The organism is uncultured Gimesia sp., assembly GCF_963976445.1.
In the GTDB taxonomy this organism is placed as follows: domain Bacteria; phylum Planctomycetota; class Planctomycetia; order Planctomycetales; family Planctomycetaceae; genus Gimesia.
This window is the reverse complement of the sequence record NZ_CAXBKP010000018.1, coordinates 57,672-115,342: the sequence shown is the minus strand read 5'-3', so window position 1 is coordinate 115,342 and position 57,671 is coordinate 57,672. Positions and strand designations below refer to the sequence as shown.

Here is a 57,671-nt window from a genome sequence, read left to right as displayed (position 1 = left end):
GGTAGTAGCAACATGATCGCGGGCACGTTCGAAACCAGATTACTCAGAATCGCAGTCGCCATGAATAACGGCGCCGGCTGCTCCAGCGAGATCCCTCTGGCCTCGGTCTGAGATACCAGCCACTGCATCCCTCCGGTCAGCTGAAACGACTCATTCACGATAAACAGGCTGATAAACAGCACCAGCAACGGCCAATCCACCAGCCCCATCACTTTACGGGTATAAAACTTCCGACTCATCAACAGGATCCCCGCCGCCCCTAACGCCAGCAGCTCGCGCGGCCAGGGCGCAAAGACAAAACACCCAATCAACGCAGTCAGTATCAGCACTCCCTTGGCCGTCTGCCAGCGATCAAAATGTGTCTCTGTTTCGTCAAGTGTCTGTGTAGACTCAAAATGCCATTGGTCCTGATACAGGTATTTGATCACCGCCCAGACAATCAGCAATCCCAGCAGACAGGGAGGCACCGCAATCAGGAAATAGCTGTTAAACGACAGTTTCAAAGATTCGCCGATCAGAATATTCTGAGGATTCCCGATCAGTGTCATCGCACTACCGATATTCGACGCGCAAGCAGATAGGGAACCGGGTTCAACTGTTTGCTAAAACACATTCGAGAGAGTAACGGCACCACAGCAAGACAGACCACATCGTTCGTTAACACAGCACTTAATACCGCAGTCACCGCAATCACGACTCCCAGCAGAGTCGCGGGCGCCATATCAAACATCACCACCCGGTGCGTGACCAGAGTATAAAACCCGCCTAGTTGAAACTGAGCCGAGACCACCATCAGCCCGAACAGCAGCGCCAGCGTGGGAACATCAATCGAATTCAGCGCGTGCTGCTCACTGATACTACCGCCAGCGAGCAGGAGGATGGCTCCCAGTAAAGCTGCGCCGGTCCGATCTACCCTTAACCCTGGAATCCCGCCCAGCAGCATACTCAGATAGACGACGATATAGACAACAATAACAAAGGTGCTCATTTCCTAGTCGGCCCTGTCTACAGCTAATTTCAATAGTTTTACTTTTTCGGGATGCGTCTCGGGCATAAATGAAGCTAGCAGGAACACGCCAATCGATGCTTCATTCCAATGAGCCGTACCGATGAGAAATGTCGCGATAAAAGGACCAACGCCATCGCCCACATCAGCGGCAAAAAAGTTGAGCCAGTTCAAACGCGTGTTCGTCCCACCACTTAGGCCGGATTGACTCGAGTTGCCTGGAGCATCACTGATCGCTGATTTCCTCCTTCAGGATCAGGATAGAAAACACACCTGAAAAGATCAGACCGACAGCCCTCTGCTGCTGCTCCAGCTTCCCCATCCTGGGTAACGAGTGTGTAAGAGAGGGCGAATCATAGGAAAACTGAACGACAGACGTCAAGTTAATCTTCTCTCATTGATCGATGGCTGTGTCACGACATAATTTTCTTCACACTATATAAAATATTGAGAAGCTTCCGGTTTTCGCAGTCGCATGCCTGTATCGCAGTTGCTATGATTCGCAGCCTGTCCGCCTGCCTCAAGGGTCAGATATTACAAGTGTGCCGTAAAAATTGCGTCCCCATTTTTCCTGAATCGACAGCATTCCAAGCTACCACAACCCTGCTGGATAAAATAACGCAGGCTTTCGTCGTGAGTACAATTGGAATGTGTATCCCAACCTAAACCCAGATTTTCAAGGATAGATGTTTCGTGTGGTCTCTAAAAACGGCGCAACGGGCCATTATTGTGGCTGGTTGCCTCGCGATGATTTACACGCAGTTGACGATGTCACCCGCGACGATTGAATTCGCGCGTTCCCTCGGTGCCACAGGCTTGCACATCGGTATTCTTGGCGCTTTACCTACGTTAATGCTCTTCATGCAGTTTGTGGCTGCGGTACTCGCCAATCATCTGCAACATCGCCGCTGGGTCTGGTTTTCTTTCTGTATCGTACAGAGACTGATGCTGATTCCCATTGCGGCGGGCCCCTGGCTATTTCCTGATCTTTCCAATCAGAGCTTACTTTGGGGTCTGATCATCCTGACGGCCATTAATCACGCTCTGATTCATTTTACCACGCCTTTATGGTTGTCGTGGATGGGCGATTACCTCCCGCACCAGGGTCTGAACCGCTACTGGGGAATTCGCCAGTTATGGATGTACTGGAGCGGCGCCCTGTCGCTGTTAGCCGGCGCCATTTTTCTGGCGGAAAGCGGCATGAATATCCAGCAGGGATTCGCAGTCCTTGTCTGTGTAGGGGGTGTATTTGGGCTCGTTGACATTCTTATCTTTCTCAAAGTGGACGAACCGCTTGTCACCAAAATGAAAGACCCCAAACTGAAGGATGTGCTGTTAACCCCGTTCTACGATAAGAACTTTCGCTCGTTTATTTCTTTCACTTGCTTCTGGCATTTTGCAGCCATGATCGGCGCTCCGTTCATTAGCTATTATCTGCTTGATTATATCGGCATGGACGTCTTTCGCCTGCTTTTATTGTGGACCTGCTCCTGGATTGGCGGCGCAATTTTGTCCAAACGACTGGGGCACATGGCAGAGCATTTTGGAAATCGGCCGATGCTGATTCTGTGCATGGCGTTCAAGTCGACGAACATGCTGGGCCTGTTATTGCTGCCTCGCGACCCCACCATGGCATTCTGGATCATGGTCCCCATCTTCATTCTTGATTCCCTGCTCAATGCAGGCATTGCCATTGCCAATAATGGGTTTATGCTCAAGAATTCGCCAGCTGAAAACCGGACGATGTTTATCGCCGCTGGCACAGCCGTTGCAGGTATGGTGGGAGGTCTTACATCAATTGCCACCGGCGGTTTTCTGTTAATCACGTCCGGGTGGACCATGTCATTCGCTGGAATGGACTTTAACAATTTCCATATTATATTTGCAGCCAGCTTGATCATGCGGCTGGTCGCTGCGGTGTTTGCTCGTACCATTCGCGAACCCGAATCTCACTGGACTGCCCAGGTGGTAGTCCAAATGGTGGGAGTGACCCCCTTTCGCATTCTCCGGTTTCCGGTAGGACTCTACCGCTCATTTCGCTCTGACGAAGATCCTGATCGCGAACTCAAAGCGAAACGAAATCGTAAACGCCGCGCAAGTTCCGCCAAAAATAAACGCAAATAAAAGAGTTAGCCGACCAGCTCCCGAATCGGTTTTCCCTGATCCGCAATGATCGGCGTCGGACGACCATTGAAATCCTCGATCAGGACGTTGGCAGCATCGATTCCCAAATGATGATAGATCGTCGCCAGGAAATCGCCGGCACCACAGATCCGCTCGATCGAGTCTTCACCGAACTTGTCAGTCGCACCAATGAAACGCCCGGTTTCGATACCGCCACCGGCCCAGATATTGGAAAAGGCCCGTGCCCAGTGATCACGGCCAGGCTGCTTGGTCCCTGCCGGGGCACTCGCATTGCCGGCCCCCGTACTGGGTTGATAGTTGATCTTGGGAGTCCGGCCGAATTCTCCGGTGACGACCACCAGCACCCGTTCGTCCAGACCGCGCTCATAGATATCCTCAATCAGCGCAGACACCGCCTGATCGTAGGCCTTAGAACGAAAACGCATGGCATCGAACACATGATGATTCACCGCATGGTCATCCCAGTTATTCACTCGTCCGCATAACGGGCCACTGAGGCTGGTCGAGAGCACATCCACGCCCGCTTCCACCAGACGGCGCGCCATCAGCAATTGCTGACCCCAGCTATTCCGGCCGTAACGATCACGCGTGCGATCATCTTCCTGGGTCAAATCAAAGGCATCTTTGGTTTTGGGATTCGTCAACAGAGTCATCGCCTGAGTTTCAAACTCATCTAGTGCCTGCAGTTCGCCTGCCTGATCGAAAGAACGCTCGAGTGTATCGAGTTTCTGACGCAACGTCGCGCGTCGATCCAGCTGTTTGACTTCCGCAGCATTCGACAAGCCAATATTAGGCACCACGAAATTAGGCTTATTGGGATCACCAGAAACCGTAAACGGCCCGTAAGCATCGCCCAGATAAGCGGGCCCGACTCGCTGAGATGAAAAATTCACTCCCACATAGGGTGGCAAAGGATTTTTCCGAGGACCTTCTTTTGAACGCAGGTAGTTCGTGACCGACATCCAGTCGGGATACTTGGGAATTTCCTTGTCACGCGTATCAGGATCCCCGGTGAGCATCCGCAATGTTCCAGCCGGGTGACCGGGACTGCCATGACGCATTGACCGCAGAACCGTAAATTTATCGGCAATCTTCGCCTGCATCGGCAGTAACTCGGAAAAGTTGATGCCGGGTACATTGGTGGGAATCGTTCCGAACGGGCCGCTATACTCACGGGGTGCATTGGGCTTGGGATCGTACGTATCAATGTGCGAGCAACCACCCGGCTGCCAGACCATGATGACGGCCTTTTTCTTTTTGTTCTGCACAGGACTGGCCGCCTGCAGCCGCATGATTCCAGGAAGAGTCAGTGATGCAAATCCCGCCAGGCCCATTTTGAGGAACCCGCGCCGGTTCTCGGGGCCGGGACAGGGAGTGATCGATGAAGCGTTAAACGGATCTGTCATCTCTATTTCGCCTTCTTAGCTGGATTGACTCGAATTGTTATCGGCGTGGAAACAATGATATCAACAATATCTTTGGGCCTGGCTTTCGCAGCGGCGCTCTTTAATTGTTTATCGGCTGTTGCAATACTTGCCTGAGCCGTTTTTGCTTTTTCAGCAGCCGCTTTAGCAGCCGTTTCTGAGTTCTTCCGCTGAGCATCCGGTGCGGTTTTTGCGATCTCGGCCAGTTTTTTCGCTTCCGTAGCCAGTCCTTCCGCATCCTGCTTCGCCTGCATCAACGCAGTTTTCGCTGCCGCCACCGCTTCCAGATTTTCCTGATACTTCACAACCGCATAGCCATAAAAGGCGATCTTGTATTCGCCGGGGGGTGTTTTCAATGCGGCTAAATCGAGAACCGCCTGTGATTTATCAGCTGTTAAAGGCGCATCGAAGGCGGGCACTTTCTCGAAACCCGCTCCATATGTCTTCAAGGTGATATTGGCACCAGAAAAGTCACTCCGACGCTCATGAGTTAATGGAAGCGTCAACTTCTCACCCGCAGTCACTTCCCACACTTTGTTTTCGGCAGGAGAAATCGTGATCGGAGCCAGTTCCGAGTTGCTGACGGAAACAGGCACATCTGCCATCAAACGCGGGCTGGGGACTTCACTCCAGGCATTCTTGACCGGCCATTGCATCGAAGCCATTCGGCAAGTGCGAGTTACTTCTTTGCCGTCTATCGTAGCTCGTCCGAAAAACTGAGCGCTGGTTAAACCACGAGGGGCACTTCCTTCAGCACTCACCACCACGATCCCACGCGACTTGCCTTTGGGAATTTTCAATCCGGCAGCGGTCACACCGTTGGGTAAATTATCCATGAACAACTCGATCTCACCATCAAAACCGTCGCGGCGAACCACAACGACTTCGATCGGCATTGTCGCCCCTGCACGCAGTGCAATTGGTTTCGACAGTGCGTTGCGGTCACCATTTCGCAGGTTCATATGCAAGGCCCATCCGATAAGAGCAAAATCGGGGGTCGCTTTTCGAATCACCAGACGGTAAATATTTTTGGGATCATTCCGAGTACCACCAAACAGATCTCGCAGTTGCAGTCGATATAGCCCATCCTGCTTAATCTCAACTTTACCAAGAATGTCCGATGAGCCCGCGTTGTAAGGGGGGCCATCATACGAGTAACCGTTACTGGAAACTTTCACGGGACTCGAAATGTCACTCAGTTCGACCACATCGGTTATTTTCTCATTGGGTGTTTGTCCGCTGACAAGCTGCACGACAATCGAGGGATCGGTGGGACGCCCCAACCGTTCGGAAGCCACTTCCACCCACCAGACATCTCCCTTCTTCGCAGTAAACTCAAAGGTATCGACGTCGGCTGCAGGAAAGAAATTACCCGTAATATCACAAGGCAGCGTAATTTTTTGTGCCTGAGCATGCTGATTATTGGGTTCTGCCTCTGGTTGAATTGCTTTGTCTGTAAGACCTGCGGGCGGCCAGGAAAAGGCGCTCACCTTTTGAATCGAGGGCATCCGAGCGACCACTTCACCCTTGCCGACATTTTTCAACGCCAGTCGATAAAAATGATGTGGACCACCATCATACGTCAAGCCGTGCAACTTAACTACGTACTTTCCGGTCTCGGGAACTTGAAAATCGAGCATGCCACCGCGTCGTTCCACCTGCAGATCCATTCCCTGCTCATCCGCAATAATCACAACCGGGTTGAGCTTGGAATCGATGCCTTTTGCGGCACAGTCAACAATAATGCGTTGCCCTTTGTTTGCATCAAAGGTATAGAAATTCACCTTCTGCTTCGTCATCACGGCATTACAGATGGAATTCAAATCCAACTTCATAGCAGTCTCTAACGATGTATTCGCCTTGGTTTGAGTCGCTTCGGGAAGCGCACCCACATTAAATGCACGCGTGGAAGAGATGCCGAGTCGCGTCATCACGCGGGCTTCATGAATCCCCGGCGGACAATCTTTCGCGATGGTCACGACATATTGACCGGAAACAGGCAAGCCATCTTTTCCGAGCTTGGGTTTCGCGGTAATCGCCGGATTCGAAAAACTGAGTTCGTCGCCGGGTTCGATATTTTCACCCGCAATTTTGATATCCACACTGGTCCCAACCTGTCCCCCCATCGGCATCGTGGTCAGTAACCGCGGTGCAGGCAGACAGACAAGCTGTGCCAGCGCCGTCGAAGAACTCACACAACATACCAGAATAAAGAATCCCACAACGAGAGAGGATTGCGGTCGAAGATGTCTCATAGATTCCAGGCCTCTGGTCAATAAGGTTGTAAAATATTTTGTGTGACAGCATTTTGTGTGACAACGAAAGACTCACCCTGTTTTCAGGAACAGAGCGTTCATCATCTGCTTAGTGATTAAACAGGAATTCTTTGGTATTCATCAAAGCCCAGATCAAATCCTGATAGTCTTTATTGGTTGGTTTTTTCTTTTGACCTGACTTCGTTTTCGCATCAGGTTCGGTCAGGTATTCCAGCGCTATCGTCAGTTCTTCTGGTTTGGGTTTGCGTGCAAACGCCGTGAAGTATAATTCGCCGATTTTTTCCTCAATCGTTTTTTCCGACTTGGCCAACTGGGCAGCACGACCGCTGCCGTTCGCCAGTTTCGACTTGACTTCCCTTGAATTGATCAGATGCAAGCTCTGGGCGAGGCTGGAAGACTGAATCCGCTCGCACTCACAAACACTGGCACTGTTGGGACGCCCAAAGACTTTCAGAAACGCCGATGACTTCGTGTAGCTGTTATCCGGCAAGGAGATGGCACGTGTGCCGGGAGGCAGGTTGGCAAACGTGGTCGTCGATCCGGTCAACTGGTCAATCGAATCCAGTAAGACTTCTGCCTGTAACCTGCGGGGATAAAAGCGGGAATAATTCTGGCGATCGAGCAAATTGTACTCGTTCGGCATCGAACTCAGTTGATAGGTATTTGACTGCGTGATCGCTTTGATCAGTTTTTTCAAATCGTAGCCGGAGCTGATAAAGTGTGCTTCCAAAGCCGCCATTAATTCCGGGTTGGATGGAGGGTTGGTATCACGAATATCATCTTCCGGTTCAATCAGAGCTCGTTTGAAAAAGTGTTTCCAATATCGGTTGACCAGCGCTTTGGCGAAAAATGGGTTCTCTTTGGAACTCATCCAGTTCCCCAAACGCAGCCGCGGATCTTCATCAGGTGAAATCGCGCCCACATCATCTCCCAGAGCGACTGGCTTCAACATCTCACCCGATTTCACATTCTTCGCCTGTGCGAGTCCACGCTGATGAAAAATCAAATCCTCGCCACGAGTTCCCGTTGGCTTGCGGCCAATCTGGGAAAAGAAGGCAGCGAAACTGTAATAGTCATCCTGGCTCCAGCGTTCGAACGGATGATGATGACACTGGGCACACTGCATTCGCACTCCCAGGAATAACTGGGCAATATCTTCCAGCTGCGCTTTCGGATCTTTGACCCGCTTATACCAGGCAACGGGTGGATTCGCGACAACCGTCCCGGTCGCGCCGAGCAGTTCACGCACCAGTTGATCGTAAGGCACATTCGCCAGCAGGCTATCCCGAATCCAGGCATGGAATGCAAAGTTCGAAGTAATATCACTGGCTGCATCGCGACGGTTCTTGAGTACCGGAGCCCACTTGGATGCGAAGTAGTCAGCATAGTTTGGACTGCGTAACAGCGTTTCTACTACCTGATCCCGTTTCTTGGGGTCAGTACTCGTCAGAAATGCTTCGGTCTCCTTCTTGGTTGGAAACCGCCCGCAAATATCGAGTGTCACCCGCCGCAGAAACGTCGCGTCATCACAAACAGGTGATGGCGGAATCCCCAGCTCTTTCAAGTTCGCAAACACATACTGATCAATAAAATTCTTTTCAGCCGGCACACTTTGAATCGGTGCTCCCAGAGGAATCGCAGCGGTAAACACGGCAATTTTACCCTGATATCGCACCATCACGGCGACTTTCCCCGGAATGTCGTGAACTTGCACTACACCTTCTTCAGAGACGTCTGCCATGTTTTTGATATTCGACTCGAATAGCGCCAGGCGAGTAATGTCACGCACGCTGCCATCCGAATACTTGGCGATCGCTTTCAGGTGCTGCTCTTCACCCATCTGGACCAGTCCGCGTTCTGGCTGAACTTCCACTGATTCCAATGTCGGCTCTTTGCCGGTGGCATAGCTGGCTCCCTGCTCAATCCACTTTCGGATCACTTCATACCCTTCTGATCCGCGAGGAAGCTTGTTTCCTCCGCCATGAGGCGTCTCTCCCGAAGCTTTCATGAGGAGCAGACTTTTGGTTGGCACAGAAGGAAAGAGACGTCGACCATGCCCTTCTTTCACCAGGCTGTCATAATCATCCAGCGTTTCAAAGCCCAACAGGGAAAGTTGAAAACCATTCTGTCCCCCACCCGCTTTGGCGTGACAGGTCCCCATGTTACAACCGGCCTTCGTCAGCACCGGAACCACATCGTTCACAAAGCTGACAGGAGTTTTCGCCTCTTCTGCCATCGCCGTACCACTACTAATGAGTGTGACGATTACAACATAGAGATGACGACGAAAGAACAGACGTGGTGCAGCAGCATTATGCAATGTATTCATGTCGATTCTATTTGAGGTGGGAATGATGAAGGAGGGTATGCGTAAATATCGCTGTTTCTTATATAAAACTTTACTATTGTGAACTTCGATTGTCAATATTTAAGTTTTATTTAGTGCCCAACCACACGAACATTAGAACACCACCGCTCGAGATTTTCTAGTCCCCGTCAAACCTCGTCCCATTCGTCCGCCACTGTGAGCTGCCACTGTGAGCTGCACCAGAGACAAGCGGCGCGACAGAGAGTGAGAATACAGGCCTGATCATTCAGGTTCCCGTTTTGCGACGGACCTGAAACAGAAGAACCGGGATTTCTTTACGCAATCCGCACAATCGCAGTTTTCAATAATGATCATGCGGCCGCAGGCGATGCCCATCGATTTCGTAATCCCGGGCCGGTATCCCCATCGAATGCAGGACATGAGTGGACCAACTTGGCCAGGGAGACCAGAACGAGCGATTCGACGCAGAGACATTCAGGGGAATCCATAACAATAGCGACAGTAGAGCCGTGATCAGGACCACGGAAATACGCCATCGATCCACAGTCATCCCTGCAGTCATCCCCGAGGAAGTTGACCAGTCACGGTTTGTCAAACGGCTCACACGTTGCTGGATCAGGCTGGGACTGTTCCGGAAAACAAATCCCGCCGATAAGGAATTCCAGCCCTGTTTCTGTTGCTCGGCAAAGTGCAGCAGACTTTTCAAATAGATTAGAGCCTCGCTGCTGCTGTGTACCGACTGGTTGTCACAATAAAACTCTCTGCTATAGACCGCCTGACGTGAACTCCACCAGGCCAGCGGATGAAACCAGAAAACCGCTTCCACCAGTCGTTGCAGAAACAAATGCAGGGGATGGCCTGCCCGGAGATGCTCTGTCTCATGTCGAATGATCATCGCCAGTTCGTCTGCAGACAAAGAAAGAGTCGGACGCGGCAGCACAATCACAGGCTGATGTATCTGCCAGCAAAACGGCGTATGTGTTTCCTCGCTGCTTAACAATAAGATCGGCTTACCACCTTTGTGCAGGCATTGCTGATCGGTCAGCGGTTTCTCTTCGATCGGTTTTGAACGTCTGAGAATTCGTACCGTTTGAGTGGTTCCTAACACCAGCAAGCCCAGTGAAACCGAAACGCCAGCCAGCCAGATCACCATCAGGATCTGGCCGAGTCCCGACTCCACATTCTGAACGGATTCGAAGTATCCGCCATATTCAATCAGGCTGGGTGAAAACAATCGAGGATGCGGCACTCCGAATGCCAACAGAAACTGCAGGAGTAACAACATGTGACAGAAGGCCCACATCCGATGGGCCGACTGCGATTTTCTGTTCCGAAATGTCAATGCCCCGATCACGCCAATCAGAACTGCTGACTGCAGCGAGAGGGATGCGATCGTTTCCAGAAAACCGGCTGGCGTCATTCGTTGGACTCCAGTTTATTGATCGCACTCTTGAGAGCAGTGATATCATCCTCTGACATATTCTCATTTTCCAGCAGATTTAACATCAGCGTCGGCAGAGAATCTCCCAGCAGAACCTGTTTCAACTGCCCCAGCATCGATTGAGACACTTCCTCACGTGTTACAGCCGGTTGATAGATATAGGCGCGACCACGCTTGATTCGCTTCAACACTTTTTTCTTCTGCGCCAGTAGACTGAGCGTCGTCATCACGGTCGTGTAAGCCAGATCACGCGGCAAGGCATCACACACATCCTGCACGCTTGCCTCTTCCAGTTCCCAGATCACCCCCATCAATTCCAATTCGTAGTGAGTGAGTCGATAATCTTTCACATTGGCCCTATCTAACGAAAACCGTAAATATTTCTGCGAGCTGATTTTAGCGATTCCCACTCCCCCTGCAAACCTGATTGTCAGGACATTTCCACGCCGTCCGCGAAACAGTTGACTTTACCGGCTGACCCATATTTTGAAAAACCGGCATTTACTACTATAACTGTAGTTGTTAAAATTCGCCTCACAAGAGAGGGGATTTCAGAATCCACAAAACCAAACTGCAAATCAGATATAAAAGATATAAAAACAGACAAGGATTCGTCAGATGTCACCCCGGTTAGCAAATATTCCACGCAAGTATTGCCTGCTGATCACAGGTTTCGTTTTTCTCAGTTTCAGTCTTTCCGCCAACGTGCAAGCACAGGTGGCAACAGGTGAAATTGATACAAAAACAAGCAGGGTCTACACCTTCGTCGGCAAAACCGGCTTTGGTCACGAACATGCCGTGATCGGAGAAATCAAAGCGGGATCTCTGAATCTGGGAGCCAGAAGCAATGCTGGCAAAATTGTATTTGATATGACCACCTGGAAAGCAGATACGGCGGAAGCACGAAAATATATCGGCCTGAAAGGGGCAACCTCTGCCTCAACGCAAAAGGACGTGAACGCGAATATGCTGGGCAGCAGTGTGTTGAATGTCCGCAAGTACCCGACCGCCACATTTGAAATTACGTCGGCAGTCCCCGTCAAACAAAATGCTCCCACGGGAAAATCATTCTATCAGCTGGATGGCAAGTTCACCCTGCATGGCGTCACGCGAAACCAGCGGCTGATTGCCGAAGTCACGGAAAAGAAGCATCAGAACCATGTGCGAACCAGCTTTACCATCAAGCAGACTCATTTTGGCATCACTCCCTACAGTAAAGCCTTTGGTGCCGTGGGGATTACAGATGAACTGAAAATCTACGGCGAACTCGACATTGCCAGATAACGGTCTGCTTTACCATTTTCACTGCCATCTCTTTCATATCATGAACTTGGTCTCTTCAAATGATTAGTTGCCCCACCGTACAAAAAGATGTGATTCGCAGCCACTATAACTTAACCACGCTGTTTTACCGTTTACTCTGGGGGCGGCATATTCACCACGGCTTATGGAAAGAAAACAGCAATGCCGCGCTCGAACTATCTGACTATGGAAATACGTCAGCCATCGCACAGCAACAATTGACCGAGACGCTTGCTGAATTCATCGACGTTCAGTCTGACGAAAGTCTGCTCGACGTCGGTTGTGGGATGGGCGGATCCTCAATGCATCTCGCAAAAACGTTCGGCTGCCAGGTAACCGGAATCACACTCAGCCCGGTTCAAAAGCGCTGGGCCGCCCTGGAATCGCGCTGGCGCGGGCAACATCGTAACACACAATTTCTCTGCCAGGACGCGGAAACCGCGGAGTTCCCGCCGGAATCCTTCGATGTTATCTGGAGTATCGAATGCACCGAACATCTGTTTGATAAACAGGCCTTCTTCCAAAAGGCCGCATCCTGGTTACGCCCCGGCGGTCGCATGGCAATTTGTGCGTGGCTGGCCGGTGATCACCTGGAAAACGAAGACGCCGTTCAGCAGGTCTACGATGTCTGCGAAGGCTTCTTCTGCCCTTCTCTGGGAAGCGCGGAAGATTATCAGTCCTGGATGGAAAATGCGGGACTGGAATTCCAGGAGCATCATAACTGGACCAACCGGGTCTCACAGACCTGGGAAATCTGCCAGCAACGCGTGCAGAAAACCGGCGTTCGCTGGCTGGCACGGTTGATTGATCGGGATACTGTAATGTTCCTGGATCGATTTGAAACCATTTTAAAAGCGTATAAAACAGGTGCAATGCAGTATGGATGCTTCATAGCCCGAAAACCATTATAATGAAATTTGCTACGACGATTACGAGGATGCAGGGATGCGACGCTTCGTTGGAATCACATTTGGACTGGCTACACAGTTTCTGTTCCTGTTCATGGTATGGCATCTGTTCTGGTTCCTCAAAGAAGGCTATCGCCATCACGCCGTCGGGTTCCTCTGGATTGATGTCGTCCTCGCACTCCAGTTCGCTGTAGGACATAGCCTGCTACTCTATCCCAAAATCCGCAGTCAGATCACGCGCTGGCTCCCCTCTCCGTTTTACGGTTCTCTGTTTTGCCTGCAAACATGCCTGGGAATCTTATTCACCGCGTTCTGCTGGCGCAGCAGTCCGGTGGAACTCTGGCATTTCGAGGGCGCAGCCAACGGACTAATGACCGGCGGATTTTACGGCTCCTGGCTGACTTTACTCTATAGCCTTAACCTCACAGGCTTAGGCTACCAGACTGGTTTGACCCAGTGGTGGTTCTGGTTACGTAGAAAACCAATTCCCAGACGCGAGTTCAATCCGCGCAGCTTGTATTGCTGCATGAGACATCCCGTCTATTTGAGCTTTATGGGCTTACTCTGGTTCACCCCCGTCATGACGCTCGACCGGGCGATTCTGACCGGCATCTGGACCGCATATATTTTCCTGGGAAGTTACCTGAAAGATCAACGACTCCTGTTTTATATTGGAAAACCGTATCGGGACTATCAATCGAAAGTTCCCGGCTATCCGTTCATTTTTTTCGGTCCTCTGGGAAAACGGAAATCGAAACCGGTTCCCGTCAAAACTCTGGAGCGCGTCAGAACTCCAGAAAAAACCAGCGTCTGAAGAACGAGAGCAGAACCCGGTCAGCATTCGATTCCTTATTTTCATACTTTCAGCTAGCTTAAAGTTCGCTCTGCATGTCGATTAACCGAAGACGGTTCTGGTTACTGGTAAGTTACCTGCTCCTGCTGCTCCCCTTGATCGGCTATGGCGCTTCGCAGGCGATGCAGACCAAAGTCAACTCGCCCCTCGACTGGGTCACCTCTGCATTCCCGGCTCGTTCTGATTACGATCAATTCTGCCAACAGTTTGGCAATAGTGATACCGTCATCATCAGTTGGCCTGGCTGCACGATTGATAATCCCGATCTGGACCGGTTTGTCAAAGCCCTGCGCACCGCAACCGATTTTCAGGATGCCCAGCAGCAGTGGTATTTTGAACGCGTCATTTCGGGACGCGAATTATATCGCTCCCTGAGTTCTCCCCAGATGGGACTGACTACTGAGGAAGTTCACAGCAGACTAGAGGGCACATTCATCGGCGCAGATGGGAAGACCTCCTGCCTCATCGTCAGTTTTACACCAGATGGGTTACAGAAACGAAAAACACTGGTCGAGTCCATTCGCTCCGCGTTACAGCAGCACTGTCAACTGGACGCCGATCAATATCATCTGGCAGGTCCGATCATTGATGGCCTGGAAATTGATCTCGCCAGCAAAGATTCGCTGGACCAGTTTGTACTCCCTTCCACATTGATTGTGCTTTTGATCTGCTGGATCTGTCTGCGTTCGTTCCGGGCGGCGCTATTGGTGTTTGGGCTTTCGCTACTGGCTCAGGGAATCACCTTAGCCCTCATTCATTTTAGCGGAGAAAGCATTACCGCACTCCTGATCGTCCTGCCTCCCTTGATTCAGGTTCTGGCGGTGGCGGGCGGCATTCATCTGGTCAACTACTATTTTGATGCCATCAAAGACCCCAACATCGAACAGCCCGCCGCCTACGCGTTTCAAATCGGCTGGTTGCCCTGCCTGCTCTCTGCCGGCACGACCGCCATTGGACTCGCATCCTTATTAGTCAGTAGATTGACTCCGATCCGACTGTTCGGTGGATATGCTGCCTGTGGAGTTCTGATTACTACCGGCTTGCTGTTGACCCTCATCCCAGGCATGTTTTCCGTCTGGCCTCTCAAAAGAAAGACTCCCAAAGAAACAGAGTCAGGCAACCCTCCAACCGTGCGGCATGACATCTGGTTTTATTTAACAGCCGTTTTAAATAAAAGACATATGCCCGTCGCCTGTATTTCTCTAGTCGCGATGGCAGCCGCCGGTTACGGTATTTCCAAAACGAGTACATCCGTCCGCATCGAAACACTGTTTCCCGCACAGAGCAAAATCCTGCAGGACTATCACTGGCTGGAAGACCATGTGGGCTCCCTGGTTCCGATCGAAGTCGTTTTAACCTGCACACCGGAATCTCAATTGACGTTCCGCGAACAGTTGCTGATCGTCTGGCGCATCGAACAGGAACTCAAAAAAACAGAGACTCTGAATAGAACGATTTCCACCATGACGTTTGCGCCACGGTTCCCCCGCCCTGAGAACCTCTCAACAGAACTGTTCCAATACCACGCCAACGAAGCTCTGCTGAGAATGAAACCACAGTTCATAGATGCTGGTTATCTGAAAGAACAGCAGGGAAACAATCTGTTTCGCATTACCACGTATGTCAGTTCATTGAACAACGCCGATTATAACGCGTATCTGGACTTGATCGGCAATAAAGTGGAAACAACGATTCGTGGCCCACACGAGACCATTCCGCCCGGCATCTCGACACAACAAACCGGCATCATGCCTTTAGTGCACGAGATCCAACGGCAGTTAATGGTTGATCTCTTTAAAAGTTTTCTATTTGCTTTTGTGATCATAGCCGTCGTCATGACCATCGTTCAGGGCGGCATCATCGCCGGCCTGGTTTCGATGGTCTCGAATGTCTTTCCGCCGCTGATGATCTTCGGCCTGTTAGGCTGGTTCTCCGTGTCCGTCGATATCGGCTCGGTAATGACGGCCAGCGTGGCGCTCGGAATTGCCATCGATGACACGCTGCACTATCTGACGTTTTTTCGACGTCGACTCGAAGCGGGTTTTAATGCCGTCGATTCCGTGCTGTATGCCTATCGACATTGTGGCACCGCGATGATTCAGACCTCGCTGATCTGTGGCTTGGGTTTACTGGTCTTTGCATTTAGCAATTTTGTCCCCACATCACGCTTTGCCTGGATGATGTTTGGCCTGCTGTTCATGGCGCTACTGGGGGATCTGATCGTCTTACCCGCGCTCCTGTTAAGCCCCCTCGGGCGATTCTTCGCGGTGGCGACAGAACAGGATCAAGTGGAACCGCAATCAGAGCCGTTTTCGATTTATGATTAACGAACCAGAGCCGCTTCAATTGTCAGTCCGGGGCCAAAACCCAACATCACGCACGGCAATGCTGCGTTCTGCGCCTGTAATTTCTTCAGGATAAACAACACGGTCGGTGATGACATGTTGCCGAATTCTGCCAGAATATCACGCGACGGCGTCAACAGTGATTCATCAAATCCTGCCGCCTCAGCAACCGCATTCAGAATTCGCGGCCCCCCCGGATGAATGGCCCAGCAGCCGACCTCTGGAATTGTTAATCCCTGTTGTGCCAGCCAGTGTTCCAGCCAGCTTCGTAAGTTGGCATTGATCAAATCCGGAATCTGCGGAGAAAGCGTCATTTCAAACCCATGATTTCCAATGCGCCAACTCATCATCTCTTCCGAATCAGGAACCACCGTCGAACCGGATGCCACTAAATTCCAGGATTCTCCCGAATTGCCTGTTGCCTGTTTTCCGACAACCGCGGCTGCACCATCCGCAAACAGCGCGTTGGCCACAATCTTATCCGGGCAAGAACCATACTGCTGGTGCAGAGTACAAAGCTCGACAGCGCAAACTACGACACACGCTTCAAGATCGCTATCGGTAAAAGCCTTTGCCACCCGTAGTCCGTTCAATGCACCATGACAGCCCATAAAACCAACCTGCGTGCGCGATACCGTTGTGGGAAAACTGAGTTCTTTCATTAACTGAATATCAAAACCCGGGGCACTGAACCCGCTGCAGGAAACTGTGACAAGATGCGTAATCTCCGCGACGTCCACACTTCCAGCTTCTAATGCCTGACTGACGGCAGCAATCGCCAGTGTGGACGCGTGTTTTTCATATTCCTGCATTCTGTCCGCCGTCGTAGGCCCATAATCAAGCGCCGATTCTGAGGGACGATAAAAGGATTGCCGCTCCTGATTACTATCCGCACTATTTTCGAGCAGAATACTATGCCGCGTTTTGACTCCTGCCCGACGATACAATATGGGAATCAATCGTCGTTGCTGATCGGTGATTTCCGGACCACAAGACATTTCTTGAGCGTGAACGGCAGCATCTGCCTGTTCAATCGAATATTCCGGAGTCGTCGTACCAATTCCGAGTAGTTCAAAACTCATATAATTCTCAGTGAAAGTTTGATTTTCTTCAATGATTTAAACGGGCGACAATAGGCCGCGCCACTGCCGGAAACAAATGAAACAGACGCAGCCCGATTCCCACCGCGACAGGCAGACGCAATAATAGCGCCAGCCAGCGGCACCAGTATAATCTTCCGTCCGTAATTTTATGGTGTTTTTTCAGCCATTCCTGTTCAAGAGCATGGTCCCACGTCACCAATCCCCGGGGAGCGATCTGTGCGACGGCAACGGCATCTGCAATCGCATTCGCCATCCCTTCACCCGTAAAGGGTTCCAGATATCCAGCCGCATCCCCCAGCACAAATACACGGTTCCCCACCGGCCGCAGCGTTTTGCGGGTGAAGGGAATCGTTCCTTTGAAACTCCCTTCAGAGATTTCGGAGAAGGCCGGAAAGCCGGATGCCTGCAAGATCGCCAGCACCGCCGCGGTCGGACTGCCACTTTGTTTAATAAAATCCCGGTCAATCGCCGCCGCCAGATTCACTCTGCCGTCTTCGACCCGCACCAGACCCACATAACCAGACTTATGGATCGCCATGTGAATGACGCCCGTCGGATACTCTGAAAAATCGTCACTCGCCAGTAATGCGCCCACGCCCAATCGAGAGTTTTGTGAAACGGTGCTCTCAAAGTCATCACACTGCTGCAGACTGGGATGCCCTAACCCATCTGCCGCCAGGACCATTTTTGCAGAGACAGCACCCGATGGTTGCCCCTGTTGAGTCAGCTCCAGCTGACGCGTCTGATCCTGTTCTGCGCTGTTCTTTAAGATGGCTGTTGTTTCAGGCAGAAAACACACGCCCTCATCAATCGCAGCCTGCACAAGCCGTTCATCGAATACAGACCGTGAAATCGCCAGTCCACCAGGTAACGGAACCGTCGCCTCACGTCCGTTAAAGCGCATCTGAAACGAATTCAGCGGAACCGCACCAAGGTCTTCACAAATCGCTCCCAAACCAATCGCCTGCAATGAGGAGAGCGCCCGTTGATTCAGACAGCAGCCACAAACTTTGTATCTTGGAAACGCCTTCCGCTCAATCAATAAGACATGGAGCTTCTGCAGTGCCAACTGGCGTGCAGCGACTGTACCAGCTGGTCCGGCACCAATCACAACCACATCCCAGTCTCTGCTGCAGGCATCTGCCATGCTGATCGAACTGGACAGAGTCATGTCCGACTCCATTCCAGAAGCCATCGTTGTGGCCAGCGTCGCGTCATCTGAAATCCGCTCAGGCCACCCTGCTCGGCTAATCCAGCGGCTTCATCCATCGTAAACGCGCCCGCTACGGAAAGTGGACCGTCGGTATGGACAATCGGAGAACGGGTTAATAAGCGACACCCCGCCCAGGCCAGCCAATATCCCACCCGTGACCGCCGTAGATCATTGACCAGCACCAGATGTCTGGTAGCCTGTGACATGATGCTGAATAACTTCACAGCTTGCGTCTCTTCCAGATGATGCAGAAACAGCGAGCACATCACCACGTCATACTGCTTGTCAACCGGTTCCTGCAGAATATCGCGCTCGTAAAATTGAACTTGATCTAGCTGCATGCGCTCCGCCAGATCCGAAGCATGTTTCACGGCGTAAGGGCTGATATCACAGCCATCCACTTCGACCGCAATCCCGGCACGCTGTGCCCTGATCGCAATATCCAATGCCACATCACCACCGCCGCTGGCAATATCCAAAATTCGCAAAGGACGCTGATCGACCGTGTGCGCCAGCTTCTGAATCGAGGGCCATAAAATCACACTGCTGCGGCTCCACCAGTTCACACGCCGTAATCCGTTTAAGGCACTGCCATGCTCCCGCTCAGACAAGCCTGGCTGATCCATCAACTCTGGTTCTCGTTTGCGAACCTGAAAATTCATAGTCTGTTCAATTCGCGTCGATTTGTGAGTGTCACATTTCTCTTCGTTTTGAGCCGCCCTCAAAACTACTATTAATATAGTATTATTAGAGACGAATCATCGTGAACGACCCACTTTTTGTCAATACAAGAACGCCTGACGTCAGTTGAAACCAACCAGGCAGATTCAGTGGCGCGTCGCGAATCGCCGATAAGTTGGCGCGTCAATCGAGTCGGAAATCGATTTCACATGTCCGTCGCCCCACAGAAAATTCGCACAACCAAGATGCCTGCTGTCAAATTCGCATTCGTCGGCATCGCGTCGATTAGGGCCTGCATAAGCAAATCCAACCATCCGCCCTTTGGAATCCTCCCCTTCCATCACAATCCCCAGCCAGGTCGAAGGCAGTTTCCGCGCGGTCCGTTCCCCCACCATGATGATATTGCTTAAACCATTTCGGAATTCGGTAAAGCGGAAAAATCGATTGGCCACAAAAAAACCATCGCCCGGTTGACTGGCAATCGCATCCGGATCACTCGTCCCATACACGCCCACATAATTGGCGCTGGGCAGATCAATGAGAACAGAATGAGACTGCAGCCCTGAGGTTTCATGGCCTCCTTCGTGTTCTTCAAACAAAGTAAACCCATCATTGGCTACGTCAGACGGACAGCGATAGAATGCCGGGGTAATCGTTCTCGCCACGGCATTGCCTGCCGCGTTAACCGATGACTGAAGATCGACCAGGGAAGCCAGGTTAGCCTGTTCTAGAAAGGGTAGCAGGCTCGCCCCCCAGCCAAAAGCCGTTTCCCTGGAGGCATCGAGTCGCCACCCAGCCGGTAATCGGCGATAGACATCGTGGTAGTTATGTAAGGCCGTCCCGATCTGGTGCAGGTGATTCACGCACTGAATCTTACGCGCCGACTCTCGTGCGGAATTCACAGCGGGTAAAATCAACCCGATGAGCAGCCCTACAATCGCCATCACAACCAACAGTTCCAAAATGGTGAAACCCGGTCTCTGAGCGGAAGACTGCTGTCGAAAACGAATAATGCGAGTATTCATAAACCGGCGTTAAATGCACAGGAGACTATGAACCGAAAAAAGCACGAAGCGGAAACATAGCAGGGTCAACCAGATTTGGGAACCCCGTCACGACCAGTTCCGGTAAAATGGGATCAGCCTTCTCGCGCGGGCGATACCCGAAAATAGTTGAATAGAACAGCTTATGTCAGGGAGATATCCTTTGCCTGTTTGACATGACTGGCAATGGTCTGAATCAGTTTTTTTCGGTTAATCGGTTTGGTGGCATAGTCATCACAGCCTGCATCCAGACATTTTTGCTGGTCTGTTGACATTGCATGAGCCGTTAAAGCGATAATTGGTTTCGAATATTTTATATTCCGCAGTCGCCGTGTTGCAGCATAACCATCCAATACAGGCATCTGCATATCCATCAGAATCACATCGAATGGATCATCCTCTGCGACAGCTTTGGCTGCCGCGTCCACAGCGATCTGGCCATTCTCGACAACAGTGACCTCTGCTCCCGCTTTTTTCAATATGAAACTAATCAGCCGTTGATTGTCGGGACCATCTTCTGCATACAGAATTCGGTAATTTTGAAGAGGAGTCACCGAGTTATCAACCACTGTTTCCGGCGAGTCTTCTTCCAGAATTGATTCGGTAGAGCTTTGAACCATTTTCACATTACCTAGCGGCCCGGTGGCAATAGTCACAGTAAAGGTGCTGCCCTCCCCAGTTTTGCTGGAAACAGAAACCATACCGCCTAAAAGTTCCACAAGTCGTTTGCTAATCGTCAATCCCAGACCTGTTCCACCAAACTCGCGCGTTGTCGAGCCATCAGCCTGTGTAAATGGTGAAAAGAGTTTCTCTATTTTTTCTTCGGGTATCCCAATCCCGCTATCAATCACATCCAACTGCAGTTTGGGTTCATCTCCTTTGCTGTTCAATAATCGAACTACGATTTCAATGGTTCCTGTTTCTGTAAACTTAATCGCATTTCCGACAAGATTAATCAGCACCTGACGCAGTCTGGTGGGATCAGAACAAATGGTCTCGGGCAGAGGACCATCATACTTGACATTCAAAAGCAAGCCCTTAGCAACTGACCGCACTCTCATTAATGAAGCAACGTCTGCCACGACCTGACGGGGAGAACAGTTAATTTGCTCCACATCCAGTTTCCCAGCCTCAATTTTGGATAAATCAAGAATGTCGTTAATCAGGCCGATCAGACTTTCCCCATTCCGTTTAATGGTTTTTACGGAATCGATATCCTCTGATTTCTCCACGCTGCCGAGCAAAATGTCAGTAAACCCCAGTATCGCAGTCATCGGTGTTCGAATCTCATGGCTCATATTAGCGAGAAATTCACTCTTCGATTGATTGGCTAATTCAGCTGCTTCCTTCGCCTGTATTAAATCCTGTTTTGCTAATCCCAACGCCTGATCAATGCGAACACGTTGACTGACATCAACGGAATATTTCACAACCTTACACGGTTTCCCATTCAGATCCAAAATCGGATTGTAAGACGCCTGAATCCAGACGTCCTGACCCTGTTTATTTATGCGTTTCAACTCGGTAGTGATGTCCTCACCCTGGTTCAGTTTATCCCAGAACAATGCGTACTTAGCACTTTGACGCTCGTCAGGATCAACGAACAGACTGTGATGCTGTCCGATCACCTCTTCCAGAGAGTATCCCATCGTTTCCAGAAATTTCTCGTTGGCCTGGAGAATCGTTCCATCCATTGCGAACTCGATCACCATCTGAGACTCACCGATTGCCGCAATTTGACCCTCGTAGTCCGCGTTGAGTAACTTCTGCTGACTCACATCAACGGAGTATTTCACAACCTTACACGGTTTCCCGTTCAGGTCCAGAATCGGATTGTAAGACGCTTGAATCCAGACGTCCTGCCCCTGCTTATTAATGCGTTTCAACTCGGCAGTGACATACTCACCCTGATTCAGTTTTTCCCAGAACAATGCGTACTCAGCACTTTGACGCTCTTCAGGATCAACGAACATACTGTGATGCTGCCCCATCACCTCTTCCAGAGAGTAACCCATCGTTTCCAGAAATTTTTCGTTGACTTTGAGAATCGTCCCATCCATTGCGAACTCGATCACCATCTGAGACTTACCGATCGCCGCAATTTGCCCCTCATAGTCCGCGTTGAGTTGTCTCTGATAAACTTCACTCGTCAGATCACGGACAATTCCGGTGAACAGAATCTCCTCATCTTGACCGTCCTCTTCAATGAAAACCTGACTCACCGAAAGATGGATGGGAAACGTGCTCCCATCCTTACGTTGCCCGACCACTTCGCGACCACCGCCGAGAACCTTCTCTTTCCCGGTTGTCAGATACCGCGCCAGGTAGCCATCGTGTTCCTCTCGATAAGGTGATGGCATCAGCATTTTGATATTCTGACCGAGTACTTCTTCAGCCGTGTAGCCGAAGATGCGTTCTCCGGCCGCATTAAATGCGTGAATAATTCCCTGCGACGTAATCGTGATAATGGCATCGACAACGTTTTCCAGAATCGCCTGATGGGATAAATTTATCTTTGACCACTCCTGAACCCTCGCAAGATTTAAAGCAGTTTGTATTCTTTCTCTCTCTGCATTCTTTTGCTTGAAGCAGATATAAGCGGTCACCCAGATCGCAATGATGGACAAGATACGGTTCGTGGCAACTATCCATGTGTTTGATCCACTGGGAGATAATGCAAAACCCGCCAGAGTCAGAACCGTGGAGGCTGTCGCCACAATCAATGTGACTTCCCAGCGAAGCGACCGCATTGTGTCTCTTACCAGAAGCACATACAGCACGCCGAAAGCCACTCCCAGCGGTATCGATATGTCAATCAGCAGAAGCAGGAATAACAGTAAAGCAACAATCAAGAGATATCGCACTGAAACTGCTTCTTTGAAAGGGACAAGGGGCACAGAATCATCTGCATTGATTCGGGCAGGCTGTTTTGTACCATTCTCCATTTTGTCTATCCCGTTCCTCAGTTTGGTCTATGGACCCGCATTCCGATTCAGTATTCGTTAGTACCGGAGAACACATTCCCCTCCATATCAATAGAATAGGTTGCGTCTTGACAACATGCGTGGAGGCAAAGAACTGAAATCCGGGCAGATTGTCCCTGTAAGTCAAGTCATCAGCCGAACGAAACAATACGACTGGAATAACCGGACGACTTAAAAGGGGATGCCTCTCGAAGTGATTTAGAAATGCTGATGGCATCAGCCTGACGAAGTGCTCCCTGATAGACAACAGTCACCTCGAAACAGTTCCACAGTAATCTGCTAACTCGCCTTCTCAGGAGGGTTTTCCAGAATCTGAGAGACCACTTTCGCGGGACGGCCGTTGGTGATGATCTGCTCCTGGCCGTTATGCAGATAGAGCAACTGTTGATAGTCAAGTCCGAACAGTCGCATGATGGTTGCCTGAAAATCGTTGGGGGTGACCACATTCTCGACAGCGCGATGACCAAATTCATCGGTCTTCCCGAACGTCATGCCCGGTTTCACTCCGCCTCCAGCTAGCCAGATACTGAAACCCTGCCCGTTATGATCGCGGCCCGCTTTTTTCGCATCGCCGTGACTTTGGGTGACGGGAAGTCGTCCAATCTCACCGCCCCAATGAACCAGCGTCGACTCCAACATGCCTCGTTGCTTCAGATCTTTGACGAGTGCCGCCGAAGGTTTATCGGTCCGGCCGCAAATCCCGGGCAGTCCCGTTGTAATATTACTGTGGTTATCCCATGGCTGCCCTCCATGGAACAGCTGGATAAATCGTACTCCTCGTTCCACCAGACGGCGAGCAATCAGACACCGCGTCCCGTATTCGCGTGTCTTGGGATCATCGAGTCCGTACATCTCCTGCGTCGCTTTGGTTTCCTGTGAAAGGTCCAGCGCTTCGCGAGCTGATGTCTGCATGCGAGCCGCCAGTTCATAGCTCGAAATCCGTGCTTCTAAATCCGATTCGTGCGGATGTGTTTCGAAATGCTTCCGATTTAATTCCTGCAGCAATTCCAGGTTTTGTGCCTGTAGAGAACCGCGTAAATGCGCCGGCGCATCCAGGTTTAAAATCCGAGGCTCCTTCGGACGCAGAACGGTCCCCTGAAACAAAGAAGGCATGAAGCCGTTTGACCAGTTGGTCACACCATCTACGGGAAGCCCGCCCGGATCGGTCAGCACCATATAAGCGGGCAGATTTTGTGACTCGGTCCCTAAACCATACACCAGCCACGAACCCAGGTTTGGTCGCCCGACGACGCCAGGAATGCCACCATGAAAATAACGAATCGAAACTTCATGCCCGTTTGCGCCGGTATGCATGGAGCGAATCAGACAAATATCATCGACAATCTCACCCAAATGAGGCAGCAGTTCAGATACCTCAGTGCCGCACTCGCCATGTTTGCGGAATTTCCACGGGCTGCCAAACAGCTTTTTACTGGCCTGATTAACGAAACTAAATTGAATATCGCCTTTGAAATCCGTTCCACTGTATTTCGAGAGTTCCGGCTTGGGATCGGTCAGATCCATATGCGCGGGCCCACCATGCTGAAACAGCGAGATCATCGCTTTGGCCTGCGGAACGAACGGCGATGTTTTCGGCGTCAGATCAAAATGCTGTTGCGCTAAAGAAACACTCTTCGGCTTGGCCAGCAGATTCTCTTGTTTGAGTATCCAGGCCAGCGCCACGGAACCAATTCCCATTGCGTTTTCTGCGAGAAACTGTCGTCTGCTATACTGTGTCATTATTCAAATACCTGTTAAAAGGCGTTGTCTGATTCTCTTTAATTAAATATGACTCCGTGGAGATTCACCAGTGGAGACTCATCAATCAACATATAAAAACTCATTCGAACTCATCAGTGCCTGACAGAGATTGGTAATCGTCTGTCGGGCCGGGCTCACACCTTTGGGGATCTGCTCCGGATGTTGTTGCAGATAGGTCAGCTGTTTCCCGATAAAACGAGCAACCATTTGCAGTTCTTCCGGCGTTGGTTTCCGGCAGAGCGTTAATTCAAACGCATACACGGCTTGAGCAGGCAGACTCTTTTGTGCTGGTTCCGGTCCTCGGAATTCGGCAGCGGAATCCCACTTGAGTGCCGGCCCTTGTGCACGTTGCAGTGTCAGTTGCATGCCCCAGGAAAAAGAATCGAAGCCAACATCGCCGCCGTTGGCATCAGTAATAAAATCAATCGTGTCGCCCGGCTGTACTGCCAGCGTCGCGACTTTGGTTTCCGCCACACTGTTCTTGGCGCTCCACTGACCAGCCAAACCAGAACGACTGGAAATCACAAACCCGCGTACTCCGTTCCCATGAGCACTACCGTGTTGCAGCTTGCCTGTCACAGACAAAGTTCCTGCTGCGGGAGCCGTCCAGCGACGGACCGCAGCATACTTTCCTGCGGGATGCCCGCCCCCAGCGTTCAGCGTGACCCATCCCAGTTTCGCATCAGGAAGTTTGGCGCCTCCCTGCCAGCTCGATCCGGTCCAATGCGGCAGTGCGGTAAATGTACTTTTTATCGAAGACATTTCATCAAGCGTCCCATAACCATAACTCCAGGCCGGCTTCGCAGTCGGCGGGAGTTCCGGTAGCGCGGCTAATGCCTCGGACGTTAATTCGGGCGATTCTCGCATAATCCGGTCGGTCAGTTTCGCGGCTTGAGAAAGGATAAACGAACCGTTCATCAGCATCAGGGACTGTGTCGCGACGGTCGAATTGGAACGTCGTTCACAGTTGGTTTCCATCACCGGTGCATCAAAGGTTTGCAGCATGCCAACCGGTTGACTGCGTCTCGCTTGAATATACAGACTCCGCCGCTGCTGTCCTCCAGAAACGACGACCTGTCCAAAATCGTCTTCTTTAATTGCCGCTGGAGCACCATACAGCTCTCTGTTAAGAACCCCTGATACCGCCAGCATGCGATCGCGTAACGTTTCGGCTTCTAAACGAATGATCGGCTTGCGCCAGTAGTAATGATTGTCAGCGTCGATTGATTCCTTACTCGGATCATGCGCGCCCGCCTGACGATACGCGGTGGACAGCATAATCGTGCGATGCAGTTGTTTCAGACTCCATTTCTGCTGCATGAATTCCGCTGCTAGCCAGTCCAATAATTCCTGATGCGTGGGGCTGGAACCAAGCTTACCAAACTCGCCGGGCGTTCCGACAATCGCACGACCGAAATGATGCATCCAGATTCGATTGACCAATACACGTGCCACCAGCGGATGCTGTCCGCTCGTCAGCCAGCGGGCATACGCCAACCGCCGCCCCGTTGTCGGCAGCGCGCTGTCATTGAGAGGCAGTTCATGCCGTTGACCTTCCGACGAAACCACAGTCAATGCAGCCGGTTTGATCGTCTGCTTTGGCTGACGATAATCGCCCCGATGGAACAACTTCGTTTCCGGCACATGGTTGTTGGGTTCAATGGCAACACGCAAGAACTCTTCGACCGGTTTTTTCTTGCGGATTGCCGCAATATTCTGATCGTATTTTTTCAACTCTTCCGCAGCTTTAGGCAGGTATTGATAGAGCACACCCCGTGAAATATTCACGCTCGGATTTTTCTTTAACAGTGCGACTTGCTCAGGCGTGCGTTTCTTCTTCTCGGTCTGATAGGCAGCCTTCAGTTGATCACGCAGAGGCTGCTCATATTTCGTCAACTCTTTTTCCAAAGCTTCCGCCATATATTTGGCCTGCTTTTCATTCTTTTCCTTCACCACTTTTTGGACTTCTGCTTCGACTTCCGCGGCTTTCGCCCGGTCGGCAGCCGTGTAGAGTGAAACCCGCCGTTGCTGCGGCGTTTGCCATTTCTGCCAATCAAAGGTCGGCTCAAAAACAGCGCGCAACGCAAAATAATCGGATTGAGGAATCGGATCGTAGCGATGATCATGACACTGCGCACAGGCAACACTCAAGCCGAGCAATGAGGAACCGACAATTTTCATTGTGTCGGTAATCACCTGATTCCGCGCTTCCGGAGTATTTTTTCCGCTGCCGGTTCCATCAGCGGCCATACGTAAAAATCCGGTCGCGGTGAATAATTCAATCTGCCGCTCGGTGAGATCCCCTTCCCGCTTTCCAACCAGTTCATCCCCGGCAAGCTGCTCGATAATAAACTGATCAAAAGGTTTCCCGGTATTGAGTGACTTGACGACATAGTCCCGATATTTCCAGGACCAGGGCCGAACATCATCTTTGACTGTGTAGCCTTCGGAATCAGCGTAACCGGCTACGTCTAACCAGTGCCGCGCCCAGCGTTCGCCGTAATGCGGAGACTTGAGCAGTTCGTCTAACAACGTTTCGTACCAGTTTTCCGCATTGTTCGACAGCACCCGCTGCAGTTCTGCTGGATTCGGGGGCAGACCTGTCAAATCAAAATACGCCCGCTTGATCAATGTCAGCTTATCGGCATCCGGAGAGAACGTCAGTCCTTCCGGCATCGCCTGTAGCAATAACGCATCAATGGGTGTGCGGACCTTGGGATTCTTTTTAGTAGCGTCAGCAACCTGCGGTCTTTTGATCGGCTGGAAAGCCCAGTAGGCTCGCTCTTCCGGAGTGATCCCCAAACCCGGTCCAATGGTTTCCGGCTCTGGACGACTTGTTTTCGCTCCGGCTGCAATCCAGCGTTTGAGTGTCTCGATCTGATCTTTAGGAACCTGCGCTTCTCCCGGCGGCATATCTCCACTCTCGATGCGGGAGATCAAATTGCTCTCGTCCGGTTTGCCCGGGACAATCGCTTCGCCTGATTCGCCCCCTTTGATCAGAAAACGCACCAGACGCAAATCGAGCCCACCTTTCATCTCTTCGGTGGCACCGTGACAGTCAAAACAATGCGCACGAAAAATCGGCCGAATGTGTTCTTCATAGGTCAATTTCTCAGGCTGGCCCGTCTCGGCAGCATTCACAGCCCCGGCAAAACCGAACAACACCAGCAGTATCAAACAAATTCGTTCGAATCCAGTCGTCATCAAAGACTCCCTCAATACTTTTTCATTTCCAATATCAGAGTTCATATCGTAGGAGGCACCGGAAGATTTTTCAAGCATTAATGTTTGTTGATGTGTATTCAACATGTTTTACTGTCGGTATTTATGAAATCCACATTTGTTAATTCCTCGATCGCGGAAAGAGTTCAACGCTCGTTTCTCCAAACTGATCCTCTCATCTTATGGCCCTGTCTCAGGTAGCCCTGTCTCGGGAATCATTTTTCACCAGAGTTAGACGGTCCTGGAACGTCCGCTTTGTGAAATTCCACGTTAACTAAACTTTTACTTAGTGCTCCCAGCAAATCACTTATGCACAAATTGTCATCACTCACTTGAACTGTCGTCTCGAATTGGTAGTCTAGGTAAAACGACTAAAGTTAGAATCCTTTATTTTGTCCCCGTGATCACAACTTAGTTCTGCAACAATGAGGCTTTGATGAACACTGCTCACCAAGGATCGTCTCAAGAAGATCAGAAATCAGTAACACATTTAGAAGCAACCAATTTTATTCACAAAATGAGAAAGGAATTAGCAAACGGAAATGGGTTTGTTCCTTTGCTGGGAGCAGGTGTTTCTGTTGGTTCTGGTGTCCCTATCATTAGTGAAGTTCGTACCTTTTTAGCGAAATGCCTCAAGCTGGCACTCGGCGTTGGTTTACAGGAACAAGATCGCAGGAAACGTCGCTGGTATCCGCGAACTGACGCCTGGCCCCCCCTCAAGAACATCCGTCTGCAAGATGCCCATCATGCCTTTGACGAAATCGTGGCAGAAATTCACAAGAAACGCGAATCGACCTATTCAGCTGAAAATGAATCTCAGGTCTTTGAAGAAGCAATTGGAGCGCTGGCAGACTGGCGATCTCTGCTACTCTTTCTTTCCCGTCTGGAATATTTTCCGAAGGTCACTGCTCAGCCTAGCGAGAACCATAAAACGAATATCCTGCGTTTAGGGCCTCCCAACTATGATGTTATCGATTCTTTCTTTCATCATATCTCGTCCGGGAAACGTCCGTGTCTCGTCCATATGATGATTGCACAACTCGCCAGTCCAATGCGATTTGAAGTTGTGCTGACAACAAATCTGGACGAACTAACTGAAGAAGCATTTCGAGAAGCAGGCGAGCCACTTGACCCAGTTGATGTCCATTTAAGTGCTAGTATCCCCAACGCGTCTTCCAGCAGGGATCGAATCTTAATCAAGCTGCACGGAGGGAGATATGGTGTCCGTGCGGATTACTCTCTGGACGACGAACCAACTCTGAAAGAAAAAGAAAACTTCCGTTCCTATTTCTGGAGAAATGTACGTGAAACAACGATTGATGAGTCGCATCGGTTTTCAAACTCTGAAAAAGACATCAAAAACCATGCATTTATCCTGGGAACTTCCGGAAATGACCGACGTGTGATCGAACTCTTAAAGTACACTATCAAACGCCGGAAACAGAATCAGTCAAACGGCACTGCTTCAGATCAAGTCACCAAGAACGATACAGTCACGAACGGAGACAGTACTCCCCCCAAAATTTTCTGGGTCTGTTATACAGAACGAGATCAAAAAGAAGTCGAAGCAGCATTTCAGAATTCCGATGCCGAAATTTATACAATCACACATTCATTTCTCGGTGCATTTCTGTTGCAACTGTTTCAGTCTGTCACCTGCTCATTACCCCCCAAGTCAGCTCCGTTCCCTACTTCGGCTTCATTCAGTTTTCCTCCAGCCGATCTATCACCGAAAAAAATCCGTCTCCTCGATAATCTGATTCACGCTGGCATCGATAAAAGTGGAGCTGAAATCAGCGAGACCGCAGACTCCCTGTTCCATGATGAAAAACGTGTTCATACTGAAAAAATTAGAGAGTGCCGGTTACTGAGGCTGACAGCACCTCCCGGCCATCACGGCGTGATTAGTAAAGGCATTCATCATTTCTATCGCGCGATGTCAAAACAAAGACAGGCTGTCTGGATGTCGATGGAACATATTGGCAGCACCGATGAGTTATTTGAAATTCTAACCGATGCCGTTGCGAAAACCGCAGGACTTTCAGATTGGATGCCGATTGTGCTGTATGATCAATCGGAAAAAGCGGTGCGCGAAATCAGGCGACTCACACAAGGACGTAAAGAGTGGGTAATTTTTATCGATGCACGTGATGGTGCCGGTTCATCTCGCTGTGATATGGATGATAAGCAGAATAAAGATGCGCAAAAATATCCAAATGGCTGGCTGGACAAAGTCAGCGAAACGGATACTCCCCGTCGAAAAACAGAATTAGAAGATCCTTCTTCTAATGCAAATGAATTTGCTGACCTGCTAGCACGCGTGTCCGGTACTGAATGCCAGAATGTTAATTTAGTCTTACTCTATCATGCATATCTACCCGATAAAGACGAGCAGAATGAATTCGTCCCCACTCCACTACAGGAATACCTGAGTTCGAAAAACCTAGGACGCAAGATTGAAGTCAAAGACGGTTATGCGTTTCAAGCCACAAACCTGGCAGGAACAATAAAAGTTCCCGACAAGAACACTGCCCCCCATGAAACGGAAATATCAAAAATTGAGTTGATTGAATCAACTAAACTGCAACAAGATTTTACGCAGGAGAAATCTGCTCAGAAGGGTCTCGAGTGGGCTAACAATAAAGACAAAGCGACATTCCTGCTCGCATTGTGCCTGACTGACCGGTTTCGCTACCCTGATCTGCTACTTTCCGATGCGTTTTTTCCACCGGAGGCTCTTTTCCCATCTACACAGGAACTCTCTAATCAATTCCGAAGCCGCTACAACCTGATATTTGGAATTGCTGAACCAAAGGAAAAAGAAGCCCTTGGGTGGATTGATGAATTAGCGGATGCAGAACTGTGTATCGTCAGGCGCATGCCTGGTAATTTTACCTGGATGCATGCTCCCGCAAGAAATTATCTGCGTAAATATTTTCAATCCCATGTGAGCTCAACCGACATAAACAGCAAGTGGGACGTTCGTAACTCAAAAACCGAAGTTCGTTTACCATTCGCCTGTTTCCGCGCTCATTATCTAATAGCAGACTGGTATGACAAACTTTTTCGCTCTTCGGGAGATCCACTTGCAGGTCTCGAAGGGGTCACTCATTTTCTCAATGCCGCTTATGAAGCATTCCAGATTTTACGACATAACCGAGCAAAGAAAAAAGGGAAATCCTCAGTCTGCTGGGCGCCGCCAAAAAAAGACAGCGATGTACCAGTGGTTCCCCTTGAGCAATTAATTGCATCTCTGTCGGCAGCGCGCCTGTTGCTTCAGGAAGTCGAGCCCGCTGCTTCAGTAACAGGCTACCCTAAAGCCACCTGCCGAAGACTTGTTTACATCCGAGAAAAATTGCTGAAGACTCTACATACAGAAATTTCTAACAAAATCCCCCCTAAAGTGACCTTTCTTAAAGAAGATCTGCAGGCCATTAAAAATGCACAAAGCCTCATTCATCAGATGGTACTGCGCGCCTTATATATCAAACGTGGAATCGCGCGCGAGGTCTCAGAACATAACCGTGGCTTTTTTCGGCATCGCCAGATTCGTGAGTATCTGTTGAGCCATGAAATCAAATTCAACTTATTCATGCCCGAAAATCAAGAAGACTTTGACTACATCAGAAATAATACAGAAGACACCTTGAAATCGTTAAAAGATAAAAGCACGATCTGGAATGATTGGATCGAGGAAAACAACTCCATCGGAGATCAACACCTGTTAAATGAATTTGCTTCCTGGTACCGTCATGGTGGCATTCTCTGCCTGGCAACGCGCGGCTATCCCGCTACGATCAGACAATTATCCAACGCATTTCAGATTTCATGCAGAGTGATAGAAGACAGCAATAATCGCGAGCTGCCAGTGTGGGAGTATGCATCTTCGGGGAAAGGTCCTAATTCGACAGGTTTGTTAGAGTTACTTCAGTCGGTCAAGCTGCTTGATGAGGATGAATTGACCGAGGTTCAACAAATCACTAAAGCACTTGCTTTCACTCCCGCACAGTCAGCGAAGGACTGTGAAAACCCCTATCGAGGTGACTATGAGTGTGGAGGATTAGAAGATTTCCATGAGATACTCAATTCAATTGAGTGTCAAGTTTCAGGTGATCAGATTGAAGAACACCTTCCAAAACAGCTAGATGAATGGCAGCTGGTTGCTGTTTCTGATCTGGCCAAATGCTTGTGTCGGCAGGTCCAATGGTTGATCGTTCAGATCGAATCGGCGCGCTTTGCCTGTGGGAAAAGCATCATTAAGCAGGAAAATAAATGGTGTCAGAAAGCGATCGAAATCCACCACTTTTTCAATCGAATTTCACGTCGTCAAAACACCTCCGATACATTTACATCCACTCATAGTCGTCAGATGATGGAAACGCAAATGTCGACCATTTACGGAATCCAGGCAGACTGGCATAAATCCCATGAATCTTTAGACAGGGCTCGCGGACTCACCTCCAACCTGGGTGCATCCGATTCACTACTAAACTCTGGTATCATTGAACTGCATCGAGCCCAACTCTTTTTACTCCACGCCCGGTGGCTCGGTGATGGGATTATTCCCGAAACACGTCGGAACTTATTACGTATGTTACACAGGATTGCACGCGAAAATCATTCCCGAGGACTCGAAGGTCTTAATAAATCCGAACAGGAAATTATTCGCTATCTAAAGGATGCAAAAGACTATTGGGTTAAAAATAAACAGTCTGCCAAGACTCCTTTTAATTTAAATAATTTGAAGACTGATTTATCAAGCGGCCGCAGACTGCTGGAAGACGCCGAAGCCAGTTTGAAAAAAGCGGAAAAAGCCCTCGTACAAAAACACAAAAATGTCTGGTGGTCCACCTGGTTGTTTGAATTACAGGCCAAGGTCATCGAATATCGACTGTTATTTTCCATTCACGAACGGGTATACCATCTTATCTTCGAATCTCCGGATAGTTCACGAGAGCAGATTACATCAACACGTGCTGGAATAGTTCCCATTCCTGATTTCGGTTCCAATTCCTGCTCCCGTGGCGAACCGACCATTCTCGATGATGCCTTGGACAATACGTTGCGTATGGTTCGACTCGACCTGGTTCGATTATCGCGCGTTGTAGAAAGTTATGCTATTTGTCACTGGGCATTATCAATTTTAATTCAACTGTCACCTGACCTCGAATGGCTTCCTACACGGCAGGAATTGATGAGAAATGCACTCGGCGCAGATCGTCAAAGAACTGCGATCGAAATCCTGCAAGCAAAAATCAAACGACGGAGCAGTATGCCTCCCGCACTCGACCCGTTCGCTCACGCTTACGCGGAAAACACATTACAACTGGCCCGAGATGTCGTCGATTTCACGCCCATTCATGGTGGGTCGTAAGCAGCTTATTCGCTGGAGAATTCGTATACCTGGGATTCATGTATCTCATTAAAGCATTTTTTTGTTGCCTGATCACATAAAAGAATACATACTGCTTATGCATACCAGACAACACTATGCATGCATGACGTGCATCAACAATCCGTAAGGAACGAGACCGTGGAAGTCGATCAGTTACGCTATTTTTTACGTGTCGCAGAACGGGGTAATTTTACCCGCGCGGCGGAAGAATTATTGATTTCCCAGCCCGCTTTGAGCCGTTCGATCCAAAAACTGGAAGACGAACTCGGGCAGCCTGTCTTTGAAAGAAAAACGCGTTCCCTCGCGCTGACGGAAGCAGGCATTCTCTTGCAGTCGCGTGCGCAACAGATTTTGACCCTCATCGAAGACACGAAAGCGGAAATCTCAGACGATGGTCATACGGGCCAGATTCGCGTGGGCGCCATTCCCACGATTGCCCCCTACTTCCTGCCCGATTTTCTCCGCCAGTTTTCCACCGAATTCCCCGAAGCAACACTTATCGTACAGGAAGAAACCACCGACAAGCTGCTTCATCGCTGTACTCAGGGAGAAATCGATCTGGCGATTCTCGCGCTACCAGTCCCTGCCCGATACCTTGAAGTGGAAGAACTATTTCAGGAAGAATTACTGTTAGTCCTGCCGCCGGAGCACCCTCTGGTTGAGAAAACTAAAATCCGCCTGGCTGATATCAAGCCTTTTCCGTTCGTACTGTTGGATGAAGCACACTGTCTGTCCGATAATATCGTTTCCTTCTGTCGCCAGCGTTCCTATCATCCCGTGGCTGTCGAACATACAAGCCAACTGGCCATGGTCCAGGAACTCGTCTCGCTCTCCCATGGGATTTCCATGGTCCCGCAAATGGCACGCGACCGGGATGAAACAAACCGACGCGTCTATCGCTCTTTGAGCGGAACCAAACCGATGCGTAAAATTGCCGTCATCTGGAATCCCTATCGCTTTCAAAGTCGCCTGCTGGAGACGTTCAAAGACCGTTTGCGCGTTTATGTACAACAGCATAAACAGCAGAAGAAATGATTTTGATTTGCACCTGTCTGAGAAAACATCTTCATTGAAAGATGCATAGCGGGTATGGCAACGATCGAAATAATGCATTAGACATCTCTATTCCGGCCCTCTATAGTTCATCTGCAACGAACATTTGACCGATACATTATAATCAGCCTGATCAGATTCACCCCCTCATCCCACCGGATGACGGCACACTGGAATGACCATTCAAGGAGCAGAGAACATGAACAAGAAACCGACGCTGACAACGACAGGCGGTGCGCCCATCGCCGATAATCAAAACTCGTTGACAGCCGGTCCACGTGGCCCCGTTCTGATGCAGGATTACCAGTTGCTCGAAAAGCTCGCACATCAGAATCGTGAGCGGATCGCCGAACGCGTCGTGCATGCCAAAGGCTGCGGCGCGCATGGCACATTGACGATCGAGCATGACATCAGCAAATATACGAAAGCGAAAGCACTGCAACAGGGAATCAGAACTGACATGGTCGCCCGCTTTTCTACCGTCGCCGGCGAAGCTGGTGCCGCTGATGCCGAGCGCGACGTGCGTGGCTTTGCACTCAAATTCTACACGGAAGAAGGCAACTGGGATCTGGTCGGCAATAATACGCCGGTCTTCTTTATCCGAGATGCTTACAAGTTCCCGGACTTCATCCATACACAAAAACGTCATCCCAAAAGCAATTTGCGTTCTCCCACCGCAATGTGGGATTTCTGGTCTCTCTCGCCGGAATCACTCCATCAGGTCACGATCCTGTTTTCCGATCGCGGTTTGCCGGTTGGCGTGCGGAACATCAATGGTTACGGCAGTCATACCTATAGTTTCATCAATGAACAGGATGAACGATTCTGGGTCAAGTTCCACTTTAAAACCCAGCAAGGGCACAAACACTGGACCAACGAAGAAGCCGAACAGGTCATCGGTAAGACACGTGAAAGCACGCAGGAAGATCTGTTCTATTCCATCGAAAAAGGAGACTTCCCAAAATGGAAGTTCCAGATCCAGGTGATGCCGGAAAGCGATGCAGACCAGACGCCTTATAATCCGTTTGACCTGACCAAAGTCTGGCCACACAGTGATTACCCCTGTATCGATGTCGGCACAATGGAATTGAATCGCAACCCGGAAAACTACTTCGCGGAAATCGAACAGGCCGCGTTCTCGCCTTCCAACGTCGTTCAGGGCATCGGTTATTCTCCCGACAAAATGCTACAGGCCCGCATCTTCTCCTACCCCGATGCACACCGGCATCGTCTGGGAACCCACTACGAATCGTTGCCCGTCAACGAACCAAGGTGCCCCGTGCATCATTACCACAAAGATGGTGCGATGCACTTCAAATCGAACGGCTGCCCTGTGGACGCTTACTACGAACCGAATTCCTTCAACGGTCCTGTCGAGCGTCCGGATGTCGCCGAACCGCCGTTGAAAATATCCGGCGATGCGGCCCGCTATGATCACCGCGAAGGAAACGACGATTATTCACAGCCCCGCGCGTTATTCCAGTTGTTTGACGACGGCCAGAAAGCCCGGCTGTTCTCCAACATCGCCGCCGCCATGCAGGGCGTACCACAAGAAATCATCGACCGCCAGCTCAAACACTTTGAGCTAGCCGACCCGGCATATGCAAAGGGCGTTCGTGAAGCGTTAAAGGCATCCTGATTGTCTTGAGTCTAAAAAAGAATCCCCTGCCGACGGCAACTTGTCGGCAGGGGTTTTCTGTTTAAGAGCCCTTTTTTCGGACCGCTCGTTTCTGATGACGTGCGTAATCTTCGAAACGAATTTTCGCGATCCGACCTCGATCGGAAGTACGCACAACGAGACCTTCCGGTTTCCCGCCTGCTTTCGCATCTAAAGATACCAAAGTATCGGGAAGCATTGACTGCAGCCACATCTGAGTTTCGACAATTGTGGTAGGCAGTGTTTCCCGAATCTGAATCCGAGGCGTTAATTCCAATTGCAGCGAACGAACAAACTCGGTCAGTTCCCGTTCATCCAGAAACGTCTGACCGGCATTCTCACGCCAGGCAGCAATTGCTTCCAAATTGGTATCGAGATGTTTCACAGACACACGACTCACATCGAAAACTCGATAACCGAATTCCCGTTTGCTCGTGTACTGTTTCGCGGCTACCGTCGTTTTCCCACCATACGTTTCCAGATACACAACGGTGATGACATCTGATGCAGTGGAAAATGTAGATACAATTCGCTCCGCAGTCTGTTTGAGCGTCTCCACAATTCCCAGCGCAGGGTTATGGATCAGATCACCCCGCGCATGCAGCAATTCTTCCCGACTGCCGATCAGATAGCATCCATCCGGCATCAGTATGATCCGACTGTTCGTACCATCCACCTTCTCGGTTGCGATCAGATCCTTGCCACCGAAGTCAACAACCTCTTCCAACAGCGCTCCCCGCTCACCCATCGCGTGATAAGTGGGAATCGAAGGGTACTTCGTCGCGCTGTTCAGTTTTCTCAAATCCAATTCACGTGTAACTCGCATTGGTGTTCCTGTTTCTCTTATTATTTTTTCTCACTCCTCACACCAGTTGATCACCAGATCAGCATACCGCTCCCAGATCAATGGAAATCGGGTGACATTTGGAATGTGATTCACTTCCAATAAATACTTTGAGCCATCTTTGCCAACAATATAGTCATTGGCAATCACAGGCAGGCCGAAATACTCCGCTAGTTGTCTGGTATCGTCGGCCAGTTCCGGATCAACGTCCATCAAGTCGGCTGCGGAATCATGAATCGATTTCAACCAGTCGTCACCTGCCTGACGAATCTGCAGGACTTCTTCGCCCAGCAGAATCACGCGCACGGCTTCGCCCGGATAAAACGGCTCGAGTGTGCTACTGAACTCTGCACGCCATTCGCCCTGAATCCGTGCCTTGTTTTCGCCGCAGTGCCAGTTCCCCCACTTTGCCACCTGCTCCGATGAAACATTCACAACACTACCGACGGGCACATATCCACGTCCAAAACCGGGAAACCGAGTTTGAGAAAGTGCTCGCACCAGACAGGCGTGTTTATCACGGCAGTTGAGCATCCCCAGCGGATCAGGAAAACAGGGTCCGCCCCATAATGCCAGCGCGACAAACAGTTCTGCATCGCATTCAAAGATTCCATGAAAGATCACACGATCCACGCGCGACTGCCAGCCCCCTGATGCATTATCAATAAAAAGTTGACCGTTCTCTACCCGGAAACCGGGTAGAGACGGATGCGCCAGGACTCGTCCTGAAATTCGCGATTTCAGCTTAGAAATCTCAGGTTCATCAAACCCGATTAGACAAATACACTCATTCATATTTTTTCTCCAAGGTTCATCTCGAGTTCATTCACTGGGGATGTGCCTCAAATATAACATCGGAACGCAGCGCGTACTTGACGCCAGTTTCAACTCTGTTTCCGCAATGATAAAGTTCGTGTGGAAAAACCACGGCCAGACCGGTTTCCGGTGTCACCATCGTATGATCAAAACAAGTTTCCCCGCCGGTATACTCTTCATTCAGATAGAACAGAACCGTGTAAAACGTGCGTCGGGTTTCACTCCACTCGAAAGCAAAGTCCTCATGACGTCTAAACTCCTCGCCCGGCAGATATTTATAACAGCGCAGTAGTTCATTCAAGCCACACGGTTGAAACGACGCCAGAGGCGCATGCAGGTCCGGAGACGGATTAACCCCACCTGTATAAGTAGCGGACAATTCCGGCACATGAGATCGAATACGTTCCCAGTAAGACTGCGCCAGTTCCCGGTCTTCAAAGACACAACGGGCGCGAACGACGCGATCACGGTCTCCCGAAAGTTGTTCCCGAAAGCCCTCAGATTCCAGACGTTCAATGAGCGCTGCGCATTCTACTTTACTGAGAATATTTCTCAATTGGATGATCCGTCTCATGATTTCCTCTACCATCTTGATCAGAAGCGTTTTACATTATTAAAGAAAAAGTGGACCGGATGGGAATCGAACCCAACACACCGACTTTGCAAAAGTCAGTCGCCCCCAAGGTACATGCCAGCCCTTAATAAAACAAATAGCAGAGCCCGGTATCGATCCGGGCAGTCCAGCCTTATGAGAGCCGGTTGGGCACCTGCCCCTCTGCGTCATACAGTAGCCAAGGCGAGATTCGAACTCGCACTCCTTAAAGGAACGACTTTCTGAGAGTCGCGCGTCTTCCAGTTTCGCCACTTGGCCATAGTGAAACCATCATCAAAGTGCGTTGGGACGGAGTTGAACCGCCAAAGCTATAAAAGCGGGTGGGTTACAGCCACTTGGGCTCGCCAATGCCCAGCCAACGCAGGTTAATTCGATCTAGCTCGTATTCCATTGAAGCATGGTATCTCCCATTTCTAAGAAACTCGTTCCCCATGTCCACTGAGACACTCACAGATTAGTGGCGCGAGCGGGAGTCGAACCCGCAAACAATCACGATATTTTAAGTTTCGTTGCTTTACCAGTTTGCATACCGCGCCGGATTTAAGCGTCCCCGATGGGATTTGAACCCATGACCTTCTGCGTGACAGGCAGACGAGCTTTCCGGACAGCTCCACGAGGACGTAATTTGTGTAGTAGCTCGAGTGGGATTCGAACCCACAGCATCTCTGGTTCTAAACCAAAGTGGTCTGCCAATTGCCTACCGAGCCAAATTTTGATTTTCAGTGAAGCACGCCCCCAAGGATTTGAACCCTGATCCACCGGGTTGGAACCGGTCATGCTGCCGTTACACCAGAGGCGTCTGTTTTGACATAAAAGACGATGACTTCCACTCAAGCTGCGGTGGCAGGAATCGAACCTGCGTCAAGACGATTAACAGTCGCCCACCCATACCAACACGAGTACCACCGCATTATTATTTTTCTCTTTCATCATCCCGCTTTTCGCGGAGTCAGGGTGACTGGATTCGAACCAGCGATCTCGTGCTCCCAAGGCACGCGGGTTAGACCAGACTTCCCCACACCCTGTTTAAATAAGAGCGCCCAGCGGGAGTCGAACCCGCACTTCCGCCATGGCAAGACAGTAGGCTGCCGCTACATCATGGGCGCTAATTTGTTTTCCTATTCTTAAAGTGACCAAAGAGCACCAGGTGGGAATCGAACCCACATTGTCGCATCACAAGTGCGATGTCTTACCAGCTTAGATGACCGGTGCCTGTTTCATTCAAATCTCATAATGAGGTCGGAGGGACTCGAACCCCCACCTGACTGGTTAAAAGCCAGTAATGCTGCCATTACACCACGACCCCGAAAGGAACAGGGGGCCGTGCGTTTAGAATGAAAAATAGAATCCATGACAAAAACTCCTTAAAAAATGAAAGTGACCCGTGTGGGATTCGAACCCGACCTACCCGGCGTGAAAGGCCGGTAACCTCACCAGAAGTTGAACGGGCCAGATTAAGTACGTACTCCGATCGCAGAGCGGAAGCAGCGGCACATAAAGTTGAAAATTTGATTTCGCTGATAGCGAAAGACACGAAAAAACCCGCTGCCTTGCGACACCGGGTGATTGAAACGTTCTGCAGATCAACCAGATGTCAACAGCGCAAACCGAGCGCGAGTAATTCTTCAGCCGGGAGGCCGGCATTCAAATCGCTTTTCGGATAAGCATTGAAATTGGTTAAAAGTAGATCGAAAAACATGGAAAATGAAATCCCGTAGTTTAAAAAGATGTTCGGTGTTTTATAAACGGTCTGCCTACATAGAGGGCGAACAAAAAAAACGGTTCGCCTGTTTTTGAAACTTTCAATTATTTGGAGGGAATAAAGACCGCGAAAGAATGTACAATTTTCTTGCCTGAATTATCTTCCAAATAAATCTCAAGATTAACCTTTGAAAGAGGATACTTTTCCGGAACCTTCCAGGAAACCAGACCGGTTGGAGAAACTGTCATACCATGGGGAAATCCCGATCCCAATTTGTATTTGACGCCCCCTTTCTTTGATCTGACTTGTATCTGGTATTGCCAGAGCTGACCTGCCGGCGCAGTTGGAACAGGATTAGACGTGAGAAAGAAATAATCGTCTCCTTTTTTTTCCAATAATTCATCAATGTCAACTTTATGGACAATCAGTTCCTCACATGAAGCAGGAAATTGCACCAGTATGTTGGCGCTGGGAACTAAAGTGTAACGTTTTTCAAAATCCAAGCCGATTTTGTTTTCAAAATGTCTGATTAGGCTGACCTTGGGATCAACACTCGTCATCGAATCTAAGAATTTTTTATTATTTTCCAGATAGATTGATCCGTAGGAATCAAAGTAGAAACCGGACTCAGTCGCAGGGAAAAGTCGAATTTGAAGCCTTTTTGACTGCCGAACATGCTTTGGATGAAATCTGGAATAGAAATCCTCTTTTGAATAAGCCATCGAACCATCATAATTGAGCAGAAGATGGTCACGAGAATCCAAAAACTTATTGTAGAGACCATACGTGTATTGTTCATATGTATTATCCACTGAGAGAATCATAATTCTGTTATTCACAACAGCAACCTGGCCACCACCTGATACCTGGAGGTAGTTTCCAATTTCCCAATGTGCGAATTGACTGTTATTGACTAACTGAGTCGGTGAAATATTTTTCAGCTTCAATGTTTGGGGATCGAGAAACTGGATTGATTTCGTCTTGTAGCTTTCCCCCATCATCAGAATCACCGGCCCCAGTGATGCATGCCCCATTGCACTCCGGAATACAGGCTCAGAAAGCGGGAATGGAACAGTGGCATCTGATTCCAGCGTGGAAAGATTCCAGCGTTGAATCATTTTATTTTTACGATCGATCACAATCAGATGCTGCGCACCAGCCGTGAAACAGATATCGTCAGAAAGCAACGGAAGATATTTGATAATCTTTGCTTTTGAGGAATCAAACACCGCAATTTGATTCAAGTGTTTCAAATAAAGAAACAGATAACGACCACCGGCACCGACCACCATGTCTGATACTTGTGCAGGGAGCTTGATTTGTTTTTTTTCTCCCTCGAACTGTGCAGGAGTTATCTTCGGTAAAGTGCTTGCAATGCTCCTGATCTCTGATGAAGGACTGCGCGGGCGAGCATTTTCATCCGGTTTCCACTTGCCACGAACGGCGATCTCATACTTGTGAAATATTGTCTGCTGGGAAGCATCAGTCAAAGACATGAGCACGCTTGCTTTGTATCGCGGGTAATCTACAGGTACCTGCCATTGAACAACCCCATCGGATGAAACGGTCATTCCAGGCGGGCCGGCTGCGATTTGATATTGAATTCCCCCCTGCTTTGATCGCGCTTTGATTGGATACTCATAGGTCTCTCCACGTTTGGCCAGGGTTATGGGTAAGCTGGTCACAAATAAATAGTCGAATTCACATGATTCAGCGGCATCTTCAAACTTGATGCGATACAAATCAATCTGATTATTTGACAGAGGCAGGTAAACCATCACTTCAGCAGAGGGAATTAAGTAATATCGCTGCCACTCATTTTGTGCCGATAATAGTCGCCCCTTGCGGTCGGTTTTCTTTTCAACGAAGGGTGAACTTAATAGCGGTTTCTTTTGTCCCACCAGATGAACCGCACACTTCGTTCTCCTGGAGTTCCTTTTCTCTTCGTGCAAAAAGAAACGGCCATGCGTCGCGGGAATCCCAGTCAAATGTGCGGTTGAATCAATAATCTTAAGCTGTTTATTTCGAGCTCCCAAGGTTGAATAAAATAACTCTCCTTCCGGACCAGGAAAGAGGGGATCATACCTAGGATTTGATTCGCGAAATGACTCAATTCCGGTACCCCCTAAAATAATGCTTATCATCTGAGACCCCGATTTGGTGTGACCAAAAGCGCGACCATTCGTCGATGCATTTAAGGTGCCACGAAGACTTTCGCGTTTAGGCCAATCAGCCTGAATAGCACTGGGTTCTAATGTATCAAGATCATAAAATCGAGGTTCATTTTGAAATGCATTATTGCAAAAAATGGGGCCATTAGAACCAGACCCCATCACCATTCGGATAATTATTTCATTATTAGACAAGGTGCGCGTCAGCTCTTTTTCAAAAGTAAGCAAACTGAAGCGTTCGATCACTCGTTGCTGATTTGACATACGAACAACCACAAGCTTGTCTGCACTAGCAGCAAAAGCGAGATCGTTCGGATGGACCGGAATCGTTTTGACGATTTTGCCTTTCGATACATCAAAGATGGTCAGTTGGCGAAGGTTCCTCAAGTAAAAGATAAAGAATCTTCCTCCACCGCCTACGGCATACTTACTATAAATATCCGGAAGAATGATCTCTGATCTATCGCCCGTAATCTGAGCAGGAGTAATCTCAGGCAAGACAGCTGGTTCTAAATGCGCTTCCCCCGGTCTTGTGGTTATGGTGAATGGAGGAGTTTCGGGTAGTTCCGCTTCAGGCTGACCTGTCTCTTCAGAATGAACAACCGACTGATCCGATGGAGCCGCAATAGACTCCGTACTGTCATCTGCTAATTGACAGCCTATAGAGAACAGCAGTCCCCAAAGGTAGATCTGTAAGGAAACGTGAAGCATCGAAGTCACCCATTTCTAACGAATGCAAAAAAACATGAAGTCCGTATCAAATGTATCGTTTCAACCACTATCATGACGCAATGCAATACGTGAAACAACCGTTTCGATGACCGCTTTTCCGAATCAAAAAGAATCGCCCATAAAGTATGACACGCAGTTTTCTGCAATCAGAGCGGGCACATCCTGCGGCTCAATCGATAAAAAATTCAGCGCATCGCCAGCAAAGGGACATTCCGATAAGGAAACTGCAATACGATCAGCGCCATCGCGGTTGCGTATTCATCGCCGATATTCGCATCGTGCCACGCTCCTTCAGGTGATTGCTGCGACAGCAGTTCATCGCGGACCGTTGGATACCAGCGGTCCCATTCGGTTTTCCCCGCCTGCCAGGCAGCATGTGTTGCGTAAAAGCGACCGTAGAAATGGTACTCCGCCAATTGTCCTGGCGAGAGTTCCAATGGCGGGTGTGGCTGGTGCAGGTAGTCTCGACCGCGCTGTACGGCTTCATCATCCTCTAAGCCAGCACATGTTAATGCGACAACCGCCGCTGCAGATCGGGGAAAGAGTGATTCGGGAGGATCATCCAGACGATAACGAAAACCGCCATCCGGGTTTTGCGCCCGCCGTAAAAATTCGACACTGCGATCAATGGCCGAGCGCGGGACAGTAATGCCCGCCTGCCGCGCAGAAAACAAAGCCATCATCTGACACGTGGTAATCGACACGTCCGCATCTTTGGGATTCGAAGTGTAGCACCAGGCTCCCTGCTCGTCCTGCAGATTCAGAATCAACTTTGTTGCGGTCTTTAATACATCGCGCACACGCGGGTCGGCTGCTTCGCCAAATACCTGTCCCAGAAACATCGTGGCAAATCCATGCCCATACAGCGGCGCATGAGTCTTGACATCTGCTTCGACGATGAAGCCATCATCCTGTGCCCTGCTGGTGAGATATTGAATGCACTCCTGAATTGATCGTCGATACTGTCCTGTCATCCCACGGTGTGCCAGGAATGCCGTTCCCGCCAGTGCGCAGACTCCGACATTTCGTGCGTAAGAACCGTGTCTGCCAAATCCGCCATCGGTAACTTGCCGGGATGCAAGCCATTTCAAGCCGCTTTCGATAGCAACAGTCGTTTGCGGCGTCACATGTTCGGGATGTGAAAGTGCTGCTTCAACCGGCTTAGCTCCGCACCAACCTCGCACAGCCGCCAGACCACTGCACAATGCTGCAAAAAGTGCAGATCGGCGTGAATACTTCGGATCGCTCATGTGGGATGTGTTTGATTTATGATCGTGCATTCCGCTGTTCTCTCATAATCGGTACTCAATTTCTCTCTGAATTCTATACGTTTCACTTATCTCAAAGCATGATTTTTTCCAATAAGATTAACTGCCTGAATAAATCCCTTTGTAGCGTTCCCGGGTAACCGATACGATTAATCGTAGTTGATCATAATCAGGTCAGTCATTCCCTGGGAGTAAGCAGTTTCTACGTCTGGGGGTGGCTTAACGGGGCTCATACATGGTATCCTGTATATCATTCTTGCATACGACCTTATAATCCATCTCCGGCACAGACACCGGCACAGACAGTAAACATCTCGAATGAGGACCCCTGATCCTCGAAGGAACTTTGATTATGAAACTCTTACTTGCCATTTTGTTCTTCATCCCAGTGACTGCCTTTGCCGAGGAATGGACGCCACCAGAAAATCCTGATCCACAGACGATTCTCAGCGAAGCCCAAGCCGATGCCCGCGCAAAACACTACGAAGTAGCACTGGCAAAACAGATCTGGATTCATGAAAACTCGCTCAAACATAATCGGGGGTTTACTGGAGTTCGGTTATCATTCGCTCTCAATTCCTGGCATGATCTCGCGAAAGTTTACCCACCTGCTATGGATCGGCTCAGAGAAGCCCGCGATGAAGCATCCAACAAGGTGCTTGAGGGTAAACAACTCTTTAAATCATTCCACGATTTTGTCGCGATCAACCGCACGCTGGATCAAGACTCACTCACGGTCGACACATTCATTCTGCTTGATACCCAAGATAAAGCAGCCGCTAAGAAAGTCTTTCGCCTGGCGAAACCGGCCTTGATTAAAGGCAAGGAATACCAAGTTTGTGATAAATACCTAGAGCCGAAACGCTCCTATGCGCTGATGCTGCATGGTCGTGAGGCAAATCAACGTTTGGCTAAAAACCCTCAAATTGGTCCCCAGATTCTTAAGTTTGGCAATAAGAAATTTACGAACGACATTACCACACTGGTCGCACTGCTGGTTGTCAATGATCGCAAACAGGAAGCAAAAGAAATCGCCAAGAGCGCCAAAGCAGAGTGGGACAACGCCGCCTTCCACGCCGCGATTGACAAAGCATTGGAAGGCAAGGTACCTACTCCCTGGCCTTAAGCAGATCGCCGTCGGCTTCTTTTCCCATCCCCGATACTCCGTCTAATCTATTTTGTGTCCCATATTCTGTCTATTATGTGATTGTTGAATGACTCAACGATTCATTTCAAGTAGAAATTGTATCGACTGTTACCCAGGAGCAAACCCATCGGTTGGGCCACTCATTCCATTGAACAGCTGAAAGCAGGCGAAACGGTCTCCTTTCGCCCGCATGGGAATTCTATGAAAGGGAAAATTGACTCCGGTCAACTCTGCACCGTCGCGCCCGTCAAAGTGGAAGACCTTGAAAAAGGAGATATTGTTCTATGCAAAGTCAATGGAAATGATTACCTTCATCTCATCAAAGCCATTCAGGGTAAACGGTATCAGATCGGAAATAACATCGGCCGCATCAATGGCTGGATTACCTTTCACTCGATTTATGGTCGATTGGTCAAAGTAGCCCCCTGACTTTCAACCAGACAAAAAACATCAATCTTTCCCCGCATGATCAAGGGCGTCCATTGAACACACTCATCCCTCTACTGCTGGAAAATTTCACACTCACTTTCCTGATCCTGGGTCTTCTGGTTTCCGGGATTTCACTACTGGTGAAGTCACGTCCCCGATCGGCGGCGGTGATCGTGGAAGCGTTGTTTTCTTATTTTCTGCTGTTTTCCATCGGGTTTTCTTTTTTCTCTAACTTCATCATGCACTCCTTTTTTGGAAAAATGATCGCCGGGTTTATCGGCTGGGAACAGAGTCCGTTTCAGTTTGAAGTCGGAACGGCCAGCCTGGGATACGCGGTGGTTGGCTTTCTGGCATTCAAGGGCAGCTTAGGAATGCGAGCCGCTGCGGTCATCGGGCCGTCGCTGTTTCTGCTGGGCGCCGCCGCAGGACACGTATATCAAATGATCATGGCACATAACTTTGCGCCCGGTAATGCGGGAGTCATCTTTTATACCGATCTTGCGATCCCCATCATGGGATTTGTCCTCTTAGGTCTGCAGTATCGATACAATAAAAAACCAGCCGTAGAATAAAACGATTTCATCAGCACATTGAAATGCGACGACAGATCTGGTCCCTCCCTACGTGATGCGCGTCACGTGGAAATCGATATCAAAATGAATCTGCAGTGATATCCCGCACACGCTGCACCTCAATCCAGGAATCGATTCGAAGTGTAGAAACCGCATTTCCGGTATCGCTCACAAATCCATAAGTTCAATGGCTCGCCCATTAACAACAGGTATGCGCTCAAGAATACAGGGGGTAGAGAAAGCCCACTGTATCGGTCTTAGAGCCCCTGGTCTGCACCGATGGCTCCTACAAAAAACTGCTCTATTTCCAGTTCTTTGCCTCCACGCACGTTGCCAAGACGCAACCTAAACTATTGATGTGGGAAATCCATCTCCTGCTTTGCAGAGAAAATCAATCGAACGGCGAGCGTTCAGACTAATTTGAGGAATGGGATCGAAAAATGAAGAATGACACTACACAGCCTGCCTGGCTCAAACCAGATCATTCTGCGCCCCTCCGCACTGTCAAAGATACCATTTCAAAGCGATATCTTCTGGTTGTGGCTTTTCTGTTATTCCTGTTTTTCGTCGTTGACATCTCGATACCGCTAGGTGTGGCTTTCGGTGTGCTCTATGTCCTTCTGGTAAGAGACACAATGCGATCCTCTGGACGGGGATTAACCTTAGGAGTTGCATTTGCTGCTTCGACTCTTACCTTAGTGGGATTTTCTTTATCCCCCAGTGGATCCTCAATGTGGATGGTCGTCACAAACCGCGTCTTGTCACTGATGGCTATCTGGATCACAGCCTATATCTGCTTGAAGCAAAAGCAAGCTGAAAGAGAAAAAAAACATACTGCTTTAAAGCTGGCGAGAATTCAGGAGCGGCAAAAGAAAAGTTCTTCCCATCAGACGATTCTGGAAAATGTCGTCGATGCCATTATTACGATCACATCGCAGGGAATCATCCATGCATTTAACGCAGCCGGAGAACGCATCTTCGGTTACACTGCCGAAGAAGTCATCGGTAAGAATATCAAAATGCTCATGCCGTCCCCCTACCGTGAGGAACACGATGACTACCTGGCCCGTTATCTGACAACGGGCAAACAAAAAATTATCGGCAGCGGTCGCGAAGTGGTCGGACAACGCAAGGATGGGACAACATTCCCCATCCATCTTTCGGTGAGTCTCGTTTTCCTGGAAGAGGATGGCAGAGATGAAGAGATCCTGTTCACCGGTATTGTTCGAGATTTGACGGAGCAAAAACAAAAGGAACTAGAAGCCGCATTACGTACGCGTGAATTACAAATCGCCACCGAGAAAAGCAAGTCAAATGAACGTCGGATTGAAGCCATTGTAAATACGGCCGTCGATCCAATTATTACCATTTCTGGCGTGGGCCTGATCAAGTCATTCAATCCAGCAGCAGAACGCCTCTTCGGATATTCCGCGAGCGAAGTCTTCGATAAAAACATTAAGATGCTGATGCCTTCGCCCTATCGAGAAGCACACGATGGTTACCTGTCGCGTTACCTGTTAACGGGAGAACAGAATGTCATCGGCAGTGGTCGCGAAGTGGTCGGGCAACGCAAGGATGGAACCACCTTCCCACTCCACCTTTCGGTGAGTCAAGTCGTCGTCGAAGATGACGATGACAAACAGGAAATTTTGTTTACCGGCATCATTCGTGACCTGACTGAGCAGAAGCAAAAGGAAGAAGAAGCTGCAGCACAAACACGTAAATTACAAATCGCCACGGAGAAAAGCAAGTCCAATGAACGTCGGATTGAAGCCATTGTAAACACGGCCGTCGATCCGATTATTACGATTTCCGGAATAGGTCTGATCAAGTCATTCAATCCAGCAGCAGAACGTCTCTTCGGATATACCGCAACCGAAGTCTTCGATGAAAACATTAAGATGCTGATGCCCTCGCCCTATCGAGAAGCACACGATGGTTACCTGGCCCGTTACCTGTCAACGGGAGAACAGAATGTCATCGGCAGTGGTCGCGAAGTGGTCGGGCAACGCAAGGATGGAACCACCTTCCCACTCCACCTTTCGGTGAGTCAAGTCGTTGTCGAAGATGAAGATAATGATAAGGAGATTCTGTTTACTGGTATTATTCGCGATCTGACGCATGAAGTCTATCAGAGACAACTCAACGCCGACTACGAAGGACAAATTGAGGCCATCAGTGAATCACAAATGGTGATTGAGTTCGAGATGGACGGTACCATTATCAAGGCAAACAAGAACTTCCTGGATACGATGGGTTACTCTCTGAAAGAAGTGGTCGGCCAGCATCACAAAATCTTTGTTGATCCTGAAGACAGCGACAATGAGAAATATGAAGAGTTCTGGAAGAAACTCAATCAGGGAGAATATATAACGGCAGAATTCAAACGCATCGGCAAGAATGGTCAGAAAGTCTGGCTTCAGGCATCATATAACCCCATTTTAGACTTGGATGAAAAACCCTGCAAGGTTGTGAAATATTCTGTTGATGTCACGAATCGAGTTATGGCCGACCAGGCATTAGTAGTCGCAAGACTTGACTTGCTGAAAGCCAAGGAATCCGCGGAATTAGCAAGCCAGGCAAAAAGTGAATTCCTGGCAAACATGAGCCATGAACTCCGCACGCCCCTCAATGGCGTGATCGGGATGGCAGAGCTGCTATCAGGAACGAAACTGAGTCCCAAACAACTGGAATTTGTGGACGCCTGCCGGAACAGTGGTGAATCGCTGCTCAAATTGATCAATGATATTCTTGACTTTTCCAAAATTGAAGCTGGTAAGCTGGAACTCGATATACATGAATTCGATTTAGAAAAACTCATCATGAATACAGTCAGCACCTTGGTCTGGCGTACCTCAGAGAAGAATCTAGAGCTGCCGTGTTATGTTGATCCTGCATCACGATTGGTATTGAAAGGGGATAGCCATCGCCTGAGACAGATTCTTGTCAACCTGGTCGGCAACGCGATCAAATTCACGAATTTTGGAGAGGTGATTGTTCGCACAAAAACCATTAAACGACTGGATGATCAGGTTACGATTCGTTTCTCGGTCACCGATACGGGTATCGGAATTCCTGAAGACAAGCTCAGCCGACTGTTCCAGTCTTTCTCGCAAGTGGATGCATCAACAACGCGCCACTACGGCGGCACCGGTTTGGGGCTGGTGATCTCTCAAAATCTAGTAGAACTGATGGGCGGCACGATTACAATCGAGAGCGAAATAGGAGTTGGTTCGACATTCTGGTTTGAAATTCCGTTTGAAATTGTCTCTGAGTCAGCCGCAACCCTGACCGATAACAACCCGCTTGCAGGCAAGCGAAGTCTCATCGTAGAAGACAACTTGGTAAATCAGAAAATCCTGGAAAGATATGTCACCGAGTTGGGTCTCGATACCGTCACAGTCGCTTCGGTCGATGCAGCCCTGGCTGCCGTCGAATCTGCGAAAGAAAACAACACTCCCTTTGATCTGGTTTTAACTGATTTCATCATGCCTGAAAGAAACGGTCTGGATTTGGCGCAGGAACTCAAAGAGGAGCCGTTCAAAATCATTCTTCTTTCAGGGTCGACTTGCATTGAATTGAGCCCTAGTGAATTACGCGAATATAGTATCGATGCGACACTCAGCAAACCGATTCAGCGTCGCAAACTACACAAGCTCATCCATGGACTATTCGAAGATAAGCAGGACCAGAAGTTACCGATTATCACACTAGACGGTCAGCCTGATTCAACTGAGGTCAATCCACCATCAAAACACATTTTGATCGCAGAAGATAATAACATCAACCAGATTTATATTACAGAACTCATGAAGCAACTTGGACATACTTGCGACATCGCTAATAACGGGCATGAAGCGATCCAATACGTCCGACAAAATCAATATGACCTGGTACTGATGGATTGTCAGATGCCGGAACTGGATGGTCTGGAAGCCACGCAACGTATCCGACAATTTGAATCGGAAGGAATTCTCGAAGGACACATCCCCATCGTCGCATTGACCGCCAATGCGATCAAAGGTGACCGTGAACGGTGCCTGGAAGCAGGCATGGATGAATATCTCAGTAAGCCAGTGCAGAAAGATCAGGTGATTGAAGCCATCGAACACTTACTCTTTGCCGAACCAGAAGACACGACCGAAAAAAGCACACCAGTGCTAGACATCATAAAAAATCCTGAGCCAAGCGATCCACCCCCCATCAACGCTCAAACACTAATGGAACGGAGTTTTGGAAGTCTGGAACTTGCTGAATCACTCTTAGATGAATTGGAAGCGTCGGGTCGAGATCGCGTTGAGGAGATCCGGATAAAAGCAGAAGAACAAGATGCCAATTCCATGTCTCTGGCAGCGCATTCGCTCAAAGGGGCGACCGGAATTCTGTGTGCTTTGTCACTGGAACGATTATCTGCAAAGATCGAACAGGCAGGCCATACAGAAGATCTCACAGGTATCGAGCCCCTGATCAGAAATATTATCGCGGAAATGGAACGGTGTCTGGATGATCTGCCTCGACTTCGAGAAGAACTGCAGACGCTGGAAGAACAAAATGTCTGTTGAGTGCCTTTGTTCTCAATATCGAAGCTGCGACATTCTAAACCTGTGAATTCATTGAAATACATACTTCAGACAAGACAATAAAAAAGAGGAAAGTATCTCTCACTCTAAAAGTGAAAGACAGCGTAAGGAGTTAACTATGGTAGATTATACAGACAAATCGGAATTTAACGCACTGATTGCGGAAGACGACAAAATCGTCAGCCGCATGCTGTCGTTTGCTCTTTCGCAGGCAGGCTTTGCCTGTAAATCGGCAACAGACGGGATTCATGCCACGGCTCTAATGCATCATAAACAGTATGATCTGGTCGTAACGGACCTGCGGATGCCCAATAAAAATGGACACTCGCTTGCGCTGGAGATGCTGGAAAACGAATCACGGCCCGTGATCATGATTCATACGGCGGTTGAAGATCCGAGCTTAACGAAAGATTTGATTTTTCGTGGAGTCGACGACATCTCTTTCAAACCAACGAACTACGAAATATTCGCTGCTAAAGCACGCGGCCTGGTAGAGCGACAGTACGAGAAGAAAATAAAAATTGGCGATCAAAATCAAGGTAGCTCATCCAGGCAGAAAAACGAAAAAAATGCGTTCAGCTCATCCGTGAGCAATCTAACAAATGGAATTCGAATTTCGCCGACAAAAGTCTATCAACGATTGTCTGAGCTCGAGACCCTGTTACCAATTTCTCATACTCCGTTTAATGTCTACTCAATGGCATCACGGGAGAATCCCGACACCACAGAATTGGCGAAATTGATCACACGCGACGCAGCACTCACTGCCGAAATCCTCAAAGTAGCCAACAGCGCGCAGAGCAACTCTGACGGCGAAGAGATCGACAGTATCGAAACAGCAATCTTACTGATGGGACCTCACAGTATCGGAGAGCGCGCCGTAATGTATGGTGCGCGGCAGGCATTAGTGGAATGTAACATTCCCTGGATCGATCACGATCTGCTCTGGAAACGCTGCCTCGCCGCGAGTTATGCTGTTCGTGTTATTGAACGAACTCAATATGCTGACTCTGACGGTTCGGCTTTTCTGTGTGCCCTGCTCCACCCTATCGGCCGCATTGCTCTGGCGACACTGTTCCCCGACGAACATCGCGAATTAACATTACACTGTCAGGAATCTGGCGAGTCACTGGATTTGGCTGAAGAGGCCGCCTTCGGTCTCTCCTACGGCGAAGTTGGTGCGCGATTCTTTTCATCATGGCGAATTCCCGCAACCTCACGACAACCGCTGGAAAATATTACCCGCACGTTTGACGAATTGATCGCCTTGCAAGATCAGCCACGCCAACGGATCGAGGTCGTCAAACTAGCGCTCTTGCTTTCACGCGTTGCGATGGGGCTCTGGGAACCCTGTGATTCCGTTGATGTGCCTCGTAAGTCTGTATTCAATAAATTAAACATGCCTTCCGTTCAGAGAACCCTATTCTCTATTCGGGAAGCTTGCGAATTTGAAATTCCGACGCAGCAGAAACAATCCGAACCGGGAACAGACCAGTCAACACAACAAGCCACCCCCATTATTGAGTATCTCTCGGCTGCAGACACAATATCAGATTTGCTCTTCCCTCTGCTGGAATCAATGGGACTTCAAGTATTTGATCAACGACAGGAACTGGCGCATCGTGACTTGATTGATGGCGTGTCGCTTGGTGGGAATCAGTTAAGACAATTTGTAGAAACCCAGGACTCACAAGATCTCTATGGCATTGTTCGTAATAAGAGAGATGCATCCCTGTTTAAACCAGATCACTCAATCTGCCTGCCTACCACCATTGAGAGACTACACTCATTTTTCTCAACTTAGGTTGAGATTCAGTACGCCTCACTCTCCTGCTGCGCCTACTCAAGTTACCACAGTAAAAGATCGATGAACGCGAGCTAAAAAACAGCAGCCTCTCAATAACACAGCCAGTGTGAACCTTTTTACACCAGAAGCAATTTTCTACTCGCATAGTGGTTTTTCTGCATCCCACCTTAGCCTATACTGTTAACCATGAAGGTAAGCCTGATCATCTTCATTCTTGGTCTGACGGTTAGCTTCCTGCTCCCTTGGGGTCTGGAACGTCAGATAACGGCACCAAAATTTGAAGAACAACAACAGACCCCCCGCAGCGGTGACAAGCGGCTCGCGAATACACCTGCGCTGGCGGAACGGCCTGACTTCAAGCTGGCTGTAGAAATCGGAGCGGAGTTATCAGGTGCCTGTCTGCAAGACCGTGACGGATACCTCTGGGTTGGCACTTATGGAGGCGGACTCTATCGCTATGACAGTCGTCACCTCAAACGCTTTTCTGCGAGTTCCGGTGAGCTGTCTGGCAGTAACGTCACATCGCTCTATGAAGATTCGGATGGTGTCATCTGGATTGGCACACTCAGCGGCTTAAATCGTTATGACAAAAGGACAGGGCACTTTTCACAGGTTCCCATTCCACCATGCCCCAACCATTCAGGCAAAGCAGGCATCTGGATGCTGCATGGTGATAAAAACGGCCATCTCTGGATCGGAACAAACGGTCAAGGACTGCTGAAATTCAACCCCGTGAAAAATGAAGTGCTGTGTTATCGCCATTTAAAACAGGACGCTACGACGATACCACACGATAACGTCTATAAAATTACCGAAGACCATAATGGCAAATTGTTGCTGGCAACATTCGGCGGAGGCGCCGCGCGGTTCGATCCTGCAACAGAGAAAATCGATCTACGGATCGGCGTGTCCGATGGTCTCAGTAGCTCTCAAGCCTGGTCGATCTTCGAGGACAGTCAACATCGACTTTGGATCGGCACCCAGGAAGGACTTGATCGCTTCAATCCCCAGACCCGAGATCTGACTCATTTTCAGTTCGAAGCAAATAACCCCCAGACTCTGGGCGGCCCTGTCGTCACAAGCGTGCATGAAGATCGAGAAGGCGCATTCTGGATCACATCCTTTAATGGCGATGCGAGCCTTTCACGTCTCGATCCGGACCAAGGTACCTTTACCCGCTTCGGCCCTACTCCAGGAGGACTCTCACAACGTGGTGCACGGACTGTATTCGAGGATGCGTCCGGAATTTTCTGGATTGTGAGTCTGGATGGACTGGTCAAATTTGATCCGAATAGCATGGGATTCGATCTGGCAGCGCTGGGAAGCGGACTACTTCCCATTTATGAGGATCGAGAAGGTACCATGTGGCTCGGTACCATTGCGGGGCTACGAAAATTTGACCGAAAAAAGGGGACTGCAACGCCAGTAACCGATTCGCAACTGAAAAACCAGCTCGTCTCCGCGTTCGCCGAAGATAGTCGCCAACAATTCTGGATCGCCATCTATGGCGGCGACCTTCTCCAATTTGATCGAAAGGCTGAGCGAGTGCTGACCCGCTATAGCCACGATCCTTCCAACCCGCAAAGCATCCCCGCATCAAACTGTATCCGCCGCATTTTAGAAGACAAACTTCATCCCGGTTCGCTCTGGCTGCTGACCCAGGGGGGAGGCCTGGCCCTCTTCGATACCCAAACAGGAGTAGCAACACGATTTGTCCATGACTCCGATGACCCGGCCAGTCTCGCGAACGATACCGCAAGTTATGGCGCGTTGCATCAAGACATCGATGGAACACTCTGGATTGGAACCGATAACGGACTGGACCGGCTGCAACAGGATGCAACTGGTTTTGACCACTACTGGAATGGTGTAGAAAACTCAGGAGGCCTGCATTCCGGTGTGATCCAATCCATTCATCGAGATCACAACCGTACTCTCTGGATCGCGACGTCCGATGGACTTCATCGTTTATCCGATGAAGAGAATGGCATTTTCGAACGTTTTACTGTTAAACATGGGCTATCAGACAATATGGTCCTGGGCATTCTGGAGGACGAGGACCGCCTGTGGGTGAGCACAGCCGATGGACTGACCGCCTTTGACCCAACGGGAAAGATCCCACCGCAGGTGTTCGGTCGGGAAGAAGGACTGCCAGGCGATTCGTTTCTATTAACATCGTTTTACAAGACTCGGGACGGCGAATTCTGGTTTGGTGGCCCGCGCGGTGTGACCCACTTCCGTCCGGATAAACTCAAGGCCAACGACTATATTCCACCGGTTGTCCTCACAAGCCTGACACAAGCGCAGGTACCAATGGCACTGCACGCCGACCCCATCCGCGTGCACAATATCGAACTCGCGTGGCCCGCCAATTATTTTGAGTTTGAGGCAGCGGCTCTGAGCTATTCCATGCCAGGACTAAATCGCTACCGTTACAAGCTGGAGGGCTTTGACACAACCTGGTTTGAATCGCAGGAAGGTTCTGGACGCTACACCGGTTTACCAGGCGGACAGTACCTGTTGCGCATTCAGGGTTCGAATAATTCTGGACTCTGGAATAAAGCAGGAGTCTCACTAGGTGTTATTGTGCATCCCCCATTCTGGGAAACGCGTTGGTTTCGGACACTTGCGCTCGTGCTGGCAACGGTACTTATTGCTGGTACCACCCGGTACGTAGAAGTGCTGCGTCACGAAGTACTACAACGCCGTTGCGCAGAACGAAAACGTGATACCGCGGAGCTCCGCATGCGCGAAGCCACAAAAATGGAAGCTTTAGGCCGTCTTGCCGGAGGCGTTGCACACGATTTCAACAACCTCTTGACAGTCATTCTGTGCGAGTTGGAACTGGCAAATCTTCAGCTGGAAGAACAACCGATTGAAGGCATCGCCCCGGCATTAAATTCCATTGAGGAAGCAGCAGAACGAGGAACCGAACTGACTCGACAACTGCTGACATTCAGTTCCAACCGCTCTTCGAAACGACAACTCATTAACTACAATGAACTGATCAACAAGACACTCCCCTTCTTTTCCCGAGTCCTCGGTAAAGACATTCACATTCAATGCGAGCTGGCAGATTCCCTGGGATTCGTACTGGCGGACTCGGGAAACCTGCATCAGGTACTCATGAACCTGATCGTCAATGCCCGTCACGCCATGGCTGAAGGGGGCACACTGACGATATCCACATTCGAACAAACGATTGCGCAATCGGAAAGTACACCAGAACGGCCTGCCGGAGATTTTATCGGTCTCGCTGTCCGCGATACAGGCTGTGGCATGAACGAAAAAACGAAACAGCACATTTTTGACCCCTTTTACACAACGAAAAGAAATGGCGAAGGAACCGGACTGGGGCTGACTTCGGTCAAAGAGATTGTTGAGCAACATGGAGGATTTATCGAACTGGAAAGCTCACCTGAAATCGGAACCTGCTTTCGTTTATTGCTTCCAAAATCAGATAGTCAAAGTATTGAGCAGCCGATTCATACTACACCTACAACACCAGAAAAAGTGACCGGGACCATACTACTGATAGAAGACGATCGTGGTGTGCGCAAGGCGCTGCGGGAAATGCTGGAACGGGATGGTTACCGGATTGTCGAAGCAGACAACGCAACCAAGGCACTGGCCATCTGGAAAGAAACTCCGTCTCACTTCGTTGCAGTCGTTTCTGATGTCGTATTGCCCGACCTGAATGGGGACAAAGTTGTAGAACAGATTCGTGTGGAACGCCCCGAAATTCCCGTTCTCTTCATTTCAGGCTACACACCCAAACAGGTGCAATTGAATCCCCACGGTTTTGGTCCCTGGAAAGTGCTTCACAAACCAATCCAGCGAGAGAACCTGTCGAGTGCATTATCTGAAATATTCGCAGAAACCAACCAGCCAGCAAGTTAGGAATTAGAGTCTGTCACCAACAGACTGTTCTCACGCCCGTATCGAATCGACGGAAGTTGACTCACGTTTCGCAGGCCCGAGCCGGTCTTTGACGTCCATTCCCGCAAGCATCGTATTGTAAACATCAATCCCTTCCGCACCGACGTCCATGATTTCGCCCGTTTTGAAACGCCCATTCGCACCGGTGATCGCATGGAACACTCCTGACAATTCGCGTTTCACATCATTATGGCGACCATCGCCTGACTCGGTGGAAATCGTAATCAGAGAATTTTCCAGAATCGTCCGACCATTGGCCTCTCTGGAATCAGCGTCATTCAGCCGTTGCAGGAAGTAGGCAATCTCGCGCATCTTCATGTGAGCATGCGCCCGCAGTGCCTCATTTTTCTTCTTCTCATTGAACTTGTGCCACCATTCGTGACTGCAGCCTTTATCCCCTGAAGCCTTCTGCTGGCGGGCATCGTCAAACTGCCAGATTTTTTTGCCGTCATATTCATAGTCACCCGTCAGTCGAATCCGTTCTCCCGCTGCCAGAAAAGTCAAAGCGCCAAATCGGGTACGGTCCATCTGAATCGCCAGCGCATATAGATCAGCCATTAAACGCCATTCGGTCGTCAGTTCCTCAAGCGTAATATCAACTCCCATACCACCAGGGTCTGCCGGTCCGCCGTGAAGAATCTGCGAACGAGGTGGTAACTGAGGTGCATTGGGACTTTTGCTCTTCAACGCAAAGGCACGCTGTTCGAATTCACGAATACGATCAAGGTGGTCTGCAACGCGCGATTTCGAAGCCGAACCGAGTGGCGAGTTCGCTCCGGTATAATACTTGTAGTCCGCGACAACCGAATCCAGCACACTCCGTTTGAGTCGTTTCCGCCGCACATCCGATTCATCGCCTGAGAGAGAAATCGTGCCAAAAACACGGTCAAACAGATCGCGCGGTTTTTCC

At 49.6% G+C, this 57,671-nt stretch carries 33 protein-coding genes, 11 tRNA genes and 1 pseudogene (2 of these 45 cut by a window edge); 14 read left to right on the top strand and 31 right to left on the bottom strand.

Features of this window, described 5'->3' with window-relative positions; translation table 11 throughout:
- Together AAC022_RS18810 and AAC022_RS18805 are read right to left on the bottom strand one after the other, a co-directional pair.
- Positions 1-943, bottom strand: a pseudogene (locus tag AAC022_RS18810) (anion transporter) (it extends 217 nt beyond the left edge of the window).
- A 48-nt stretch (positions 944-991) separates the two neighbouring features.
- Positions 992-1,180, bottom strand: coding sequence for a hypothetical protein (locus AAC022_RS18805; RefSeq protein ID WP_339733518.1), 189 nt, complete (start codon positions 1,178-1,180; stop codon positions 992-994).
- Positions 1,181-1,699: 519 nt separating this feature from the next.
- Here AAC022_RS18805 and AAC022_RS18800 point away from each other — a divergent pair.
- Positions 1,700-3,130: an MFS transporter gene (locus tag AAC022_RS18800; RefSeq protein ID WP_339733517.1), complete on the top strand. Its 1,431-nt coding sequence runs from the start codon at positions 1,700-1,702 to the stop codon at positions 3,128-3,130.
- 5 nt (positions 3,131-3,135) lie between these two features.
- Here AAC022_RS18800 and AAC022_RS18795 read toward each other — a convergent pair whose 3' ends face one another.
- The 5 genes from AAC022_RS18795 to AAC022_RS18775 form a co-directional block, all read right to left on the bottom strand.
- Entirely contained in the window at positions 3,136-4,557 is a 1,422-nt protein-coding gene (locus AAC022_RS18795) for a DUF1501 domain-containing protein (protein ID WP_339733516.1), read from the bottom strand.
- Positions 4,558-4,559: 2 nt separating this feature from the next.
- Positions 4,560-6,770 carry a serine protease gene (locus AAC022_RS18790; protein WP_339733515.1) on the bottom strand — a complete coding sequence of 737 codons (2,211 nt, stop codon included), beginning with the start codon at positions 6,768-6,770 and terminating at the stop codon, positions 4,560-4,562.
- 169 nt (positions 6,771-6,939) lie between these two features.
- On the bottom strand, positions 6,940-9,180 hold the full coding sequence (locus AAC022_RS18785; RefSeq protein WP_339733513.1) for a DUF1549 and DUF1553 domain-containing protein: 2,241 nt from the start codon (positions 9,178-9,180) through the stop codon (positions 6,940-6,942).
- Between the two features lie 340 nt (positions 9,181-9,520).
- Positions 9,521-10,600, bottom strand: a complete 1,080-nt coding sequence (locus AAC022_RS18780; RefSeq protein WP_339733511.1) for a M56 family metallopeptidase — start codon at positions 10,598-10,600, stop codon at positions 9,521-9,523.
- Positions 10,597-10,971: a BlaI/MecI/CopY family transcriptional regulator gene (locus AAC022_RS18775; protein ID WP_339733509.1), complete on the bottom strand. Its 375-nt coding sequence runs from the start codon at positions 10,969-10,971 to the stop codon at positions 10,597-10,599. The genes AAC022_RS18780 and AAC022_RS18775 overlap by 4 nt, the downstream gene beginning before the upstream one ends.
- A 268-nt stretch (positions 10,972-11,239) precedes the next feature.
- On the opposite strand from AAC022_RS18775, the gene AAC022_RS18770 reads away from it, so the two are divergent.
- The 4 genes from AAC022_RS18770 to AAC022_RS18755 all read left to right on the top strand — a co-directional run bounded on the left by AAC022_RS18770 (position 11,240) and on the right by AAC022_RS18755 (position 16,011).
- A complete protein-coding gene (locus tag AAC022_RS18770) occupies positions 11,240-11,905 on the top strand; it encodes a YceI family protein (RefSeq protein WP_339733508.1) in 666 nt (221 codons plus the stop codon).
- A gap of 59 nt (positions 11,906-11,964) precedes the next feature.
- Positions 11,965-12,834: a class I SAM-dependent methyltransferase gene (locus AAC022_RS18765; protein ID WP_339733507.1), complete on the top strand. Its 870-nt coding sequence runs from the start codon at positions 11,965-11,967 to the stop codon at positions 12,832-12,834.
- 34 nt (positions 12,835-12,868) lie between these two features.
- Positions 12,869-13,645 (top strand): hypothetical protein, encoded by a 777-nt coding sequence (locus AAC022_RS18760; RefSeq protein ID WP_339733505.1) that lies wholly within the window; start codon positions 12,869-12,871, stop codon positions 13,643-13,645.
- 74 nt (positions 13,646-13,719) lie between these two features.
- The gene (locus AAC022_RS18755) at positions 13,720-16,011 is read left to right on the top strand and encodes an MMPL family transporter (RefSeq protein WP_339733503.1); all 2,292 of its coding nucleotides are present in this window, start codon (positions 13,720-13,722) and stop codon (positions 16,009-16,011) included.
- On the opposite strand, the gene AAC022_RS18750 is transcribed toward AAC022_RS18755, so the two are convergent.
- From AAC022_RS18750 to AAC022_RS18720, 7 genes are all read right to left on the bottom strand, one after another.
- Positions 16,008-17,111: a type III polyketide synthase gene (locus AAC022_RS18750; protein ID WP_339733502.1), complete on the bottom strand. Its 1,104-nt coding sequence runs from the start codon at positions 17,109-17,111 to the stop codon at positions 16,008-16,010. The genes AAC022_RS18755 and AAC022_RS18750 overlap by 4 nt on opposite strands.
- A gap of 28 nt (positions 17,112-17,139) precedes the next feature.
- Complete coding sequence (locus tag AAC022_RS18745; RefSeq protein ID WP_339733501.1) at positions 17,140-18,303, bottom strand: NAD(P)/FAD-dependent oxidoreductase; 1,164 nt, start codon at positions 18,301-18,303, stop codon at positions 17,140-17,142.
- On the bottom strand, positions 18,300-19,007 hold the full coding sequence (locus tag AAC022_RS18740; protein WP_339733499.1) for a methyltransferase domain-containing protein: 708 nt from the start codon (positions 19,005-19,007) through the stop codon (positions 18,300-18,302). The genes AAC022_RS18745 and AAC022_RS18740 overlap by 4 nt, the downstream gene beginning before the upstream one ends.
- Positions 19,008-19,172: 165 nt before the next feature.
- Positions 19,173-20,051 carry a DUF1559 domain-containing protein gene (locus tag AAC022_RS18735; RefSeq protein WP_339733498.1) on the bottom strand — a complete coding sequence of 293 codons (879 nt, stop codon included), beginning with the start codon at positions 20,049-20,051 and terminating at the stop codon, positions 19,173-19,175.
- Between the two features lie 161 nt (positions 20,052-20,212).
- Entirely contained in the window at positions 20,213-22,933 is a 2,721-nt protein-coding gene (locus AAC022_RS18730; RefSeq protein WP_339733497.1) for a PAS domain S-box protein, read from the bottom strand.
- A gap of 399 nt (positions 22,934-23,332) precedes the next feature.
- Positions 23,333-24,793 (bottom strand): DUF1501 domain-containing protein, encoded by a 1,461-nt coding sequence (locus tag AAC022_RS18725; protein WP_339733495.1) that lies wholly within the window; start codon positions 24,791-24,793, stop codon positions 23,333-23,335.
- Between the two features lie 81 nt (positions 24,794-24,874).
- Positions 24,875-28,018, bottom strand: a complete 3,144-nt coding sequence (locus tag AAC022_RS18720; RefSeq protein ID WP_339733493.1) for a PSD1 and planctomycete cytochrome C domain-containing protein — start codon at positions 28,016-28,018, stop codon at positions 24,875-24,877.
- A gap of 454 nt (positions 28,019-28,472) precedes the next feature.
- Here AAC022_RS18720 and AAC022_RS18715 point away from each other — a divergent pair, with 454 nt between their 5' ends.
- The 3 genes from AAC022_RS18715 (at position 28,473) to AAC022_RS18705 (ending at position 36,123) form a co-directional block, all read left to right on the top strand.
- Positions 28,473-33,410: an SIR2 family protein gene (locus AAC022_RS18715; protein WP_339733491.1), complete on the top strand. Its 4,938-nt coding sequence runs from the start codon at positions 28,473-28,475 to the stop codon at positions 33,408-33,410.
- A gap of 159 nt (positions 33,411-33,569) precedes the next feature.
- Positions 33,570-34,466: a LysR family transcriptional regulator gene (locus AAC022_RS18710; RefSeq protein WP_339733490.1), complete on the top strand. Its 897-nt coding sequence runs from the start codon at positions 33,570-33,572 to the stop codon at positions 34,464-34,466.
- 217 nt (positions 34,467-34,683) lie between these two features.
- Positions 34,684-36,123 (top strand): catalase, encoded by a 1,440-nt coding sequence (locus AAC022_RS18705; RefSeq protein WP_339733489.1) that lies wholly within the window; start codon positions 34,684-34,686, stop codon positions 36,121-36,123.
- A 61-nt stretch (positions 36,124-36,184) separates the two neighbouring features.
- Here AAC022_RS18705 and AAC022_RS18700 read toward each other — a convergent pair whose 3' ends face one another.
- From AAC022_RS18700 to AAC022_RS18625, 16 genes are all read right to left on the bottom strand, one after another.
- Positions 36,185-36,967, bottom strand: coding sequence for an RNA ligase family protein (locus AAC022_RS18700; protein ID WP_339733487.1), 783 nt, complete (start codon positions 36,965-36,967; stop codon positions 36,185-36,187).
- A gap of 30 nt (positions 36,968-36,997) precedes the next feature.
- On the bottom strand, positions 36,998-37,780 hold the full coding sequence (locus tag AAC022_RS18695; RefSeq protein WP_339733486.1) for a hypothetical protein: 783 nt from the start codon (positions 37,778-37,780) through the stop codon (positions 36,998-37,000).
- 31 nt (positions 37,781-37,811) lie between these two features.
- Complete coding sequence (locus tag AAC022_RS18690; protein ID WP_339733484.1) at positions 37,812-38,375, bottom strand: 2OG-Fe(II) oxygenase; 564 nt, start codon at positions 38,373-38,375, stop codon at positions 37,812-37,814.
- A 214-nt stretch (positions 38,376-38,589) separates the two neighbouring features.
- Positions 38,590-38,672, bottom strand: a tRNA-Leu gene (locus AAC022_RS18685).
- 200 nt (positions 38,673-38,872) lie between these two features.
- Positions 38,873-38,950: transfer RNA gene (locus AAC022_RS18680), tRNA-Leu, on the bottom strand.
- Positions 38,951-38,959: 9 nt separating this feature from the next.
- Positions 38,960-39,034: transfer RNA gene (locus AAC022_RS18675), tRNA-Asp, on the bottom strand.
- Between the two features lie 13 nt (positions 39,035-39,047).
- Positions 39,048-39,121, bottom strand: a tRNA-Leu gene (locus AAC022_RS18670).
- 21 nt (positions 39,122-39,142) lie between these two features.
- Positions 39,143-39,213, bottom strand: a tRNA-Trp gene (locus tag AAC022_RS18665).
- A 36-nt stretch (positions 39,214-39,249) separates the two neighbouring features.
- Positions 39,250-39,324: transfer RNA gene (locus AAC022_RS18660), tRNA-Asn, on the bottom strand.
- A gap of 39 nt (positions 39,325-39,363) precedes the next feature.
- Positions 39,364-39,439 (bottom strand) — tRNA-Pro (locus AAC022_RS18655).
- A gap of 10 nt (positions 39,440-39,449) precedes the next feature.
- Positions 39,450-39,520 (bottom strand) — tRNA-Gly (locus AAC022_RS18650).
- Between the two features lie 33 nt (positions 39,521-39,553).
- Positions 39,554-39,626, bottom strand: a tRNA-Thr gene (locus AAC022_RS18645).
- A 22-nt stretch (positions 39,627-39,648) separates the two neighbouring features.
- Positions 39,649-39,720, bottom strand: a tRNA-Lys gene (locus AAC022_RS18640).
- A gap of 72 nt (positions 39,721-39,792) precedes the next feature.
- Positions 39,793-39,865: transfer RNA gene (locus AAC022_RS18635), tRNA-Glu, on the bottom strand.
- Between the two features lie 355 nt (positions 39,866-40,220).
- Entirely contained in the window at positions 40,221-42,998 is a 2,778-nt protein-coding gene (locus AAC022_RS18630) for a hypothetical protein (RefSeq protein WP_339733483.1), read from the bottom strand.
- Positions 42,999-43,204: 206 nt separating this feature from the next.
- Positions 43,205-44,299, bottom strand: a complete 1,095-nt coding sequence (locus AAC022_RS18625) for a prenyltransferase/squalene oxidase repeat-containing protein (RefSeq protein ID WP_339733482.1) — start codon at positions 44,297-44,299, stop codon at positions 43,205-43,207.
- Between the two features lie 340 nt (positions 44,300-44,639).
- On the opposite strand from AAC022_RS18625, the gene AAC022_RS18620 reads away from it, so the two are divergent.
- The 6 genes from AAC022_RS18620 to AAC022_RS18595 all read left to right on the top strand — a co-directional run bounded on the left by AAC022_RS18620 (position 44,640) and on the right by AAC022_RS18595 (position 56,722).
- Complete coding sequence (locus AAC022_RS18620; protein ID WP_339733481.1) at positions 44,640-45,413, top strand: hypothetical protein; 774 nt, start codon at positions 44,640-44,642, stop codon at positions 45,411-45,413.
- 222 nt (positions 45,414-45,635) lie between these two features.
- On the top strand, positions 45,636-45,863 hold the full coding sequence (locus AAC022_RS18615) for a hypothetical protein (RefSeq protein WP_339733479.1): 228 nt from the start codon (positions 45,636-45,638) through the stop codon (positions 45,861-45,863).
- A gap of 53 nt (positions 45,864-45,916) precedes the next feature.
- Positions 45,917-46,435, top strand: a complete 519-nt coding sequence (locus AAC022_RS18610; RefSeq protein WP_339733477.1) for a DUF6790 family protein — start codon at positions 45,917-45,919, stop codon at positions 46,433-46,435.
- A 440-nt stretch (positions 46,436-46,875) separates the two neighbouring features.
- Positions 46,876-50,997 carry a PAS domain S-box protein gene (locus tag AAC022_RS18605; RefSeq protein WP_339733476.1) on the top strand — a complete coding sequence of 1,374 codons (4,122 nt, stop codon included), beginning with the start codon at positions 46,876-46,878 and terminating at the stop codon, positions 50,995-50,997.
- A gap of 136 nt (positions 50,998-51,133) precedes the next feature.
- On the top strand, positions 51,134-52,819 hold the full coding sequence (locus AAC022_RS18600; RefSeq protein WP_339733475.1) for an HDOD domain-containing protein: 1,686 nt from the start codon (positions 51,134-51,136) through the stop codon (positions 52,817-52,819).
- Between the two features lie 189 nt (positions 52,820-53,008).
- Positions 53,009-56,722, top strand: a complete 3,714-nt coding sequence (locus AAC022_RS18595) for a two-component regulator propeller domain-containing protein (RefSeq protein WP_339733473.1) — start codon at positions 53,009-53,011, stop codon at positions 56,720-56,722.
- 30 nt (positions 56,723-56,752) lie between these two features.
- Here the strand turns inward: AAC022_RS18595 and AAC022_RS18590 are convergent, their stop codons facing one another.
- Positions 56,753-57,671, bottom strand: partial view of a DUF1552 domain-containing protein gene (locus AAC022_RS18590; RefSeq protein WP_339733472.1) — the 3' portion only. It continues 509 nt past the right edge of the window; the window shows 919 of its 1,428 coding nt (coding positions 510-1,428); its start codon lies off the right edge, out of view; its stop codon occupies positions 56,753-56,755.

Bases quoted from the DNA above. Each gene is read 5' to 3' on its own strand.
- AAC022_RS18600 (WP_339733475.1), top strand. From the start codon at position 51,134: ATGGTAGATTATACAGACAAATCGGAATTTAACGCACTGATTGCGGAA.
- AAC022_RS18700 (WP_339733487.1), bottom strand. From the start codon at position 36,967: ATGCGAGTTACACGTGAATTGGATTTGAGAAAACTGAACAGCGCGACG.
- AAC022_RS18725 (WP_339733495.1), bottom strand. From the start codon at position 24,793: ATGACACAGTATAGCAGACGACAGTTTCTCGCAGAAAACGCAATGGGA.
- AAC022_RS18795 (WP_339733516.1), bottom strand. From the start codon at position 4,557: ATGACAGATCCGTTTAACGCTTCATCGATCACTCCCTGTCCCGGCCCC.
- AAC022_RS18620 (WP_339733481.1), top strand. From the start codon at position 44,640: ATGAAACTCTTACTTGCCATTTTGTTCTTCATCCCAGTGACTGCCTTT.
- AAC022_RS18760 (WP_339733505.1), top strand. From the start codon at position 12,869: ATGCGACGCTTCGTTGGAATCACATTTGGACTGGCTACACAGTTTCTG.
- AAC022_RS18740 (WP_339733499.1), bottom strand. From the start codon at position 19,007: ATGAATTTTCAGGTTCGCAAACGAGAACCAGAGTTGATGGATCAGCCA.
- AAC022_RS18720 (WP_339733493.1), bottom strand. From the start codon at position 28,018: ATGACGACTGGATTCGAACGAATTTGTTTGATACTGCTGGTGTTGTTC.
- AAC022_RS18785 (WP_339733513.1), bottom strand. From the start codon at position 9,180: ATGAATACATTGCATAATGCTGCTGCACCACGTCTGTTCTTTCGTCGT.
- AAC022_RS18750 (WP_339733502.1), bottom strand. From the start codon at position 17,111: ATGAGTTTTGAACTACTCGGAATTGGTACGACGACTCCGGAATATTCG.
- AAC022_RS18690 (WP_339733484.1), bottom strand. From the start codon at position 38,375: ATGAGACGGATCATCCAATTGAGAAATATTCTCAGTAAAGTAGAATGC.
- AAC022_RS18770 (WP_339733508.1), top strand. From the start codon at position 11,240: ATGTCACCCCGGTTAGCAAATATTCCACGCAAGTATTGCCTGCTGATC.
- AAC022_RS18615 (WP_339733479.1), top strand. From the start codon at position 45,636: ATGAAAGGGAAAATTGACTCCGGTCAACTCTGCACCGTCGCGCCCGTC.
- AAC022_RS18630 (WP_339733483.1), bottom strand. From the start codon at position 42,998: ATGCTTCACGTTTCCTTACAGATCTACCTTTGGGGACTGCTGTTCTCT.
- AAC022_RS18705 (WP_339733489.1), top strand. From the start codon at position 34,684: ATGAACAAGAAACCGACGCTGACAACGACAGGCGGTGCGCCCATCGCC.
- AAC022_RS18765 (WP_339733507.1), top strand. From the start codon at position 11,965: ATGATTAGTTGCCCCACCGTACAAAAAGATGTGATTCGCAGCCACTAT.
- AAC022_RS18695 (WP_339733486.1), bottom strand. From the start codon at position 37,780: ATGAATGAGTGTATTTGTCTAATCGGGTTTGATGAACCTGAGATTTCT.
- AAC022_RS18780 (WP_339733511.1), bottom strand. From the start codon at position 10,600: ATGACGCCAGCCGGTTTTCTGGAAACGATCGCATCCCTCTCGCTGCAG.
- AAC022_RS18745 (WP_339733501.1), bottom strand. From the start codon at position 18,303: ATGACTCTGTCCAGTTCGATCAGCATGGCAGATGCCTGCAGCAGAGAC.
- AAC022_RS18595 (WP_339733473.1), top strand. From the start codon at position 53,009: ATGAAGGTAAGCCTGATCATCTTCATTCTTGGTCTGACGGTTAGCTTC.
- AAC022_RS18715 (WP_339733491.1), top strand. From the start codon at position 28,473: ATGAACACTGCTCACCAAGGATCGTCTCAAGAAGATCAGAAATCAGTA.
- AAC022_RS18605 (WP_339733476.1), top strand. From the start codon at position 46,876: ATGAAGAATGACACTACACAGCCTGCCTGGCTCAAACCAGATCATTCT.
- AAC022_RS18735 (WP_339733498.1), bottom strand. From the start codon at position 20,051: ATGAATACTCGCATTATTCGTTTTCGACAGCAGTCTTCCGCTCAGAGA.
- AAC022_RS18625 (WP_339733482.1), bottom strand. From the start codon at position 44,299: ATGCACGATCATAAATCAAACACATCCCACATGAGCGATCCGAAGTAT.
- AAC022_RS18755 (WP_339733503.1), top strand. From the start codon at position 13,720: ATGTCGATTAACCGAAGACGGTTCTGGTTACTGGTAAGTTACCTGCTC.